The following is a 56188-nucleotide window of genomic DNA, read 5'->3' on the forward strand; positions in this document are numbered from 1 at the left end:
CGCCCCAGCGGGAGCAAGCTCCCTCGCCACAACTGCGGTTGTGCCTGAAACATCGGCTTAAGTGAACAGCATTGCGCTCATTGGCGGGGTTTGTCGTTTTCAATGCGGTCATTACACGGAACGGGCGTCTCGTTGCTGTTCCAGATTTTCCAGTTCGGCCTTGTAGCTGTGGGCATCGCTCTCGGAGTGGAACATCCCCACCAGCATGTCTTGTTGATAGACGTCCCAGATCCGGATGCCGGCGGCTACGCCTTCGTGGGATTTATGTGAATCGTCGCGTTCAGTTACTTTTACAGTCATCTGCTGGCTCCAATCTCGATTGTTCTGCAGCAAGGCGTGTGCAGGCCTTTGTTATATGTTTTGTTAGCTTGCTAAGTAAATACCTGCGATCGGTAACGATCTTTTGCAGAAATTGAAAAAATCCCGCAGCCCTTGCAGGCCGTGACATTCGGTCGCAGGGCGTTGGGTTTCATGACAGAAGTTTCATGTTTCCAAGGGCTTGGACACAAAACGACAGGCGAAAAAAAGCCTCGCAATCGCGAGGCTTCTTCATTTCGAGCTGCTTGCTTAGCTGCCTTTGACAGCCTTGCCGTCAACCGTACCGTCGAGGAGCATGATGTTGTACTCCTTGCCGTCGGTCTCGACCTGGCGCAGGGCTACCAGGATGTAGCCCCAGTCCTTGGCGAACCACATTTCGGTGATGCGTTTGTTCTGTGTCGGGTCGCGAACACGTTCGACCTTGATCGCATCGACCGAGCCCGCTTTGGTCTGGACTTTCTCCTGGCCAATCACGCGGAAGTCGTAGGTGTCGGTGTCTTCACCTTCGACCACTTGGTAGCTCATGCTTTTTTTGCCGGCGGCTACATCGCGCTGCAGCGCCAGTTGGTAGGTGGACTTGTCCAGCATGCCGGTGTTGAGCGGTACCTTGACCGGATCGCCGCGATCAGTGCCGGTGACCATCTTGGTGGTCCAGTCGAAGTCCAGATTGACCTTCTTGGCTTTACCCAGGCCGCCGCGTTCGAAGCGATATGACTGGGGCAGCAAGGCGTCCTTGTCCAGCTTCAGGGTGCTTTCTTCGGTCAGGCTGGCGACCAGCATGGAGGCCTTGAAATTCAAGGTCCAGGAGCCGTTATCATTTTTCGACAGGCTGCGTTCGGCCGAACCGCTCATCGGGAGTTGCTTCCAGTCGGCGGTGTAGCTGGCGGAGAACGGTTGAAGGTCTGCCGCCTGCGCAAGGGGCAGGGCGAGCAGAGCACAAGCGAAGAGCAGGGCGCGACGCATAAAATCTCCTAGTTTCGAATCAAGTGACCGCTGGCCGCGAGTAACTGACCATCCAGTAAAGCACCTTGTTCGCCAAGGCTCAGTCGGCCCTCGGCAAACCAGCGTACGGCCATCGGGTAAATCTGGTGTTCGCGGGCGTGAACCCGTTGCGCCAGACTTTGCGGCGAATCGTGCAACTCTACCGGTATTACTGCCTGTACGACCAGTGGTCCGCCATCGAGTTCCTCGGTGACGAAGTGCACGCTGCAGCCATGTTCGGTGTCGCCGGCTTCCAGCGCTCGCTGATGAGTGTGTAACCCTTTGTATTTGGGTAGCAGCGAAGGATGGATATTGAGCAGGCGACCCTGATAGTGACGGACGAAATCAGCGCTGAGAATACGCATGAATCCGGCCAGCACCACAAGCTTGGGTTGGAAGGCGTCGATCAATTCGATCAAGGCGGCATCGAAAGCCTCGCGACCTTCGAAAGCCTTGTGATCCAGGGTGCGGGTGTCGATACCCGCGTCCCTGGCGCGCTGAAGGCCATAGGCATCAGCGCGGTTCGAGATCACCGCGCGAATGCGCGCAGGGTTGTCCGCGTTCTGCGCGTCGTCGATCAAGGCCTGCAAGTTACTGCCGGAGCCGGACAACAGCACCACAACATCACAGGTGGCGGACATCTGCTCTTGCATCAATGCGCCTTGAGGTTCTTCAGTTCAACCTGAGCCGCGCCTTCGGCAGCGGTAGCAATCTGACCGATGACCCAAGGCTGCTCGCCGGCTTCACGCAGTACGTTCAGGGCGGTTTCAACGTGCTCCTGGGCAACGCAGATCACCATGCCGACGCCGCAGTTCAGCACACGGTGCATTTCGGTTTCGTCGACGTTGCCTTTCTCTTGCAGCCAGTCGAACACGGCCGGACGGGTCCAGCTCGCTACGTCAACCACCGCCTGAGCGCCTTTTGGCAGGACGCGCGGGATGTTGTCGAGCAGGCCGCCACCGGTGATGTGGGCCATGGCCTTGACTGCGCCGGTGTCTTTGATCAGCTTGAGCAGCGGCTTGACGTAGATACGGGTTGGCGCCATCAGCAGGTCGGTCAGCGGCTTGCCGTCGAGCTGGATGTTTTCGATGTCTGCACCCGACACTTCGATGATCTTGCGGATCAGCGAGTAGCCGTTGGAGTGCGGGCCGGAAGACGGCAGGGCGAGCAGGGCATCGCCAGCGGCAACTTTCGAACCGTCGATGATTTCCGACTTCTCGACCACGCCCACGCAGAAGCCGGCCAGGTCGTAGTCTTCGCCTTCGTACATGCCAGGCATTTCAGCGGTTTCACCGCCCACTAGCGAGCAGCCGGACAGTTCGCAGCCAGCACCGATGCCGGTGACGACTTGAGCGGCGGTGTCGACGTTCAGTTTGCCGGTGGCGTAGTAGTCGAGGAAGAACAGCGGTTCGGCACCGCAGACCACCAGGTCGTTGACGCACATGGCAACCAGGTCGATGCCGATGCTGTCGTGCTTGTTCAGGTTCAGAGCCAGGCGCAGCTTGGTGCCGACGCCGTCGGTGCCGGATACCAGCACGGGCTGCTTGTAGCCAGCCGGGATTTCGCAGAGGGCGCCGAAACCGCCCAGGCCGCCCATGACTTCCGGGCGCGCAGTGCGCTTGGCGACGCTCTTGATGCGTTCGACCAATGCTTCACCGGCGTCGATGTCTACACCGGCGTCCTTGTAGCTCAGGGAGGGTTGCTTGCTCATGATCCAGGCCTTTAGGGGGGATTCAGGGGTAACGACCGAGTTCGGCGAGTGCGCTGAAATACGTCTGGCACGATTGCCGCGCAAGTATTTCAGAGTACCCAGCCGTTGCCGGTCTACGAAGGCGCGCGATTTTATCAGGCTTGAGGGGCAGCGGCCATCCTCGGGCCGACGGGCAGAGGCATATCGTGTTAAAAAAACCGAAAATGCCCGTGCTGGTGACCTCGCTCGTGGCTGTATAAGGTATAGCCGTTAACCGGCTATCGTTATGACAGAGTGAAAACTTCCATCGATTGCGTGAATGTTTTGCGCAGGCCGGCGGTCACAGCCTTGCTCAAGTCTGTTCATGCGGTCTGTTCCAGCCGCTTTTTGTCGTCGGGAATCCTCCATGCGTTTGTGTAAATTACTGTTTGTGGGCTGTTTGTCGTTGGTCAGCCTGGCGAGTCATGCCCAAACCGTTAACGGTCTCTATCAAGTGCGCGAGCCGGTCAGCAGTCAGACCCCGGAGGAGCGCGATCAGGCCACCCAGCGTGCGCTGGATACCCTGGTGCTGCGTCTGACCGGTGATGCCAAGGCAACACAGAGCCCCGGGCTGGCGGCGATTCGCAAGGACCCGCAGCAGATCATCAGCCGATATGGCTACGACGCCGGACCGCCGGAAAGCCTGCAAGTCGATTTCGATCCGGTCAGCACCGATCGGGCACTGCGTCAGGCAGGCTTGGCCTTGTGGGGTGCCAATCGGCCGTCGATTCTCGGCTGGTGGCTGAACGATTCGACCGAAGGCTCAAGCCTGGTGGGCGACGGTCAGGCCAGTGCCGCGCCGCTGCGGCGTGCTGCACAGCATCGGGGGCTGCCATTGCACCTGCCACTGGGTGATCTGAACGAGCAGATCGTCGCCACCGCGCCGCATCTGGAAGGCAATGATCCGGCGCCGCTGCATGGCATCTCTGAACGTTATGGCGCGGACGCTCTGTTGGCGGTGCATGCGCGGGAAGAGGGTGGTCAGTGGCAGGCCAAGTGGCATTTATGGCTGGGTGACCAGCGCGAGCAAGGCAGCGTGCAAGGAGCCGACAGTGCGGCCGTGGCCGATGCGGTTCTGCTGGCGGTGAGTCAGCGCCTGGCACCGCGTTTCGTTGCCAGGCCGGGAGCGTCCACCGAGCAGGTGCTTGAGGTGCAAGGCATGAACCTGGAGCGTTACGCGGTGTTGGGGCGCTTGCTGGAACCGTTTGGTGCGCACCTGCAAAGTGTCGATGGCGACCGGATCGTGTATCGCGTCAACGGCAGTGCCGATCAGTTGCGAGCGCAATTGAGTCTGGCGAAGTTGCAAGAAGTGCCGGCGGGCGTTGCGCCTGCACCGGTTCAGCCTGCGGTCATCGGTGTGGCACCCGCGGTCGCCCCGGCACCCGCGCCCAAAGCGCAGTTGAGTTTTCGTTGGTAGATTTTTCTTTCCTTATATAGAAGCTGGAGTGATTCATGGCCGATACACGGCGTTGGGTGTGGCTTGGTGGGATAGCCCTGCTGTGCGCATTTGTGTACCTGTTGCATCCGATCCTTACACCGTTCCTGGTGGCGCTGTTACTGGCCTATCTGTTCGACCCGCTGGTGGATCGCCTGGAGAAATTTGGCCTGTCGCGAACCTGGGGTGTGGTTGCGGTATTTGCGCTGTTCACCCTGGTCGTCATGACGTTGTTGCTGGTGTTGGTGCCAATGCTGGCCAAACAGCTGTTCCGTTTGTATGAGCTGGCGCCACAAATGCTTGATTGGTTGCAGCACACGGCGATGCCCTGGGCGCAATCGAAATTCGGGTTGGCGAATGGGTTCTGGAAGTTCGACAAGGTCAAGGCCGCGATCACCGAGCACATGGGGCAGGCTACTGACATCGTCGGGATCGTGCTGAGCCAGGCCACCGCATCGGGTTTGGCATTGATCGGTTGGCTGGCCAATCTGGTGTTGATCCCGGTGGTGAGTTTTTACCTGTTGCGCGACTGGGACCTGATGATGGCGAAGATCCGCAGCCTGTTGCCGCGTGATCGTGAAGAGCGTGTAGTCTCGCTGGCGGGTGAGTGTCACGAGGTGCTCGGCGCATTTGTTCGTGGGCAGTTGCTGGTGATGCTGGCGTTGGGTGTGATCTACGCGGCGGGCCTGATGCTGGTCGGACTGGAGTTGGGGCTGTTGATCGGTCTGATTGCCGGTCTGGCAGCAATCGTGCCGTACATGGGCTTTGTGATCGGGATCGGAGCGGCGTTGATCGCCGGGTTGTTTCAGTTTGGTGGCGATCTGTATCCGATGATCGGGATTGTCGCGGTGTTCATGGTCGGTCAGGCACTGGAAGGCATGGTGCTGACGCCGTTGTTGGTGGGGGACCGGATTGGCCTGCACCCGGTGGCGGTGATCTTTGCGATTCTGGCGGGCGGAGAACTGTTCGGTTTCACCGGGATCCTGCTGGCGTTGCCAGTGGCGGCGGTGATCATGGTGCTTGTTCGCCATCTGCATGATTTATATAAAGATTCTGGCATGTATAGCGGTGTGGACGATTCGGATTGATCAGCCCTGTCGATTAAGTGCTCAAGGACGCCCGGTGTATTGCCGGGCGAGCCTGTAAAACTCTCCTGGCTGTCACATACGCCGTCAAACAAACCCCGGCGATCCCCGCAAGTTAACGCAAACCTTTGATTTTGCTTATGGTCTGCTGCATTGTGCGGCTGGCGTCACGGGTATAAACTTTGCAAACTTTACACAGAGGCCACTAACGGTTCGTTTGAACTGTTCAGTCAGCATGAAACCGATTCAGCTGCCCCTAGGTGTGCGTCTGCGTGATGACGCTACCTTTATCAACTACTACCCTGGCGCCAATGCCGCTGCACTCGGCTATGTCGAGCGGCTGTGCGAAGCCGACGCCGGCTGGACCGAAAGCCTGATCTATCTCTGGGGCAAGGACGGCGTAGGGCGTACGCACTTGCTGCAAGCCGCGTGCTTGCGCTTCGAGCAGTTGGGGGAGCCGGCGGTGTACCTGCCGTTGGCCGAGTTGCTGGATCGCGGTATCGAAATCCTCGACAACCTTGAACAGTACGAGCTGGTCTGCCTGGATGACTTGCAGGCAGTCGCAGGGCGGGCTGACTGGGAAGAGGCGTTGTTCCATCTGTTCAATCGCCTGCGAGACAGTGGTCGGCGTCTGCTGATCGCCGCTTCGACCTCGCCACGCGAGTTGCCGGTAAAACTGGCTGACCTCAAGTCCCGCTTGACCCTGGCACTGATTTTTCAGATGCGGCCGCTGTCTGATGAAGACAAGTTGCGTGCGCTGCAATTGCGCGCGTCACGTCGCGGCCTGCACCTGACCGACGAAGTCGGGCATTTTATTTTGACGCGCGGTACACGCAGCATGAGCGCGTTGTTCGAGCTCCTTGAGCGCCTCGATCAGGCCTCCTTGCAGGCTCAGCGCAAGCTGACGATCCCCTTCCTCAAAGAAACCCTGGGCTGGTAAAACCGCGGCCTGTAGCGCGTTTCGGCATCTTTCAGGCGTCAGGAAACCCGCTTCCGGAAGGGTATTCGCGGCGCGTGCAGATTTAAAATGGGCTTAAGCGCTTAGATGTTAACGAGAAACCGATAAGTCACATTTGGATCGATTGAATTTGCAAATGAGGACGATAGAAGGCATAGTCTCGCCATCTTTAAAACTTCAGCCACGGTCGTGCCCATGCTAAATCGCTTCGCACCCCTCGTGCCTCTCGCACTTGTCACCCTGCTTTTTGGTTGCGCGGTTCATTCCCCGGTCTCGCAACAACAAAACGATCAGCAGATTAAAAATTCAGCGACTGCCCAGTCTTCCGTTATTTATCAGGAAGAGCTGGCTACCGAAAAAGAACTGGCTGACTTTGCCAGCAGCAAGCCTTACCAGCTTCCGGTTCTGGCCGACAGCATCCTTGAGCGTGGCCTGTCCCTGGTCGGTACCCGTTACCGCATGGGCGGCACCTCTGAAGCCGGTTTCGATTGCAGCGGTTTCATCGGTTATCTGTTTCGTGAAGAGGCTGGCATGAACCTGCCGCGCTCCACTCGCGAAATGATCAACGTGAATGCGCCATTGGTTTCGCGCAACAACCTGAAGCCTGGCGACTTGCTGTTCTTCGCCACCAATGGTCGTCGCGGTCGCGTCAGTCACGCCGGGATCTACCTGGGTGATGACCAGTTCATCCATTCCAGCAGCCGCCGCAGCGGTGGTGTTCGGGTCGATAACCTGGGCGACAGCTACTGGAGCAAGACCTTCATTGAGGCCAAGCGAGCACTCGCCATGGCACCAACGACAGTCACGGCACGCAAGTAAACGAACTTTTTGTAAGGCTAACTTAAAGTCTTACTTGAAGTTTGGCGCGTAGCCGCTAGAATCCTGATCTATTGTTGACTAACTAACCGCGTAAGCCCTGCTTACGCGGTTTTGTTTTCAGCCTCTCGGCAGAGAAAGCCGCAGCCAGATCAGGATGTTCTGTATATGACGATGTCGGCCCGCCTTGTACTCATCTTCTTCGCAGCGCTGCTCAGCGCCTGCGCCAGCCGCACTCCGCCGCCTGTCAAAGTCGTTCGCGCCCCGGTTTTCGCTCCCGCCCAATCGTTCTCGCCTGCCGCTGAAGACGTGCTGATTCGCGCGCTGGGTCTGGTCGGCACGCCTTATCGTTGGGGTGGCAATACACCGGATTCAGGTTTCGATTGCAGCGGCCTGATCGGTTACGTCTACCGCGATGCAGCGGGTATTTCCCTGCCACGTTCAACTCGCGAGATGATCGGCATGCAGGCGCCGAACGTTGGCCTGGAGGCTCTGCAAACCGGTGACCTGATCTTCTTCGCCACCAATGGCGGCTCGCAAGTCAGTCACGCCGGGATCTACGTCGGTGAAGGTCGCTTCGTGCATGCACCCGCCACGGGTGGTACGGTGAAGCTCGACAGTTTGTCCAAGGCCTATTGGCAGAGAGCCTACCTGAGCGCCAAGCGTGTTATCGAGCCTGAGCATCTGGCGCACAATTTCTAGTTCGCAGAGGTTGTCATGACCGCTCGCACACTCAATCTCGACGATTCCCTTTATAACTACCTGCTCGACGTTTCCCTGCGCGAAACGCCGCTGCAACGCCGCTTGCGTGACGAAACCCAGGCACTGCCCATGGCGCGCTGGCAGGTGGCGCCCGAGCAAGGTCAGTTCCTCGCCTTGCTGGTCAAGCTGACGGGCGCCAGGCGCTTGCTTGAAGTCGGCACCTTCACCGGTTACAGCGCCTTGTGCATGGCGGCCGCCTTGCCGGATGACGGTTCGTTGATCTGCTGTGACATTCCCGGAGACTACAACGCCACTGCGCGCCGTTACTGGCAAGAGGCTGGGCTCGCTGGGCGCATCGATTTGCGTTTGGCCCCCGCGTTGCAAACCCTGGCTCAACTTGAGCAGCAAGGACAGGGCGGTTGCTTCGATCTGATCTTCATCGATGCCGACAAGGCCAACTATCCGGCTTATCTGGAAAGCGCTTTGCGGCTGCTGCGAAGTGGTGGGCTGGCGGTATTCGACAACACACTGTGGAGTGGGCGAGTACTGGAAGAAAATCCCGCGAGCGAAGACACCCGAGCCATCCAGGCACTCAATCGCGCCTTGAAGGACGACTCGCGTGTCGATCTGTCGTTGTTGCCATTGGGCGATGGTTTGACGCTGTGCCGCAAGCTGTAGGAGCCGAGCTTGCTCGCGATGGCGGTGTGTCAGGTAAGCCGTAATCGCTGGCAAGCCAGGCTCCTGCAAGTCCGTGTTGTTATTTGGCGGCTGACACGCGCCAGATCTTGTTCCCCACGTCATCGGCCACCAGCAAGTCACCCTGTTTATCGATCACTACGCCCACCGGGCGACCCATGGCTTCTTCATTCTTGTTGAGAAACCCCGTCAGCACGTCGACCGGTTGCGCTGCCGGCTTGCCAGCGCTGAACGGCACGAAGATGACTTTGTAGCCACTATGTGGTTTGCGGTTCCAGGAACCATGCTGGCCGATAAATGCGCCTTCAGTGAACGGAGCTGGCAGCTTGCTGCCTTCGGCGAAGGTCAGGCCCAGCGAAGCGGTATGCGGTCCAACCGCGTAGTCCGGGGCGATGGCCCTGGCGACGAGGTCCGGGTTTTGCGGTGTGACGCGCGCGTCGATGTGCTGGCCGTAGTAACTGAATGGCCAGCCGTAGAAGCCGCCGTCCTTGACCGAGGTGATGTAGTCCGGCACCAGGTCGCTGCCGATTTCGTCCCGTTCGTTGACGGCGGTCCAGAGTTTTCCACTGCGCGGTTCCCAGTCCATGCCGTTGGGATTGCGCAGGCCGGAGGCGAAAATCCGATGGTTGCCGGTAGCGCGATCGACTTCCCAGATCGCTGCACGTCCTTCTTCCTGCTCCAGGCCATTTTCACCAGCGTTGCTGTTGGAGCCGACCGTGACGTAGAGCTTGCTGCCGTCCTTGCTGGCGATGACGTTTTTGGTCCAGTGATGATTCAGCGTGCCGCCGGGCAGGTCGATGACGTTCACCGGTTTGGCGGTGATGGACGTTTCACCGCTTTCATAGTGAAAGCGCAGCAGGCGGTCAGTGTCGGCGACGTACAGGTCGTTGCCGACCAGGGTCATGCCGAACGGCGAGTTGAGGTTCTCGATGAAGGTCGTGCGGGTTTCAGCGACGCCGTTGTGATCCTTGTCACGCAGCAGGGTGATCCGGTTCGCGCTTGGTACGCCAGCCCCGGCGCGGCCCATGACTTTGCCCATGACCCAGCCGCGAATGCCTTTGCTGTCGTCGGGCTTGGGTGGCGCATTGGTTTCAGCCACCAACACGTCGCCGTTGGGCAGTACATAGAGCCAGCGTGGATGATCAAGTCCTTCGGCAAATGCCGCCACCTGAGTGCCTGGCGCGGCAATCGGCTTTGCGCCCGTTGGCCAGCCGACCGCCGGTGCGATGTTCACTGTCGGGATCAGCGTCTTGTGCGGTTCCGGCAGCTTGGGCGATGGGCCCGTGCCGTCCGACACTGGCAAGGTGGCGGACTCCCCGCAGGCGGCGAGCCCTCCGGCGATGGCGATAACAAGGACGAATCGAGGCTTGAGCATGCTGATTTCCCTATGAATGCATCACCTCATCATAGAGGAACCTGATCGATGGAAGGTTCAACCTGTCAGCCGCGGGCCTCTTTGAGCAATACCGCGATGCCCGGATGGTAGTTGCCGGCTTCGTTGTGCAATTTGCGATAGGCGTAGGGAAAGTACCAGGCCACTGCGCAGGTGTGTTCCTTTTGCAGATCGTCGACCATGTCCTGGAGTTCTTCCGGCGTAGGGCTGTGCTGGGCTTTTTGTGGGGCGACGAACAGGCAGCCGAGCTTCAGGTCGCTGGCGTAGCTGATTTTTTTCGCATCGCTCACGACATCGAGCAAGGCCTGGGTCAGATTCAGGTTGTTGACTCGCGGCCAGCGTTGCGTGGCTTGAAGGTAGGCGCGTTCTTCTCCACTGGCGATAAACAGGTCGGCGCGGCCATTACGCTCGCCTTCCTCGATCTGCTTTTTTGTCGGAGTCTGTTCAAGGGTGACCATTTCTGCCATCCACGCCGCCGCTGAAAGCAGGCTCAGGTTGGCGCGTTCGTCAAACCAGTAAGGGCTTTCGTTATCGCCGCGTACCGCGTTGTAACGGTCGATGCACTCGAACCAGCGTTCCAGTACCGGGCGCAGGAATTCCAGCTTCGGGTTACTGATGATCATGCCTTGCATGTTGCCCCCTCTTTGTTCTTGTAATGTAAGGTTGTGGCTCTTTGATATCACCGCTTTCAGTGTGGCACAAGATTGGCGCCAGTTTATTGATCGGGATCGGTTTCTATCCATTGATGAGCCCCCGGCTTTAATTGACGCTCCACCCCCAACCCTCTAACCTTCGCGACTTGTTTCAGGTGCTCTGTGACCCTGTGGTCGACCGAGTGAAACAGGGAAGCCGGTGAGGGCGCGTTCTTTGACAGAGCGGGCGACGATCCCGGCGCTGCCCCCGCAACGGTAAATGAGTAAAAGCTGCGCTTTGAGCCACTGTGTCGAAGGTCGATATGGGAAGGCGCGCAGTCAGGCGTCAGCCGCTTATGAGCCCGGAGACCGGCCTGATCCATCCAGCGGCATCACGGTGGGCGATGCCAGGCTTCTTGCCGTCTATTTCTATGCCTGCCCGCCGTTATCCAGCCTCAACGGAGAGCTCCCCCCATGACTGATTCCCCCGATCGTGACGAACGCCATCTGGCACGCATGCTGCGCAAGAAAGCCGTGATCGATGAGCGCATTGCCAACTCGCCGAATGAATGCGGCTTGCTGCTGGTCCTGTCCGGCAACGGCAAGGGCAAAAGCAGTTCTGCGTTCGGCATGCTCGCCCGGGCGATGGGCCACGGCATGCAGTGCGGCGTGGTGCAGTTCATCAAGGGGCGCAGCAGTACCGGCGAGGAGCTGTTCTTCCGGCGGTTCCCGGAACAAGTGCGCTTCCACGTGATGGGCGAAGGTTTCACCTGGGAAACCCAGGATCGCCAGCGCGATATCGCCGCCGCCGAGGCCGCATGGGACGTCTCCCGCGAATTGCTGCGTGACCCGGCCATTGGTCTGGTGGTGCTCGATGAACTGAATATCGCCCTCAAGCACGGTTATCTGGACCTTGATCAGGTGCTCAGCGACTTGCAGGCGCGTCCGCCGATGCAACACGTGGTAGTCACGGGTCGTGGTGCCAAGCCGGAAATGATCGAACTGGCGGACACCGTTACCGAAATGGGCATGATCAAGCATGCTTTCCAGGCCGGGATCAAAGCGCAGAAAGGCGTTGAGCTGTGAGTGAGCCGCGTTTTTGCCCGGCGGTACTGATTGCCGCGCCGGCTTCCGGTCAGGGCAAGACCACTGTCACCGCGGCGCTGGCCCGTTTGCATCGCAATCAGGGGCGCAAGGTCCGGGTGTTCAAATGCGGTCCGGACTTTCTCGATCCGATGATTCTCGAGCGCGCCAGCGGTGCGCCGGTGTATCAACTGGACATGTGGATGGTCGGCGAGCAGGAAAGTCGTCGGCTGTTGTGGGAAGCCGCCGCTGAGGCTGATCTGATTTTGATCGAAGGCGTGATGGGGTTGTTCGATGGCACGCCGTCCAGCGCCGATCTGGCGCGGCATTTCGGTGTGCCGGTGCTGGGCGTGATCGATGGCACCGCCATGGCTCAGACCTTCGGCGCGCTGGCGTTGGGGCTCGCACGTTATCAGCCGGACTTGCCGTTTGCTGGTGTCTTGGCCAACCGCGTCGGCACCTTGCGTCACGCGCAATTGCTCGAAGGCAGCCTCACTGAAGGCTTGCGCTGGTACGGCGCCTTGTCCCGGGAAACCGGAATCGAATTGCCTAGCCGTCACTTGGGGCTGGTCCAGGCCAGTGAATTGAATGACCTCGATCTGCGCCTCGACGCTGCGGCCGAGGCGTTGGCCAGCAGCTGCGAAGTGGCATTGCCGCCTGCCGTCGAGTTCGCTGCGCCTGACGTGATTACCGCCGAGCCATTGTTGGCCGCTGTGCGAATCGCGGTGGCTCGCGATGAAGCGTTTGCCTTCACGTATGGCGCGAGCCTCGACTTGTTGCGGGCGATGGGCGCCGAGTTGCGATTCTTCTCGCCGATCCATGACCGTGAACTGCCTGAAGCGGACAGCTTGTATCTGCCCGGTGGTTATCCGGAATTGCACCACGTGGCGTTGGCTGAAAACCGCACAATGCTCGATGCGATTCGCGCACACCACGCCGCTGGCAAGCCGTTGCTGGCCGAATGCGGCGGCATGCTCTATTTGCTCGACTCACTGACCGATGTCGATGGCACGCGCGCTGAGTTGCTGGGGCTGCTGGCCGGTGATGCGGTGATGCAAAAGCGTCTGGCCGCGTTGGCCCTGCAAGCGGTCGAATTACCTGAAGGCGCGTTGCGCGGCCACACGTACCACCATTCATTGACCAGCACCGAGCTTGAGCCGATCGCTCGCGGCCTGAGCCCTAACGGCGGGCGCGGTGCCGAGGCGGTTTACCGTGACGGGCGGATGACGGCGTCTTATGTGCACTTTTATTTCCCGTCCAATCCATCGGCGATCGCCGCGCTGTTTGCGCCAGACCTGAATCTTGTAGAGGCGGGCTCGCCCGCGAAGCGGCCATGACCGACAACGCATTTTCCGAGGCCGAACGCGAAGCGGTGTATCGCGCGATTGCCGAGCGTCGCGACATGCGTCACTTCAGTGGCGGCAGCGTCGAGCCCGAACTGCTTCGGCGGTTGCTCGAAGCGGCGCATCGGGCGCCGAGTGTCGGTTTGATGCAGCCTTGGCGGTTCATCCGCATCAGCGACCGAGCGTTACGCGGCAGGATCCAGCAACTGGTGGAAGAGGAGCGAGTACGCACCGCCGAGGCGCTGGGCGAACGCTCCGATGACTTCATGAAGCTGAAAGTCGAAGGCATCAACGACTGCGCCGAAGTACTGGTCGCCGCGCTGATGGATGATCGCGAGCGGCATATCTTTGGCCGTCGGACTTTGCCGGAAATGGACATGGCGTCGTTGTCCTGCGCGATCCAGAATCTTTGGCTGGCGTCCCGTGCCGAAGGTCTGGGCATGGGCTGGGTCTCGTTGTTCGAACCGCAAGCCTTGGCCGATCTGCTCGGCCTGCCGCCGGGGGCCAAGCCGCTGGCGGTGTTGTGCCTGGGACCGGTCAAGGAATTTTACCCGGCGCCAATGTTGGTCCTTGAAGGCTGGGCGCAGGCGCGTCCGCTAAGTGAAATGTTGTACGAGAATTTTTGGGGAGTGAGTCAATGAGTGTGGCGTTGCTGAGTGTCGCCGGCGTAGCGCTGGATGCGCTGCTGGGCGAACCCAAGCGCTGGCATCCGCTGGTGGCGTTCGGCCGTTTTGCCGATCGTGTCGAGCAACGTTTCAACTCTGCCGGCCGTGGCTGGCGCAGTCATGGCGTCACAGCCTGGGTGATGGCGGTGCTGCCGCTGACCCTGTTGATCACGGCATTGTCCTGGTTGCCTTACATCGGCTGGGTCGTCGAGATTCTCGCGTTGTATTGCGCTCTCGGTCTGCGCAGCCTCGGTGAGCATGTCGAGCCGGTGGCTCAGGCCCTGCGCAGCGACGATCTGGATGAAGCACGCAAGCGTGTCGGTTATCTGGTCAGTCGTCAGACCAGTGAGCTGGACTCGACCGAAGTGGCCCGTGCCGCCACCGAATCGGTTCTGGAAAATGGCAGCGACGCGGTATTCGCCGCGCTGTTCTGGTTTGTCGTCGCGGGTGCGCCGGGCGTGGTGCTCTATCGACTGAGCAATACCCTGGACGCCATGTGGGGTTATCGCAACGAGCGCTTTGAACGCTTCGGCTGGGCGGCGGCGAAAATCGACGATGTGCTCAACTATATTCCGGCGCGTCTGGTGGCGTTGACCTACGCACTGCTGGGTAAAACCCGTTTGGCACTCAAATGCTGGCGCACGCAGGGGCCGACCTGGGACAGCCCGAACGCCGGGCCGGTGATGGCTGCTGGTGCGGGCGCTCTGGGCGTCGAGTTGGGCGGGGCGGCGATCTATCACGGTGAACTGCATCAGCGTCCACAGCTGGGCGAAGGTGTGCCGGCAGACGCCAACTCCATCGATCGCGGCTGGCAGCTGGTTCAGCGTGGGGTATGGCTTTGGTTGCTGATCCTCTGTGTGGGAGCCGAGATTTATGCTTGAGCACGGTGGCCGCTTGCGCAAGGCGGCGTTGCGGTACGGCATCGCCGAAGCCGATTGGCTCGACTTGTCCAGCGGTCTGGCACCTTGGCCGTGGGCAATCCCGGACATCCCGTTACGGGCCTGGGCACGCTTGCCGGAAACCGATGACGGCCTGGAGCAGGCTGCACGCGAGTACTATGGCGCCTCGCAGGTGCTGCCGGTCGCGGGCTCCCAGGCGGCTATCCAGTTGCTGCCACGCCTGCGTCGCGCCGGTAAAGTCGGCGTGCTCTCGCCCTGTTATGCCGAGCACGCTGAGGCCTGGCGTCGCAATGGCTACGTCGTGCGTGAAGTGCTGGAGCAGGAAGTCGACTTTTTCCTCGATAGCCTCGACGTGCTGGTAGTGGTTAACCCGAACAATCCCACCGGCCTGAGCCTGACCCCGGAACGTCTGCTCGACTGGCATGCACGGCTGGCGCAGCGCGGTGGCTGGCTGGTGGTCGACGAAGCCTTCATGGACAACACCCCGCAGTTGAGCCTGTCGTCTTATGCCGATCAGGTTGGCTTGATCGTCTTGCGTTCGTTCGGCAAGTTTTTCGGCTTGGCCGGGGTGCGATTGGGTTTTGTGCTGGCTGAGCGCAAGTTGCTCAAACTGCTCGCCGAGCAGGTCGGTCCTTGGGCGGTCAGCGGGCCGACCCGGGTATTGGGTCAGGTCTGTTTGCGTGACACCCAAGGTCATGCTCGCCAGCGTCTGCGCAGTGAAGAAGCGAGTCAGCGTCTGGCTGAAGTCCTCGAACGTCACGGCTTTAAGCCGCACGGTGGTTGCGCGTTGTTTCAGTGGTTGATCACCGATCACGCAGAGCATCTGCACGAATTCATGGCCCGACGCGGCATCTTGCTGCGCCTGTTCACCCACAACAGCAGCCTGCGGTTCGGCTTGCCGGCCGATGAAGCCGATTGGCAGCGCCTCGAGCACGCTTTTGAAGCCTACACCGAGGAAACCTCATGACCACGTTGATGGTGCAGGGCACCACCTCGGACGCCGGCAAAAGTACCCTGGTAACCGCGTTGTGCCGTTGGCTGACGCGCCAGGGGGTTCGCGTGGTGCCGTTCAAGCCGCAGAACATGGCGCTCAACAGTGCGGTAACCGCCGACGGCGGCGAAATCGGCCGCGCTCAAGCTGTGCAGGCCCAGGCGGCCAACCTTGAGCCACACACCGACATGAACCCGGTGCTGCTCAAGCCCAATAGCGATACCGGCGCGCAAGTGATCATTCACGGACGTGCCGTGACCACCATGAACGCAGTCGCCTATCACGACTACAAAGCCATCGCCATGCAAGCGGTACTCGCCTCTCACGAACGCTTGAGTGCAGCCTATCCGGTGGTGATGGTCGAAGGCGCGGGTTCCCCGGCCGAGATCAATTTGCGTGCCGGCGACATTGCCAACATGGGGTTCGCCGAAGCGGTGGATTGTCCGGTGGTGCTGATCGCCGACATCAATCGCGGCGGGGTATTCGCGCATTTGGTGGGCACGCTGGAGTTGCTGTCAGCCAGTGAGCAGGCGCGGGTCAAAGGCTTCATCATCAACCGTTTTCGCGGCGATATCGCCTTGCTGCAGCCAGGCCTCGACTGGCTGGAAGAACGCACCGGCAAACCGGTGATCGGCGTGCTGCCGTATGTCATGGATTTGCATCTGGAAGCCGAAGACGGCATCGATCAGCGCCAGGCCGATAAGGCCGAGCAGGTGCTCAACGTGGTGGTGCCGGTGTTACCGCGAATCAGCAACCACACCGACTTCGATCCACTGCGTCTGCATCCGCAGGTCGATCTGCAATTCATCGGGCCAGGTCAGCCGATTCCGCCTGCCGACCTGATCATCCTGCCGGGCTCGAAGAGCGTGCGCAGCGACCTGCACTACTTGCGCGCCAACGGTTGGGATGCGGCGATTACCCGCCATTTGCGGTACGGCGGCAAGTTGCTCGGCATATGTGGTGGCCTGCAAATGCTCGGCGAGCACGTGCACGACCCGCTGGGGTTGGAAGGCGCGGCGGGCTCCAGTACTGGTCTTGGTTTGCTGGCTTTCGAAACCGTACTCGAAGAAGAGAAGCAGCTGCGCAATGTGCGCGGACATCTGGCGTTGGAAAACGCTGAAGTCAGCGGTTATGAAATTCACGCCGGGGTTACCACCGGTAGTGCTTTGGAGCAGGCGGCGGTGTTGCTGGATGACGGTCGCAACGATGGAGCTCGAAGTGCTGACGGACAGGTGCTCGGCACGTATTTGCACGGCCTGTTCGAGTCCCCGGCGGCATGCAGCGCGCTGTTGCGCTGGGCCGGTTTGCAGGACGTACAGGAAGTCGATTACCACGCCTTGCGCGAGCGCGATATCGAGCGGTTGGCGGATTTGGTGGAAAAGCATCTTGATACGGGCTATTTACGCGAACTTTGTGGGCTCTAAGGGATTTCAATCATGTTGCAACTGATCCTCGGCGGCGCCCGCTCCGGTAAAAGCCGTCTGGCTGAAAAGCTCGCCAGCGAAAGCGCTCTGGCGGTGACGTACATTGCCACCAGCCAGCCGCTGGATGGCGAAATGAATGCCCGCGTGGCCCATCATCGCGAGCGCCGTCCGCCTGAATGGGCGCTGATTGAAGAGCCGCTGGAACTGGCCCGTGTGCTACGCGAAAACGCCAGTGCCGAGCGTTGTTTACTGGTGGATTGCCTGACCTTGTGGCTGACCAATCTGCTGATGCTTGAAGATCCCGAGCGTTTGGCGCATGAGCGTGAAGCCCTGCTGGAGTGTCTGGCATCGCTGCCGGGAGAAATTGTTTTTGTCAGCAACGAGACCGGTCTGGGTGTCGTACCGCTGGGCGAATTGACTCGCCGCTATGTCGATGAAGCCGGTTGGTTGCATCAAGCCCTGGCTGAGCGCTGTCAGCGTGTCGTGTTGACCGTCGCCGGCCTGCCCCTGACTTTGAAAGGTACTGCGTTATGACTCATTCCTGGTGGTTGAACCCGTGCAAGCCGATCAATGCGCAAACGCATGAGCAAGCGGCGGCCCGACAGCAGCAACTGACCAAACCGGCGGGCTCCCTCGGGCAGCTGGAGTCAGTGGCGGTGCAACTGGCCGGGTTGCAGGGCCGGGTCAAGCCAAGCCTGAATCAGCTGTGGATTGCGATTTTTGCCGGTGATCACGGCGTGGTCGCCGAAGGTGTTTCGGCGTTCCCGCAGGAAGTCACCGGGCAGATGCTGCACAACTTCGTCAGCGGTGGCGCGGCGATCAGCGTATTGGCGCGGCAGCTTGAGGCGCGGCTGGAAGTGGTCGACCTCGGCACTGTCACGCCTTCGTTGAGTTTGCTGGGCGTGCGTCATCTGCACATCGGTCCAGGCACTGCGAACTTCGTGCACGGTCCGGCGATGACGCAAATCCAGGGCGAGCAAGCCTTGCAGGCCGGCCGTGACAGCGTGCTGCGGGCGATTGCTGAAGGCTCCGAGCTGTTTATCGGTGGCGAGATGGGCATCGGCAATACCACCGCCGCCAGCGCTGTGGCCTGTGCATTGCTCGATTGTCCGGTGGCTCATCTGACTGGGCCAGGCACCGGTTTGAGCGCGGCGGGTGTCAGCCATAAAGCCCAGGTGATTGAACGCGCGCTGGCATTGCATGCTGCTCAGCGTGGCAACGTGTTGCAGACATTGTTCAACCTCGGCGGTTTTGAAATCGCTGCGTTGGTAGGCGCTTATCTGGCCTGCGCTCAAGAAGGCTTGGCGGTGCTGGTCGATGGCTTTATTTGCAGTGTTGCAGCATTGGTCGCGGTGCGCCTGAATCCGGCATGCCGCGAGTGGTTGCTGTTTGGTCATCGCGGGGCTGAACCGGGCCATCGGCATGTATTGGAAACACTGAACGCTGAACCTTTGCTGGATCTCGGCCTGCGTCTGGGTGAGGGCAGCGGTGCCGCAGTGGCAGTGCCATTGCTGCGTCTGGCCTGCGACCTGCACGGGCAAATGGCGACCTTCGCTGAAGCGGCCGTGGCCGATCGCCCGGCATGACGTTGCGTCTGGATCTGCTGCGTCACGGTGAAACCGAACTCGGTGGCGGTTTACGCGGCAGCCTGGATGACGCGCTGACCGCCAAAGGTTGGGAGCAGATGCGCGCGGCGGTGATTGATCAAGGCCCATGGGATCGCCTGGTCTGCTCGCCGCTGCAACGTTGCGCACGTTTTGCCGAAGAGTTGGCCGAGCGGTTGGGTTTGCCGGTGGTGCTGGACAAGGATCTGCAAGAGCTGCACTTCGGCGCCTGGGAAGGGCAGAGCGCGGCAGCGTTGATGGAAACCGACGCCGAAGCGTTAGGCAGGTTTTGGGCCGATCCCTACGGGTTCACGCCGCCGGAAGGTGAACCGGTGACTGCGTTTTCCGCGCGGGTGCTGGCGGCCGTCGAGCGCTTGCATCAGGCCTATGCCGGCGAGCGGGTGTTGCTGATCAGTCACGGTGGGGTCATGCGCCTGTTGCTGGCCCGCGCACGCGGATTACCGCGCGAGCAATTGCTCAACGTTGAAGTCGGTCATGGCGCGCTGTTTTCGTTGCGCGTCGAGGCTGATGCCGTGCTCAGGGAAGAGGGGTGAACATGTTGCCGTTCTGGATCGCCTTGCAGTTTCTCAGCAGCTTGCCGATTCGTCTGCCAGGCATGCCGACGCCTCAGGAGCTTGGGCGCTCGTTGCTGTTTTATCCATTGGTGGGGCTGCTGTTTGGCGGGCTGTTGTGGGCGCTGAATGGGCTGTTGCTCGGTACGCCGGCGTTGTTGCATGCGGCGTTGCTGTTGAGTGTCTGGGTGATGCTCAGCGGTGGTTTGCACCTCGACGGTCTGGCCGACAGCGCCGACGCCTGGCTTGGTGGTTTTGGTGATCGCGAGCGCACCTTGAGCATCATGAAGGACCCGCGCAGTGGGCCGATCGCGGTAGTGACGCTGGTGTTGGTGCTGTTGCTCAAGTTCACGGCGTTACTGGCGTTGATTGAACAGCACTCCATGGCCGGGTTGATCCTTGCACCATTGATCGGTCGCAGTGCCTTGCTGGGGGTGTTCCTGAACACGCCGTATGTACGCGCCGGTGGCCTGGGACAGGCGCTGGCCGATCATCTGCCGCGCAAGACCGGTCAGCAGGTGTTGTTGCTCAGCGCGCTGGCGTGCGTGCTGATCGGCGGCTGGAGCGGTGTTGTTGCACTGGTGCTGGCGGCTCTGATGTTCTTCTGGTTGCGCCAGGTGATGTTGCGGCGTCTGGGCGGGACCACCGGCGATACGGCCGGGGCGTTGCTGGAGCTGCTGGAAACAGCGGTGCTGGTGGGTTTGGCGCTGGTCTGAGAGTCACCGTCAACGTGCACGACCTAACGGCTGTTTGATAATCGAACTTGCTTTAACTTTATCGCGGGTATATACACGCACCATGCTAGCCTCTCAATGTTTATGCACCAACCTGCGTCGCGCCGCCCGTGGCGTCAGCAGGCATTACGACGGCGCCCTCGACGGCTTCGGAATCAACGTTGCGCAGTATTCCTTGCTGTGCAATTTGCAGCGCCTCGATCAACCGAGCATTTCCACCTTGGCGGAAGCCATGGGCCTGGATCGCAGCACGCTGGGGCGTAATCTGCGGGTGCTCGAGGGGGAGGGGTTGGTGATGCTGGTCGAGGGTGAAGATCAGCGCAATCGCATCGTGCAACTGACCGAAACCGGGCGTGAACGCCTGGCGGCGGCCTTGCCGGCCTGGGAAGCGGCGCAGAAGCGGCTGATTGATCGTCTGGGCGCAGAGAAACGCGCAACCCTGCTGGCCTTGCTGGATGAGCTCGCCTGAGGCAGCGGGCCTTTTCAAGCGTAAGCCCGAATTTGAGCGAACTTAAGCGGGTATATACCCGTTAACGGAGAATAAGAATGACATCGATGTGGCGTGCCAGCGGTTGGGTTCTACTTGGAAGCGCACTGATTCTTGCGCTGTCGCTTGGCGTGAGGCATGGCTTCGGGCTGTTTTTGCCGCCGATGAGTGCGCAGTTCGGCTGGGGGCGGGAAGTGTTCGCCTTCGCCATCGCCCTGCAGAACCTGATCTGGGGGCTGGCGCAGCCATTCACCGGGGCCTTGGCGGACCGTTTCGGCGCGGCGAAAGTGGTGCTGGTCGGTGGTGTTCTGTACGCGGTGGGTTTGGTGTTCATGGGCTTGTCCGATTCGGCCTTGTCGCTGTCGTTGAGCGCTGGCTTGTTGATCGGTCTTGGTCTGTCCGGCACCTCGTTCTCGGTGATTCTTGGCGTGGTGGGGCGTGCCTTGCCGCCGGAGAAACGCAGCATGGGCATGGGGATCGCCAGTGCTGCCGGTTCCTTCGGCCAGTTCGCCATGTTACCGGGCACGCTGGGGTTGATCGGCTGGCTCGGTTGGTCAACCGCGCTGCTGGTGCTGGGAATGCTGGTGGCACTGATTGTGCCACTAGTCAGCATGCTCAAGGACAAACCGCTGCCCGTGCTCGGTCATGAGCAAACCCTGTCCGAGGCCCTGCGCGAGGCGTGTTCGCACTCGGGCTTCTGGCTGTTGGCGTTCGGCTTTTTTGTCTGTGGTTTCCAGGTGGTGTTTATCGGCGTGCATTTGCCGGCCTATCTGGTCGACCAGCATCTGCCTGCCAGCGTCGGTACCACGGTGCTGGCGTTGATTGGCCTGTTCAATATCTTCGGTACTTACACCGCCGGCTGGCTCGGCGGGCGCATGTCCAAACCGCGTCTGTTGACGGGGCTCTACCTGTTGCGTGCGGTGGTGATCAGTTTGTTCATCTGGGCTCCTGTGACGCAGACCAGTGCTTATCTGTTCGGTATGGCCATGGGGTTTCTCTGGTTGTCGACAGTGCCTTTGACCAACGGCACGGTAGCGACGCTATTTGGTGTACGAAACCTCTCTATGCTCGGTGGTATCGTTTTCCTCTTTCACCAGTTGGGCTCGTTCCTTGGCGGCTGGCTGGGTGGGGTGGTTTATGACCGAACAGGCAACTATGACTTGATCTGGCAGGTGGCGATTCTCCTCAGTCTGTTGGCGGCAGTCTTGAACTGGCCTGTACGCGAGCGTCCCGTGGCACGCTTGCAAGCTCAGGTGAGTGCGGCATGAGCAGGATCGCCGCCTGGTTCGCCGCTGTCGGTGCTGGCGCGCTGTTGTTGGCGCTGGCCTGGTGGGGCTGGCATCAGGGAGGGTTGGCGCTGATGCAACTCGGTATGGGTGCTTGCTGAGTCAGCGCCCACTAAAAAGCCCCGCCTCTGTGCAAGAGAGCGGGGCTTTTTCAAGTCAGCCGATGGGCTGTTCAGGCTCGCCGTGAATCAGAAGCGGTAGGTCGCGCCGACACCAAAACCATTGGAGCTGTTTTCATATTTGGCGCTGTAACTGTCTACTGCGTTGGAGTGATTCACTGTGACAGCTTCTTCCTTGAGGTAGGAGTAGGCGACGTCGATGGTCAGATCATCGGTGACGTTGTAGCCAGCGCCAAGGCTGAAGATAGTGCGGTCACCGGTAGGAATGCGTGGTGAACGGTCAGTATTGTTGGTCGGCGATTGGTCAAAGGTCAGGCCGGTACGCAATACCCACTGCTTGTTCAGCTTGTAGGAAGTACCGATGGCGTAGGCCCAGGTATTGTGCCAGTTCTGCTCTTCCGTAATGGTGCCGAACAAGGCTGGGGACAATACACCGCCCTGTGCCGCAGTGACGCCTTCGTTATTGACGGTGATGTTTTTCAGGCGGCTCCAGCGGGTCCAGGTGGAACCTGCATACAGGGTCCACGCATCTGTCAGTTGTTGCGTCACGGAGAAATCGACCGATTCAGGCGTTTCGATTTTCAGCGAAGCGTCGTATCGATTGCTTTGCAGGAAGGCGGAAGGAGCGTTGGCGCCTGCGGTGATATCGGTATGACCTTCGAGCTTGTAATTCACTTTCGAGTGATAAGTCAGGCCGAGGCGAGTCGTGTCGGTGGCTTGTACCAGAACCCCGAAGTTATAGCCCAGAGCGGTATCGTCGCCTTTGATCTTGACGTGGGTATCGCCAAAAAGAGGTACATCCGACTCGAGAGTGCCGCCAATACGGTTAATGGTCGGGCCGAAGCCGATCGATACTCTGTCGTTGAAGGCATAGCTGACGGTAGGTTGGAAGGTCACAACCTTGACTTCGCTCTTGCTGCCGAAGCCGCCGCCCTGGAAGCCACTTTCATAGTTGGTAATCAGACCAAAAGGTGCATAGACACCGAGGCCAAATGCCCAGTGATCATCGATCGGTTTGACGTAATAGCCCATCGGAACGGCTGTGAATGGCACCATGTCGCCCTTGTTGGTACCCGGATGGGCGCCGTGGGCGTCTTTGATATCGCTCGAAGCGTCGATAGCTGCCAGCCCGCCAGTGACTTCCTGGCGCTTGATCCGCGACATGCCGGCAGGGTTGCCAAATACAGTACTTGCGTCCTCAGCGGACGAAGAGCGTCCCGCAAAACCAGTCCCCATCCCACTGATGCTCTGTTCGTTGAGGGCAAAGCCACTTGCAAAGATCTGGGTGGATGCCAAGGCAACGGCAAGGCAAAGGGTGGTTTTGAGCATTACTTTTTTCATTATTAGAACTCCTGGTGATCACCGGAGCGAAAATTACCAACATTTTCGTTTCAGCGCTATAGGCTGTATGGCTTGAGATAGAGCGCTTTTGTAGGACAATCAGACCAAAATCGCGTCTATATACGCGATCTTGCAAATTGCCCGGTTAACAGGCGATCTGATTCAGCGGTGATACACAGGTTTGCCAGGCGCAGGTGAAGTCACGCAGACGACCTTGTGGCTGGAAGGTCTGGCGCCAGATTCGGGCCATGCCCAGCAGGTCATCGGCTTCGGGGAGCGGGGTATTCTGTTCTTCTATTAATAGCCAGGCGATGGCGGTGGCATAACGCAGGTTGACGGTCAGTTCGAGGTGCGGACCGCTGAGAAATGCATGTTGGCTGGCGAGGCCGCGAACCAGGCTGGCGCGTTCCGGGTCCAGCGCCAGATAGTGATCCCAAAGCGCCTGGTGACGAGGTTCGGCAATCCGGTACAGGCCATGCCCGCGGCGGTCATGCAGGGCGGAACCAAGAGCGGACTGACTGGCTGCAACACCCAGTAGCAGGGATTCGGCAATCGTGCTGTGGCGTCCGAGGTAAATCAGCGTCGGACGGATCACATAACGGCACAGTTCGCTGGCGGCGATACCCATAAAGCCCTCGAAACGTGAAGTGGGCGGCGATTCCTGACGGGTGGGGCTTGGCAGCGGTGGATCGACTCAGGATCGCCGGAAGCGGATCAAGCCGCTTGAGTTGAAGTGTAGTGTCATATTCGTGCCGTAAAGGCCTGTTTTTAAAATATTTCCGGTGCCGAGTTATAACCGTTATATCGCTTGGTACTTAAGCCGATACAGCGTGTGGAGAAATATCAGGCAATAAAAAGCCCTGCTTTTTAAGCAGGGCTTTTGATGTTTTCAGCTTTTCTGGTGTTTCAGGCAACCAGTGCCTGACGGGTACGCTCGATCACGGCCTGCAGCGGCTCGGCGCTGGAGTATTGATCGGGGTACAGGCGTTCGCTGTGACGAGCGATGCCGTGTTCATTGACCAGGGTGAAGCTGAAGCAGCCTTTGCGAGCAGCCATGATCAGGCAGTTCATTGGAGCAAAAGCGTTGGTTAGGGTGCGGATGGCATCCTGAGTGTGGATTTGAGTAGACATGGTTATTGGGTGTTCCTACAAATGACACGGATAAGAACCGTGCAACGTTAAAACGTTCCAGTAACGACGATCACCATTGATCGAACGAAGAACCCGACTGGAACAAAGCAGCCAGTTGAAGCGCTATGATTTTTGCGCGCTTGGGCCGGCAGGTAGGTACTTAGGAGGGCAGGCAACACATCAAGGGCAAAGGTTCTGGGCCCGGGGTGAAGATCCTGATCAATTTGCAGGTTGGTTCGGTCAGAGTAAGTGAGCTTCGCAACACCCTTTGCTTTCAATTCAAAGGCAGTGTTGTCGCAAGCATTACCTGGAAACCATCGAGGTGGTCGGTCCCGTGATGTCGGTAGAGGCTTCTCTTTAGGGAAGGTATACCGCAGGAGTTGTTCGACCAGAATTGACTTTCAGCTTGGTACTAACGCCGCGGATAGTAACGGATTGAATTCGAGAAAGGAAGTGTGTTAGGCAAAAAACTTTTACTGACGCTTAAATCGCTCTGCTCGCTGGCGGGGAATTGCCGTGCCTGGAGCATCTGCCGTCGGGGGTAAAACGTCGCGGCAACAGTAAAGCACACAATTGGGTCACCGGGCGTCCAGTGGCATGAGCCATCACCTCGCTTGAAACGCAGGTACAGTGAGGCTCGTTGTGACTGATTGACTGCAAAACGCACGAAAAAAGGGCGGTGATATAACCACCTCGAAGGGACTTGTGCACATTAGTTGCGTGGGCTGTCACCCCGTTGTCATTTCACCTTCAAGCGCAGTGGGTGCCTGTAATGGAAATTTAAGTCAATGAAAAACATCGCTTTTTTTTACTGGTGAAAAAATCGTCAGTTTGACTGCGAGCCCCATTCCACAGGGCTTCTGGCGAGTTCAGGGTGGGTTGTCCACTGAGTTATCCACAGCTTCTGTGGATTGTCCCAAGCGCTTGCTCTAGGACGGGCGTGCAGGCTTTTTTCGACTTTACCCGTACGAAAAAAAGAGTAGAGTGGCGCGCCTTCCGATTTGTCCCGCAGTGCTTTATGAAGTTTCGCTCAGTACCAACGTCCGTTACCTCCATCACCTCAGGTGTCACCCCACCCAAGCGCTTTTCGATTCGAGTCGCCGAATGGTTGCTCGACAGCCCACGCCTGGGCGATAACCCCAACATCAAACATTTCGCCGGGCGTTTGCTCAAGGCTCCAGCCCGTGAAGGGGTGGTGGTTGCGCAAAGTCGTCTGGGGCAATTGATGTGCCGCGAATGCGGCAATGCCCGGGATCGGCGCATTGGCCAGGACCTGCTGCGTCAGGCCGCACGTGCCGGCGACCGGCGTGCCCGGCAGGAACTCGGTCAGATCGAAGACTGAGCTGTCCAAGCCCCGACGGCTTGGTTAACCTTCGCGCTTTAATTCATCGGCAGGAGTCGTCATGGCTATGGACGTGACCAGTGTGTTGCTCGGTCTGGCGGGTGCTGCGCTACCGTTATTGATGCTGGCGTGGCAGCTTCAGCGGCGCCTGAGCACCGCGCAGTCCGAGCTGTCGCTGCTTGAAGAGCGCTTGGGGACTGCACAACTGGCGCAGGACGGGCTTAATGCGCAACTCGATGCCTGCCGTGATGAAATCAGCGACCTGAGTCAGGCCAATGCGGCCAAGCAAGCCGATCTGGCTGCCGTGCGCCGTGAAGTCGAGCTATTACAGATCGAGCGTGACAACGCCCGTGACGCGGCCCATGCCTGGAACCTCGAGCGCAGCAGTAAAGAGGCCGAGTTGCGGCGGCTGGACGCGCAGGCCGCCTCGTTAAATGCCGAGTTGCGTGAGCAGCAGGAAAGCCATCAACAACGCCTGAGCGACCTGCAAGGCTCGCGGGATGAGCTGCGGGCGCAGTTCGCCGAGCTCGCCGGGAAAATCTTCGATGAGCGTGAGCAGCGCTTTGCCGAAACCAGCCAGCAGCGTTTGGGCCAATTGCTCGACCCACTGAAAGAGCGCATTCAATCCTTCGAAAAACGCGTCGAGGAAAGTTATCAGGCTGAAGCTCGCGAGCGCTTCTCGCTGGCCAAGGAACTGGAGCGCCTGCAACAACTGAACCTGCGCTTGAGCGACGAGGCGACCAACCTCACGCGAGCACTCAAGGGGCAGAAAACCCAAGGCAACTGGGGCGAGTTGATTCTCGAGCGAGTGCTGGAACACGCGGGCCTGGAGAAGGGCCGCGAGTACCAGACTCAAGTCAGCCTAAAGGGACCGGATGGCGAGCGCTTCCAGCCCGACGTGCTGATTTATCTGCCGGGCGACAAGCAGGTGGTGGTCGACTCGAAGGTCAGCCTGACGGCCTATCAGCAATACGTGGCGGCTGACGACGACGCGATTGGCCAAGCGGCGCTGAAGCAGCATGTGCTGTCGTTGCGTAATCACGTCAAGGGCTTGTCCGATAAGGACTATAAGCGCCTGGACGGTCTGCACAGCCTGGATTTCGTATTACTTTTCGTGCCCATCGAGGCGGCTTTTTCCGCGGCATTGCAGGCTGAACCAAATCTGTTTCAGGAAGCGTTCGATCGCCATATCGTTATCGTCAGCCCGACCACCTTGCTGGCGACGTTGCGGGTCATCGACAGCCTGTGGAAGCAGGAGCGCCAGAGCCAGAACGCCCGGGAAATCGCCGAGCGCGCGGGCTGGCTGTACGACAAATTCGTGCTGTTTATTCAGGATCTGGACGAGGTTGGCAATCGCTTGCAGCAACTGGATAAAGCCTACAGCGCCGCACGCAACAAACTGACGGAAGGCCGCGGCAATCTGGTCAGCCGCAGCGAGCAGCTCAAATTGCTCGGCGCACGGGCCAGCAAGAGCTTGCCGGCCGATCTGCTGGAGCGGGCGATGACCGATGTCGATGGGTTGGCCGAGTTGCCGGAATAAAATAAAAGACTGTCTTCATCACAACGGCAAATGCCGACTCAACAACGCCCGCAACGCCGCCGGCTTCACCGGTTTCGGCAGGTATTCCAGGCCTGCTGCATGCACTTGGGCGACCATCTCCGGTCGCCCGTCAGCACTGATCACCACGCCAGGTACCGGCTCGCCGAGTTGGGAGCGTAGCCAGGCCATGAGTTCGGTACCGGTTTCGCCATGGTCGAGGTGGTAATCCACCAACGCCAGTTGCGGGCGCATGCCATCGCTGAGCAAGGCGACGCACTCATCGCGATTGCGCGCGGTATACACCTGGCAACCCCAGCGCGAGAGCAGGCTGTTCATGCCGATCAGAATGCTGTCTTCGTTATCGATACACAGCACCTGCGCGCCTGTTGGCAGCCGGCCATTGAGTTTGGCTGGTGTACCGGGCGCACTGGTTTGAGCATGGGCCAGAGGCACGCTGACGCTGAACACACTGCCTTTGCCTGGCCAGGAGCGGACTTGCAGTTGATGACCCAGCACCCGGCACAAGCCGTCGGCAATCGCCAGACCCAGGCCCAGACCTTTTTCGGCGCGGGTCTGGTGACTGTCGAGGCGCTTGAACTCCTCGAAGATAACCTGGCGTTTGTCTTCGGGAATCCCCGGGCCACGGTCCCAGACCTCCAGGCACAGCTGATCGCCCTTGTGTCGCACGCCCAGCAGCACGGGGCCTTTGGCGTAGCGGAAGGCGTTGGTCAGGAAGTTTTGCAGAATCCTCCGCAGCAATTTGATATCGCTGTCGACCCGTAGGCGACTGCCGCGCAGGCGAAATTTCAGCCCTTGCTCCTGCGCCAGCGCCTTGAATTCGGCGCCGAGGGTGTCGAACAAATCATTCAGCGCAAATGGCTTGCGATCCGGGTTGATCTTGCCGTTTTCCAGGCGCGAGATGTCGAGCAGGTCACTGATCAAGTCCTCGGCCGAGCGTAGCGAACTGTCCAGATGCTGCACCAGTTGCCGGGTCTCGCAGGAGAGATCGTCATTCTGGTGGGAGAGGGCGGCCGAGAACAGCCGTGCGGCGTTCAATGGCTGCATCAGGTCGTGGCTGACAGCTGCAAGGAAACGGGTTTTCGACTGGTTGGCCGACTCGGCGGTACCTTTGGCTTCGGTCAGCGCGATGTTCAACTGCGACAGTTCATGGGTGCGCTCGGCGACGCGTCGCTCCAGTCCTTCGTTGGCCTCGGTCAGCGCTTGCTCGGCTTCGCGAAACGCGGTGATGTCGGTGAAACTCATGACAAACCCGCCGCCCGGCATTGGATTGCCGATCAGCTCGATCACCCGACCGTTGGGGAACAAGCGCTCCGAGGTATGGGCGCGCCCCTGGCGCATCCAGTGCAGGCGCCGGGCAACGTGGACTTCCGCCTCGCCGGGGCCACACAGGCCGCGTTCGGCGTTATAGCGAATGATGTCGGCAATCGGCCGGCCGACGCTGATCAGGCCATCCGGGTAGTTGAACAGTTCAAGGTATCGACGATTCCAGGCCACCAGCTTCAGCGACTGGTCGACCACGCTGATGCCTTGGGTAATGTTCTCGATCGCGCCTTGCAGCAAGGCGCGGTTGAATTGCAGCACTTCCGAGGCTTCGTCGGCGATTCGTACCACGTCCTCGAGTTGCATTTCCCGACCTTCAATAGCGGCTTTTACGACGGCGCGGGTCGATGACGCCCCGAGTACACCGGCGAGTAAGCGTTCGGTGTGGGCAATCCATTCACCGTCGGCATTCTGATTCGGGTTGAAACCTTTGCCTTGGCGGTAGGCGAAGCGGATGAAGCTCTGGCGTGCCCGTTCTTCGCCGACAAAACGTGCCGCGAGTTGCAGCAGATCGTCGATTTGCACCGCCAGCATCGAGCGCGCGCTCGGCCGTGTGCTGATCTCCTGACCAATGAAGCGACCGGCCTGCCAGTGTTCCGAGACCCGTGTGCGCGACAACACCGACACCCAGGCGAACAAGGTGAAGTTGCCGGCCAGCGACAACACCACGCCTTGAGTCAGTGGGGAAATTGGCAGGTTCAGCGGATTGCCGTGCAACCAGCCCAGCCCTGGGAAACTGTGCAGCGACCAGCCCAGGCTGTTGGCGGCGATCGGCAGAATCAACGTGTAGAACCAGAGAAAAGTCCCGGCGGCGAGACCGGCGAATACCCCACGGCGGTTGGCCTGTTTCCAGTACAGCGCGCCGAGCATCGCTGGCGCTAGTTGGGTCACGGCGGCAAATGCGATCTGCCCGATGGTGGCCAGGCTGGCGGTCGAACCGAGCAGGCGATAGGAAACATAGGCCAGCAGCAGAATGGCGACGATGCTCACCCGACGCACCGAGAGCATCCAGTAGCGGAACACCTCGAACGGCCGTTCGGCATTTTTCCGGCGCAGCAGCCATGGCAGCAACATGTCGTTGGAGACCATGGTCGACAGCGCCACGCTGGCAACGATTACCATGCCGGTGGCGGCCGATGCACCTCCGATAAACGCCAGCAGCGCCAGTGCCGGATGGGCCTGGGCCAGTGGCAGGCTGATCACGAAGGAGTCGGGCAGTACCGAGCTTGGCAGCATCATTTGCCCGGCCAGCGCGATCGGTACCACGAACAGTGCGGCCAATCCCAGATAAGCCGGGAATACCCATTTCGCCAGGCGCAAATCCTGCGGTTCGATGTTCTCCACCACGGTCACATGGAACTGTCGGGGCAGGCAGATGATCGCCATCATCGCCACGCCGGTCTGCACCACCATCGATGGCCAATTCACGGTTTCTTTCCAGTATTCCTCCAGGCGTGGTGCGAGCATGGCCTGATCGAACAGGTCGTTGAAGCCATCGTACAAACCATATGTGACGAAGGCGCCGACGGCGAGGAAGGCGAGCAGCTTGACCAGTGCTTCGAAGGCGATCGCCAGCACCATGCCACGGTGGTGCTCCGTGGCATCGAGGTTGCGGGTGCCGAAGACGATGGTGAACAGCGCCAGAACCAGCGACACAATCAGCGCTGTGTCCAGGGCTCGGGTGCCCATGGCATCCGGGCCTGCACCGATCAACAGGTTGACCCCCAGGACGATGCCTTTGAGCTGCAAGGCGATGTAGGGCAATACGCCCACCAGACAGATCAGCGCCACCACCACCGCCAGCGATTGCGACTTGCCATAGCGGGCGGCGATGAAGTCGGCAATCGAGGTGATGTTTTCCTGTTTGCTGATCATCACCATTTTTTGCAGGACCCACGGCGCGAACACCAGCAGCAGGATCGGCCCCAGATAAATCGGCAAAAACGACCAGAGTTGTTCGGCGGCCTGACCGACGGCACCAAAGAACGTCCAGCTGGTGCAGTAGACCGCCAGCGACAGGCTGTACACCCAGGCACGCATACGCGGCGGCAGCGGTGTGCTGCGCCGGTCACCGTAAAAGGCGATGGCGAACATGACGGCCATATAGGCCAGGGCGACGGCGGCAATCAGCCCGCTGGACAGCGACATGGTAACTCCAGGCATAAAGACACCCGGGACGCAAACCCGGTCTGACAGTTTCGCACGACCACTTCGGTTCGTCAGTGTCGACCAAGGTCGTGGCGCGGCGGGGTGTCGCAGGGTGGATACGTAGCGTGTTTGCGCAGCAGCTACGGGGCCAGCGCGATATCGATCAACCGATGCAACTCTTCAACCTCAAGCGCCGCTGACGCGAACAGGATGCGGAACACTGTCGGTGCCACCACTATGTTGATCAGTCGGTCGACACCGGGCTTCGGCTCATTCGGATAGCGGTCCAGTATCGTCTGCAACTGGCTGCTGAGAATGCTCACGCAATACCCCGGCGTGGCGCTCGATTGCACGTCGCGCATCATGTTGCGGCCGGGCTCCGAACTCATTTCGTCCAGATACTGCTCGGCCCAGGCGCGCAGGTCGCTACGCAGGCTGCCGGTGTTGGCCGGTTCACTGTCGGGACGCATACGTACCAGCGCGACGTCGGCCAAGAGTGCCGACAAGTCGCCCCAACGTCGGTAGATCGTCGACGGCGTAACGCCTGCACGGGCGGCGATTTGCGGCACGGTCACGCTTGAACGCTCCTGCTCTTGGAGGAGTTCGCGGACTGCCGAATGAATCGACTCCTGCACCCGAGCACTGCGACCGCCCGGGCGTAAACCTTCTTTAATAGCCATGCGTCGAACCTTAACACAAAGAATTTGCTTTAAGCCGAAGTCGATAGCACACTCCGCAAAAGCAAAAAATTAGCTTTTGCGGAGTGTGCTCATGTCCAGTTCAGTCTCAAGCCGTTCCAGTCTGGTGTTCCTGGCGATCACCTTACTGAGTTTTCTCGCCGCTTCCAGTGCACCAACGCCGCTTTATCACCTGTACCAGGAGGTGCTGCAGTTTTCTCCGGCGACCCTGACGCTGATTTTCGGGGTGTATGCCTTGAGCTTGCTGGCGGCGCTGCTGACGGTCGGCTCGTTGTCGGATCATCTGGGACGCAAGCCGGTAATTTTCGCTGCGTTGTTGCTGGATATGCTGGCGATGTTGCTGTTTATCAATGCCGACAGTGTGGCTTGGCTGATCGCTGCGCGGGTGCTTCAGGGGTTTGCCACCGGCATGGCCACCAGCGTACTCGGTGCGGCGTTGCTCGATACTGACCGGCAGCAAGGCCCGCTGGTGAATAGCGTTGCGCCGCTTCTGGGCATGGCGTTTGGCGCATTGGGCAGTGGATTGCTGGCGGAGTACGCGCCGCAACCGTTGCAGTTGGCCTACTGGATTCTGTTCGGACTGTTCCTGCTGCAAGCCCTGTACGTCTGGCGTCTGCCAGAAAGTGTCAGTCGACTACCCGGCGCCTGGGCGTCGCTGCGACCCACCTTGCATGTGCCGCCACAGGCCCGACGGGCGCTGTGGCTGGCGCTGCCGGTGAATGTGGCGGTCTGGGCGGTGGGCGGCTTCTTCCTGTCACTGGCGCCATCGCTGGTTCGTACGGCGACCGGTTCGACCTCGAATCTGATCGGCGGCGGCCTGGTAGCTGTGTTGACGGTCAGTGGCGCGTTGATGATCTTCACGTTGCGCAATCGCCCGGCAGACAAAGTCCTGCGCTTGGGCGCGAGCTTGTTGGCGATCGGCATCGCGCTGATTCTGACCGCCGTACACAGCGCCAGCCTGCCGCTGTTTTTCTTCGCCACTCTGGTGGCCGGCAGTGGTTTTGGTGCCGGCTTTCTCGGTGCCTTGCGCAGCGTGGTACCGCTGGCCTTGCCCCATGAGCGCGCGGGGTTGATGTCGGCGTTCTACGTGCTGAGTTACCTGGCGTTCTGCCTGCCGTCGCTGTTGGCAGGCAACCTGACCCGGACCTTCGGCCTGGTCGCCACCACCGATGGCTATGGCGCGGTATTGATCGTGCTGTCGTTGGGGGCGTTGCTGGGGTTGATGCGTCAGCGGCCGGCCAAGTTCTGTGGGGTAGCGGATAATCCTTAACGCGACAGAGGTGTTCCCAGGCGGAGTGATACGAGCAGCAGTGTTTAATATCTATATCTGCAAAACAGATAACAGTTAGAGAAATTACCCGTTATATAGATATTCGATTCAGTTCTACCATGAGCTCTACCTCACCCGAGGACAGGAGTTCACGATGCAATGCCCCAACAGCAACAAAACCGCTAACCGGCCTTTGAGCCATTTGCAGCACCCTCGCGAAGCGATTCGGCAGTTCACCCCGAACTGGTTCGCCGCGACCATGGGCACTGGGGTCCTGGCCCTGGCGCTCGCCCAATTGCCGGTGTCTTTTCCTGGCCTGCATGCCTTCGCCGAAGGCCTGTGGATGTTCAATATTTTCCTGTTCCTGCTGTTCAGTGGGTTGTATGCCGCGCGCTGGGCGTTTTTCTTCGATGAAGCGCGACGGATTTTCGGCCACTCCACGGTTTCGATGTTTTTCGGCACCATTCCCATGGGCCTGGCGACCATCATCAATGGCTTCCTGCTGTTCGGTCTGCCGCGCTGGGGGGAGGGCGTTGTGCACCTGGCCGAGGTGTTGTGGTGGCTGGATGTCGCCATGTCGCTGGCCTGCGGCGTGTTGATCCCGTACATGATGTTCACCCGCCAGGAACACAGCATCGACCAGATGACCGCTGTCTGGCTGCTGCCGGTGGTGGCTGCGGAAGTCGCGGCGGCCAGCGGTGGTTTGCTTGCGCCGCATCTGGCAGACGCCCACTCGCAATTGGTGGTGCTGGTGACCAGTTACGTGCTGTGGGCGTTCTCGCTGCCGGTGGCGTTCAGCATCCTGACCATCCTGCTGCTGCGCATGGCCCTGCATAAATTGCCCCACGAAAACATGGCCGCGTCGAGCTGGCTGGCGCTGGGGCCGATCGGCACCGGGGCGTTGGGCATGTTGTTGCTGGGCAGCGATGCACCGGCGATTTTCGCCGCCAACGGCTTGCCGGGTATCGGTGAAATTGCCGCCGGGCTGGGGCTGGTCGCAGGCATCACGCTGTGGGGCTTCGGCTTGTGGTGGATGTTGATGGCGGTGCTGATCACCTTGCGTTACCTGCGTGGCGGGATTCCCTTCAACCTCGGCTGGTGGGGGTTTACCTTCCCGCTGGGCGTTTACTCGCTGGCCACGCTGAAGCTGGCAAGCACCTTGAACCTGACTTTTTTCAGCTTCTTTGGCAGTGTCTTGGTGGTCGCGTTGGCGATCATGTGGCTGATCGTTTCCAAGCGCACTGTTCAAGGCGCCTGGCGCGGAGAGTTGTTTGTTTCGCCGTGCATTGCCGGATTAGCGAAATAATTCGCAAAGTTTAGGTAAGGTTGTGGCCTGGATCGCTGTACGACATTCCAATAAGAGCATCCAAGCCACACAGGGACATGGAAGATGAGCCACCCTTCGCAGTTCACCTTGCTTCGCAAGCGGCGATTTCTGCCGTTTTTTGTTACGCAGTCCCTCGGGGCGTTCAACGACAACATCTTCAAGCAATCGTTGATCCTCGCCATTTTGTACAAGCTGACCATCGAGGGTGACCGTTCGATCTGGGTCAACCTGTGTGCGCTGCTGTTCATCCTGCCGTTTTTTCTGTTCTCGGCGCTGGCCGGACAGTTCGGCGAAAAGTTCGCCAAGGACGCGCTGATTCGTCTGATCAAGCTCGGTGAAATCGCGATCATGGCGGTCGGCGCAGTCGGCTTCCTGTTCGATCACCTGTCGCTGATGCTGGTGGCGCTGTTCGCCATGGGCACCCACTCGGCGTTGTTTGGCCCGGTGAAATATTCGATCCTGCCGCAGGCCCTGCATGAAGAAGAGCTGGTGGGCGGTAACGGGCTGGTGGAAATGGGTACCTTCCTGGCGATTCTGGCCGGGACCATCGGCGCCGGGATCATGATGTCGTCCAGTCATTACGCACCGATCGTCTCCACGGCGATCATCGGTGTCGCGGTGCTGGGCTATCTGGCCAGTCGCGGCATTCCGCGCGCTGCAGCGTCGACCCCTGAACTGCGGCTGAACTGGAATATCTTCAGCCAGTCCTGGGCGACTCTGCGTCTGGGGCTGGGGCAAACGCCTGCGGTGTCGCGCTCGATTGTCGGCAACTCGTGGTTCTGGTTTGTCGGGGCGATTTACCTGACGCAAATCCCGGCCTACGCCAAAGAGTGGATGCACGGTGACGAGACGGTGGTGACGCTGATTCTGACGGTGTTTTCGGTCGGTATCGCGCTGGGTTCGATGCTCTGCGAGAAACTCTCCGGACGCAAAGTCGAGATCGGTCTGGTGCCGTTTGGCTCCTTTGGGCTGACAGTGTTTGGCTTGCTGCTGTGGTGGAGCTCCGGGGGCATCCCGCAAAGCCTTCAAGGTCATGGCTGGATCGAAGTGCTTGGCTTCGGTCAGACGTGGTGGGTGCTGTTCGATATTCTCGGGCTGGGGATTTTCGGCGGTTTCTACATCGTGCCGCTGTACGCGTTGATTCAGTCGCGCACTGCCGAAAACGAGCGGGCGCGGGTGATCGCGGCCAACAACATCCTCAATGCACTGTTCATGGTGGTTTCGGCGATTGTCTCGATTGTGCTGCTGAGCATCGTCAAGCTGTCGATTCCCCAGCTGTTCCTGGTGGTGTCGCTGCTGAACATCGGTGTAAACGTCTACATCTTCAGCATCGTTCCCGAATTCAGCATGCGCTTCATGATCTGGCTGCTCAGCCATTCCATGTACCGCGTGCAGCATCGCAACCTTGAGCTGATTCCCGATGAGGGCGCGGCGTTGCTGGTCTGCAACCACGTGTCGTTCGTCGATGCTTTGCTGATTGGTGGCGCAGTGCGTCGGCCGATTCGTTTTGTGATGTATTACAAGATCTATAACTTGCCGGTGCTGAACTTCATCTTCCGTACGGCGGGGACCATTCCGATTGCCGGGCGCCAGGAGGACAGTCAGATTTACGAAAAGGCCTTCAAGCGAATCGCCCAGTACCTGAAGGATGGTGAGCTGGTGTGCATCTTCCCGGAAGGCAAGCTGACCGTCGATGGTGAGATCAATGAGTTCAAGGGCGGGCTGACGCGGATACTGGAAGAGACACCGGTGCCAGTGATTCCTTTGGCCTTGCAAGGGTTGTGGGGCAGCTTTTTCAGCCGCGATCCGAACAAGGGCTTGTTCCACCGTCTCTGGTCACGGGTGACCCTGGTGGCCGGGCCGGCGGTGGCGGTTGAAGTCGCGCAGCCTGCGCAGTTGCAAGCGCTGGTCGGCGAATTGCGTGGCACCGTTAGATAGTGGGTGTTTTGGCTGGCCTCATCGCGGGCAAGCCTTGCTCCTACAGAGGTACGAGATATCTGTAGGAGCGAGGCTTGCCCGCGATGGCGATCTAGGCCTGGGCGCTGACTTTGAGCCCGACCAACCCGACGATGATCAGCGCGACGCTGGCCAGGCGGAACAGCGCCATGGATTCACCAAACAGGATGATCCCGGCGATAACCGTGCCCACGGCGCCGACGCCAGTCCAGATGGCGTAGGCCGTGCCCAACGGCAGATCCTTCATGGCCAGGCCCAGCAGACCCAGGCTGATTACCATGGCGCCGACGGTCAGGACGGTGGGAAGAGGGCGGCTGAAGCCGTCGGTATATTTCAGGCCAACGGCCCAGCCGACTTCAAACAAACCTGCGAAAAACAGAATGATCCAAGGCATGCAGACCTCCATCGATTGACGGGGTCGTCCCCAGATTAGTAACTCGATCGAGCCGCGAGGTCGTCCTCGCGATGCGCACTATAGTGCCCACTAATAATCCGGGGATCAAGTTCCCGGGTCACTCGGTTGCTTGTCGGGCGGCCAGTTCGCGGTCCTGTTTCTCGCTCATCCGACGGAAATACGTCGAGAGCAACGCCCCGGAAATGTTGTGCCAAACGCTGAACAGCGCGCTCGGTACCGCCGCCAGTGGCGAGAAGTGGGCACTGGCCAGCGCCGCGCCCAGCCCGGAGTTCTGCATGCCGACCTCCAGGGCCAGAGATTTGCGTTGCGCCAGCGGCAGCTTGAACACGCGTCCGGTGAAGTAGCCCAGCAGGAAGCCAAAGCTGTTATGCAGCATCACCACGGCCATGATCAGCAGGCCGGACTCGGCAATCTTTGCCTGACTCGCTGCGACAACGGCGGCGACGATGATCACGATGCTCACCACTGAAACCAGCGGCAGCACCTCTACCGCGTGGCGCACCCGATCTCCCAGCAGGCGTTGGGCAACCACGCCGAGCACGATCGGCAGCAACACCACTTGCAGGATCGACCAGAACAGTTCCATGAACGATACCGGCAACCAGGCCGAGGCCAATAACCAGATCAGGGCAGGCGTCAGCACCGGAGCGAGCAGGGTGGTGACGGCGGCAATCGCTACCGACAGCGCCAGGTCACCGCGGGCCAGCCAGGTCATCACGTTCGACGAGGTGCCGCTTGGGCAGCAACCGACCAGAATCACCCCGACGGCGATTTCCGGTGGCAGGTGAAAAGCCTGGCAGAGCAACCATGCCACGCCGGGCATGATCACGAAATGTGCGACCACGCCCAGTGCCACGCGCCACGGATGACGGGCCACTTCAGCGAAATCTTCAAGTTTGAGGGTCAGGCCCATGCCGAACATCACCAGCCCCAGCAACGGCACGATCGCACCTTTCAGGCCGATGAACCACGCCGGTTGCAGGAAGGCCACTACGGCGAAGATCAAGACCCAGTAAGCGAAAGTGTTGCCGACAAAGCGGCTCAGTGCTGCCAGTGCACGCATGACCTGTTCCTTCCTATATCGTCTGTAAAAAGATCGCAGCCTGCGGCAGCGCCTACAGATGAACGCACATTACTGTAGGAACTGCCGCAGGCTGCGATCTTTTCTTTATAGGCGCCGCCAATTCGGCCGGCGCCCATTAGCGCGATTAGATCCCTTGCGGAGTCTCTTCGCCGCCCAGCGCCTCAACCAGCGCCGGGAGGAAGTCGCCGAAGGTCAGCATCATCAGCGTGAAGCTGGCGTCCAGCTGGCCCAGTGCTTCATCACCACCGTCCTGTTCTGCCTGATCCTGCAGCAGATCTTCAAACTTCAGGCGCTTGACCACCATCTTGTCGTCGAGGACGAACGACAGTTTGTCTTGCCAGGCCAGGGACAGCTGAGTGACCACTTTACCGGTGCTCAGGTGCAACTGGATTTCTTCGCTGGTCAGGTCCTGACGCTTGCAACGGACGATGCCGCCGTCTTCGTGGGTATCGCGCAGTTCGCACTCATCCAGTACGAAGAAGTCGTCAGCGGCTTTCTGGGTGGTGACCCACTCAGTCATGGTCGCGGTCGGGGACATTTTTACAGTCAACGGACGTACCGGCAGCGTGCCGATCACTTCACGCAGCGTGGAAAGCAGGTCTTCGGCGCGTTTCGGGCTGGCGGAGTTGACCAGGATCAGCCCCTGTTTCGGTGCGATGGCGGCAAAGGTCGACGAGCGACGGATAAAGGCGCGCGGCAGGAACGCCTGGATGATTTCATCCTTGATCTGATCACGCTCCTTCTTATAGACCTTGCGCATTTGCTCGGCTTCGATCTCTTCGACCTTTTCCTTGACTGCGTCGCGCACGACGCTGCCTGGCAGAATGCGTTCTTCCTTGCGTGCGGCGATCAGCAGGAAGTCTCCGCTGACATGTACCAGAGGGGCATCTTCGCCTTTGCCAAACGGCGCGACGAAACCGTAGGTGGTCAACTCCTGGCTTGCACATGGGCGCGCCAGCTTGGTGGCCAGTGCAGTTTCCAACGCCTCAGCATCAAAAGGCAGATCTTGGGTCAGGCGATAGATAAGCAGGTTCTTGAACCACATGGGGTGAGTCTCTCCTTTATACAAAGGGGGGCATTATTCTCCGCGCAGCGTCATAGGCCAACCCTCAGCTAAGCCTTTGGAAGGCCTGAAAAAATTATTTTAAAAAGTGCTTGCCAGAGGTGGGGCTGCTCCGTAGAATGCGCGCCACACCGAACGTGAAGGGTGATTAGCTCAGCTGGGAGAGCGTCTGCCTTACAAGCAGAATGTCGGCGGTTCGATCCCGTCATCACCCACCATTCGCATTCAGTGTTACGCGCAGCGGTAGTTCAGTCGGTTAGAATACCGGCCTGTCACGCCGGGGGTCGCGGGTTCGAGTCCCGTCCGCTGCGCCATATTCGGTAATCTGGAACGCTGAACGCCAGGTCACCACGGAAAGCCCGCTAACGCGGGCTTTTTGTTGTAAGAGTTCCATGCGATGTGTACTGTTTCATTGAAATTCAGCTTTTTTAATATTTTTCTTAATTAAATCAGCACGTTATGAATTTTTGTGGCACAATGCGCCCCGCAACGAAGGTAAAGGGTGATTAGCTCAGCTGGGAGAGCGTCTGCCTTACAAGCAGAATGTCGGCGGTTCGATCCCGTCATCACCCACCACTTACTTTCAACGCTACGCGCAGCGGTAGTTCAGTCGGTTAGAATACCGGCCTGTCACGCCGGGGGTCGCGGGTTCGAGTCCCGTCCGCTGCGCCATATTCGGTAACCTGGAACACTGAACGCCAGGTCACCACAGAAAGCCCGCTTAATGCGGGCTTTTTGCTGTCTGGGGTTTTATCAAGTCATGGTCCCCGATAAAAAAGCGACCCTTGGTCGCTTTTTTCGTTTGTGGGTTACTACTGCTCGGCATTGCGCGCGTGCCGGTAATCACTGACCGCTTCGTACACCGCTTTACGTAGCCGATTGATACCGCCGATAGGGCGATGAGCTTCCAGGCCAAACCAGGGGTTGAAGGACTGGTTATCGCATTGCAGGTTCAGTGCTGGCGTGTCGAAGTCCTGGGCGGGGATCCGGATCCGCGCCACGGTTTCGAACGGCGCATCGCTTTCACGCCATTCGATGCTGGTGTCCTCGATCGGCATATACCTGGTCGGGTCCTGGCGCTGGATCTGCAAGACAAAACACGCGGCTACCCGGTCCGTCGACAGCTGTTGATTCAGCGCACTGCGCAAAAAGTTTGGCAGCGCTTGATTTTGCGCAGGGAGGGTGTAGTCGGGGCAGCTGCCAGGGTCTGGCGCAACGCGGAACTTGGCATTGGCCGTACCGAATTTATACGGCGAGACGGAAAAATAAGTGCTCTGGGTCGGACTGGCCGGGGCTGACGCCAGGGTCGCCAAGGCAATGAACAGGTGACGAACCTGCCAGCTGCGCGGATCCCAACTCGGAAAGAACGCCATGACTTGCTTGCCATCAGCTTGGGCTGCGACGTTTTGACGGTACTCGGCGACATTGCTGACGAAGAAGTTCGGATGGTTGAACATCACGAAGTCCTGCTCACTACGGTTCTGCTGATCCTTGAGTAGCTGTGTTCCCGGTACATCAAGCAATTTGATCGCCATGCCTCGGGCATCGCGAACGCTATCGAATTGCGGATAGGCGTTACCGTTGGACAGTCGCAAGATGGCTTGCCAGGTCTTGCCGGCCTCGCTAAAGACACCTTGACGCAGTTCAGGCGTGAGGTCGGCCAGCACTTGAACCTCGGCCTTTACGCAGCCATGCGCCTTGGCGTGGGCATCGCGCAGGAAACGAGCGTTTTCGCGGTGCTGGTCGACGATGCGCACGGCAGTCTGGATGATGTCCCGCGTCATTGCCGCTTCACCCGCCGGAATCTGTTCTTTGGCAGAGACCGGACCGCTGTGATGCCAGGCGAACCAGGCTGTCGCCACCGCCCAGGCCAGCAAACCGAGCCCCAACAGGAGCAGCAGGGTCTTGCCGAGCAATACGCCGATGCGCAGCCAAAGTGTGATCAACATGCATGAATCCTTTTTGCTGCGGTGATGGTCATGGTAGTTGCGACTCCAAAGGCCCGCCGAGCACCTTCAGGTATTCCACCAGCGCCCAGCGCTCTTGGGGTTGCAGCAGTCGGCCGATGACCCCGTTGCCTCGTTCGCCTGGACGAAATTCGTGACCGCTGTTGTGGTTGCCGGTGATTCGCGTGTCGAACTCAAAACCGTTGCTGAAGGCTTCAGTGCGATAACCCAGGTGCTGTGGGTCGTATTCGAACGTGCCTCTATAGAAGGTGGCTGCACGCTCATCCTGCGGCGAGAGCAGTTGGTAGATGTTCGGTACTGAACCGTTATGCAGGAACGGTGGCGTCGCCCAGACGCCCGCCAGCGGTCGTGCCTTGTAGGCACGTAGTTCACGAACGCCAATCGGCAGGCCGTATCCATCCATGTCGGGGCGCTCTTGAGGTGTGACGTTGGCGTCACGGTAAGCGCGGTTCTCGACGAAGGCAGTCACGTAGGCCAGACCTTTGGCAACCGAGAGTTTGCTCAGGTCCAGTGGCCCGGTAGGTGTCGGGTGCAGTTTGACGTCCAGTTTCGCCAGTTCGGCCACGTCCCATTTGAGCGGGCTCAGGTCAAAACGGTGGTCGGCGATGTTGTTGGCGGCCCCCGGGTCGGTACCAATGACGTCCACCGGCAACATTTTCAATTTCTGCTCAGGCCGACCATTGGTCACTGTCACGTTCGGTACATGGCAAGCGGCGCAGTTTTCGGCGAACAGCGTGCGGCCCTTGGCGGCCAGTGGTTTGTCGATGCTGCCGAGCAATGCTTCGGGCCAGGCCGGAGGTTTGAGTCGCTTCAGGGTTTCTTCGATCAGTTGCAGGTCGCGTACTCGCACGCTGGAAGGGTAGCGATCATCGCCCTTGAGCGGCTGGCCGGCGGCATCGAAGAAGTTCAGCGTCGCGCCGACGCCCAGGGCTTCGCCGATGTTGCGCGCCATGGGTTGCTGGGCTGAGCCGTTCCATTGCACCCAGTCGAAGCTCCAGATATCCCACAACTGCGGATAGTCCACCGGGGCATTGGCCACTCGGTAGTTATTCGGCGAAATAGCGTCGCCGAAACTGGCGTTGGCAATACGGCCGAAAGCGTCGGTACGGCCGGGGCCTTCTTCGGTGGGATAAAGGCCGCGGTGGGTGTCATTCCAGGCAGCGTGCAAGAAGGTATCCAGCGACGTTTTGAAGTCCTGGCGCAGTTGTGAGTGTTGGGCGTCATAGTCCTGACCCAGCACGTTGCGTGCAAAGCGTTCGAATTTCCAGGGGTTGTAGTAGGTCGAGGCGAGGCTTGCGACCAATGCCTGACCGAAACTGCCGCCGCGCAGAGTGGGGACACTGGAAGGCAATACGTGCTGTGCCGAGCCGCCGTCGATGCGCACCGCCTGGCCTTTAAAGCGCAGCTCGCCGGTGTGGCAGGCAGCGCAGGTAACATCCAGAAACTCTTCTTTACTGTCTGAATTCTGATGGCGGGCGAAACCGACGGGCAGGTTGCCGGGGTTGTTGGGTGTGGCTTTTTGGGCCGGATCTACCAAAAAACCAAAACGCGCCAGGTATTCGGGCGTGGCAAAGCGTTGCTCCGAGAATGGCAGTTCAAGTGCTGTGAACCAGTTGTAGCGCAGGCCTTTGACCTGTGTGCCCTGTGGTGTGAAGTAGTAGGTCTGGCGGTCGGCGGCGTCCCATTGCTCGAGGTAGTTCACCTGCTCGACTGGCGTATAGGCCGGTAGCTTCGGGTTGGCGACGTAATACAGGACCACCGCCAGAGCGACTGCCAGCAGGGTGATTATCAGCAACAGCACACGGATCAAGAGGCGCACGTTAAACATCCTTGTTGATTTATAGCCTTGTTATGCCTTAGCTCCAGGTGCGAGGCAAGTGGCCATTACGCCGGACGCTGTAGGAACCGGCGTTTATTGCGCTGAGAAGAAGCTGACAGAAGCTTCATGACCAGCGCTTGCAAAATGCGTTAAAAGACCTGAACTTATCGGAGCTTTCCTGCTCTCATGCCGGTAGCCATTGGTCGTGGCGGCCTGATAAGCTCGCGGCTTTATTCGATTGCCCTTTAGGCGCATGAACAAGGAAATAGCATGAAACAGCATCGGTTGGCGGCGGCGGTGGCCCTGGTTAGCCTGGTACTTGCGGGTTGTGACTCGCAGACCAGCGTCGAGCTGAAAACCCCGGCGCAAAAAGCTTCCTACGGTATTGGCCTGAACATGGGCAAGAGCCTGGCTCAGGAAGGCATGGATGACCTGGACTCCAAAGCGGTAGCCCAAGGCATCGAAGATGCCGTTGGCAAGAAAGAACAGAAACTGAAGGATGACGAACTGGTCGAAGCTTTCGCTGCGCTGCAAAAGCGCGCTGAAGAGCGTCTGGCCAAGATGAGCGAAGAGTCGGCAGCTGCCGGCAAGAAATTCCTCGAAGACAACGCGAAGAAGCCGGGTGTCGTTACCACGGCTTCGGGTCTGCAGTACGAAGTGGTCAAGAAAGCCGATGGCCCACAGCCTAAGCCGACTGACGTGGTGACTGTCCACTACACTGGCAAGCTGACCAACGGCACCGTATTCGACAGCTCCGTCGAGCGCGGCAGCCCGATTGATCTGCCGGTTAGCGGCGTGATCCCGGGTTGGGTTGAAGGTCTGCAACTGATGCACGTCGGCGAGAAGTACAAACTGTACATCCCTAGCGATCTGGCCTACGGTGCACAAAGCCCTAGCCCGGCAATCCCGGCCAACTCGGTGCTGGTATTCGACCTGGAACTGCTGGCGATCAAAGATCCGGCAAAACAAGACGCTGCCAAGTAATCAGCGTCTGTTATAAAAACAACGCCCCGTTCATGCGGGGCGTTGTTGCATCTGGCGTTCGGTGGTCGACAATTCAAGCGAACGGACGCGGTGGAGTGGAGTCACAGCATTGAGGGTGCCGCAGCTAAACGCTGTAGGTTGCCAAGTCAATGAAATATTGGGTTTTTTTATGTGAGTAAAAAACGCCCGATCTGAGCTTAGCCCTTGTAGGACGTGGCCTTCAGGCGTGAAAAGCGGCTCTGTTCACAAGGTTATCCACAATTTGTGTGGATAACATTTCAGCGGGAGAGATGATGAAAGCACCTTGGAACTTCGCTCGATTTTTACCCTTGGCGGGAAGGTTGCTCAGTCGTGGGCGATTACCGGCCCTGTTGTTTGCCGTAGCCAGAAAAGGGGCGAGCCAGGGTAACCGTTTGGGCAAGCTTAAAGATGACCTGAGATTGCTGCAGGCATTGTGCCTGGCGTACTGGCGCGGTGAGTATCGGGACATCAGTCGCAAATCGATGCTGATAGTGGTGGCGGGGCTGATGTACTTCCTCAGCCCGCTCGACGCGATCCCGGATTTTATCCCGGTATTTGGCATGCTCGATGACATCGCCGTGCTGGCCTGGGTCTTGAAAACCCTCGATGACGAACTGAACGCTTTCCGTGCCTGGCGCGACCGTCAGAGTCCAGAAAAGCTTGCGGTCGTGGAGCGCTTGCCTGATACGCCGGAGCAATTACAACTGCAAGGCCCGAAAAAAACCTGAGTTGAATCAGGTTCATCCACAGATTGATCGCCCCTCGCGACCTTATCGGCTGTTAGGATTACACTTCTAAGGAAAAGTGCTGACTCGCTAAGTGTTGTTGTCCTACGGGGTAGTCATGGATATTCAGATAATTGCACGTGATGGCGAACCCGAATATGCGGTTCTGCCGTGGGCTCAGTATCAAGCGTTATTGAAAGCAGCAGGCGTCACTGAACAACCACCGCGTGAAGCGACAGTCCGTCACGCGGCCACAGCAGACCAGGTTCTTCCAGGTCTGGATCAACTACGCAGTTTGCGCGAAGGGAAGGGCATCGCCATTGAGGCGCTAGCCCGCACGGTAGGCATCAGCCCGTCTTACCTGGCCTTGATCGAAAGTGGCGAGCGTCAACCTGACGCAGCGATTCGCCGCAGCCTGGCCTGGGAACTGACGGTGCCGGGATGGAGGGATGAATCGTGAGCGTACGCATCAGTCGTCAGCATTGGGACGGTTTAATCGGCGAGCTGGATCAGGCCCGTCGCCAGCGTCATCTTTTGACTTATCGCGCTTTGCTTGAGCGTTTGCAGTTGCCAAGCCCGGCCATGCAAACCCTGACTGCCGCGCTTGAGCACCTGGCAGCTCTGGATGCACGGGCCGAGCAGCCGCTGCGCAGCTCGCTGGTCATCAGCCAAGGCGCTAGCCGTCTGCCGCGCACCGGGTTCTTCGAATGCGTCGAGCGACTGGGGCGTTTCTCCGGGCCTTCCGATGGCGTGGCTGCCGCGTCCTGGCATGCGTCGGAAGTGGTACGGGTGTTTGAGTACGAATACCCCGAATCTGCGGAGGCCTGAATGCTCTGGCGACTCAAGGCCCGTGCCAGTTACTGGCTGGCACGCAGGCTGTTTCATTGGTCATGGTTTGTCCGCCAGCCTCGCGGCTGGAGCTGGCTTGAAGGCCAGTTCGCGCGCATGGCGAACCTTGGTGATGTTGGTGCGCAAAGCTTCTATGGCCACATCCTGACGTTCCGTGGCCAAGGTCTCGGCGCCCGTGAAGAAGGCGTACGTTTGTTGCGCCTTGCCGCATTGGCGGGGGACGCTAAAGCAGCCTATCAGGTTGGCGTGATCAGCCTTGCCGGAACACCGAGCAAGGCCCCTGACGCTGCGGAGGCGGCGCGTTGGTGGCAGATGGCGGCCAAAGCCGGACATCCGCTGGCCGAGATCAAGCTCAAGGAACTGGCGTCACGTGATGCTTGACGGCCACTCTCGCACCGGCTGATCCGGTTTGCCTGCGATCGCGGGTGAGCCACTTTCCTACAGGTGTTTGTAAAGTATTCGCCGATCAAGCAGTGCCCGTTCTGCTTGATTGAGCCATCCCCTTCGCTTTAACGAAATACCCTACATCATCCTCCGTTTGTCCTGACTTCATTCCCCGCGCAATCCCCGCACAGTCTCGCGTCCCACAGTGACCGCGCGAAGATTGAGAATGCTCGATCCAAAAAAACTGCAGGCCTTGAACACTGCCATTGGCCATCTGGTCATTGCTGCGCTGAACCCGAAAAGCCCGGACATTCAAGCCGTCTTCAACGACTTTCGGCACTGCCTCAGTGACTACGATTCCTGGGCCGAAAGTTTCTGGACGGGCGCAGCGCTGGATGTCGAGCAGGTGTTCAAGGTTGGCAACGACGTCAGCCTCAGTGCACCGAAAAACTCGACCACTCCGATCAGCGCCACCGTTGCGTCCTGTCCGGCCGGCGGATCGTTGACCCTGGTGCACATGTTCGAGGCGGCGCGTTTTGTGCCGATCGGCAATACCCCGGTGATGCTCGAAGCATTGATCGATGGGCCGGGAGGGGATGAGGTGGTCGGCGAGCCGGTCCACGCAGTTATCGGCCCTGGCGGCATCCTCGAAGTCCCCGAATGCTGGCGTGGCCAGCGGCACCGAATCACCTTTTACCCCAACGTCACTCAAGACCACGTCAAGGCACTCTACGCCTCTTATCAAACCACCATTACCGAGCTTGAGGACTGGCTGCAAAGCGAGTGGACGAACGAGTTTCAACCGTTGTGGGCGAGCTTTTCGCAAAGCGGTTTTATCGAGCGCTACAACGCGTTGCAGCAGGCTGATCAACGGGGTGTTGAAAGCGCCTTGCTCGACCTCTGGGACGATGTTCAGCAGCTCTATCAACTGCTGGCCGACCTGCAAGCCAACAGTGAAAAGCTCCTTGAGTACCTGACCCAGGCCGAGCTCGAAACTCTGCTCAACGCTTCCACAGAAGCGATTGCCAATGGTTTGCTGGTGCTCAGCGATGAACCGTTGCTGTTCATCTATCTGACGGCCGTCACCAGTTGGTTGCGGATGCTACCGCCGCAGTACGAAGCCGAAGTAATGGCCGAAATACGTACAGGCGTGTTGGTTGGATTGCTCCTGGCTTGCGTGACCGGACCGATGGGCGTTGGGGCCGGTGTGGGCGCCAAAGTGCTGGGGAAGATCAAGTCGCCGCGTGCTCGACAGTGGCTGGCAGCCTTGAGCATCCGACTGGCGCAAGTGTCGAGCAATCAGCGTTTCAGCAGTCATGCCGATGCGCTCAAGCCGCTGATGATGAGTGCCCGAAATGCGTCGCTGGCGCCAACACCCCGGGGGCCGCTGAAGATTACCCCCGGTGAAGCGTCGATCCTTTACGTGAAAAACCCTGCGGCCATCGCCCGCGACAAGTCTGGGCCCAAGACCAGCCTGAGCAAGCAGGAGCATCACGACAACGCCCCGGATCAGGCGAAAAACCCCAACGGCGACAGCGCCGATTCGGCAGATAAAACCGCCACCCACAACTGCCCGGTGTCGATGGTCACTGGCGAAGAACTGCTGACCCTCACCGATGGCGAGCTCGATGGTGTGCTGCCGTTCGCCTTCACCCGGTTGTACCGCACCAGCGCAGTCGAAATCGATAGCGGATTGGGCTTTGGCTGGAGCCACTCGTTGGCGCATCGCCTGGAAATCGACGGCGACAACGTCATCTGGATCGACCACGAAAACCGCCGCACACGATTTCCGAGACCGAGCGTCGAGCGTCCGGCGATCCACAACAGTTTGTCCCGTGCAGCGATTTATCTGGGTGACGACGTCGATGAACTGATCCTCGCTCAGGCCGGTGAGGCGACACGGTTCTACCATTTTCGTGACGGTAACCTCACGGCCATCAGCGACCCTTACAACAACCGCCTGCGTATCACCCGCGATCGCCAGGCGCGGATCAAACGTCTGGACAACGGCGCCGGTCGCGCCTTGCTGTTGTGTTACGACCGGCGACATCTGATCGCCGTCGACTATCAAGTCTATCGCGCGGCTGCGAGTGCCGATGAAGCCTGGCAGACCGAGCAAACGCTGGTCGCCTATCGCTATGACGACTGCCATCGGCTGATCGAAGCCATCAACGCCGCAGGCGAAAGCGAGCGTTACGACTACGACAATCAGGCGGTGATTCTCCAGCGGCAACTGGCTGGCGGCGCGAGTTTTTTCTGGGAATGGGAGCGCGAAGGCAAAGCCGCCCGATGCGTGCGGCACTGGGCGAGTTTTGCGCAGATGGACGCCCGTTATGCCTGGGACGATAACGGCAGCGTCACGCTGCACAACGCCGATGGCAGCCAAGAGGTTTACGTCCACGACCAGCAGGCGCGGCTGGTGCGCAAGGTCGAGGCGGGCGGGGCCGAACACCTCAATGCTTACGACGATAACGGTCAGTTGGTGGCCGAGAAAGATCCTCTCGGCGGTGTCACCCAATACACTTATGACGACGCCGGGCGGTTGCTGGCGGTCATTCCGCCAGAAGACGAACCGACTTACTACGAGTATCACAACGGTTTCGTTCGGGTGATGCGTCGGGGCAAGGCGCGTTGGAAGTACCAGCGAAACATCCAGGGTGATATCGCTGAGCAAATCGACCCTGATGGGCATGTCACCCATTACCAGTACGATGATCGAGGGCGACTGCTGTCGATCCGCTATCCGGATAACAGTTGTCACCTCCTTGTCTGGAACAGCCTCGGGCAACTGACCGAAGAGCTACTGCCGGACGGTGGCCGGCGGTATTTCGCTTACGACGCATTGGGCCGGCAAAGCCGTCGTCAGGATGCACAGGGTGCGGTCACCCAGTATCAATGGGACGTTCTCGGCCGGCTGATCCAGACCACTTTGCCTGGAGGTGTCACCCGCGCCTTCAGCTACAACGCCTACGGAAAACTCATCGCCGAACGCGATGAGTCGGGCCAGGTCACGCGCTACGAATACGCTGATGACCTGCATCTGGTCAGCCGTCGCATCAATGCCGACGGCAGCCAGTTGCACTATCGCTACGACAACGCGCGGTTGTTGCTCAGCGAAATTGAAAACGAGGTAGGCGAAAAGTATCAGTTGGCGTACGGCGCCAACGGACTGATCGAGCAAGAAACCGGTTTTGATGGTCGGCGCACCGCGTACCGCTATGACCTCAACGGCCATCTGCTGGAGAAAACCGAGTTCGGCGATGACGGCTCAACGCTGATCACCGCTTACCAGCGCGATGCGGCGGGGCGCTTGCTGGTCAAGACCTTGCCCGATGGCCAGAAGGTCGACTATCGCTACGACAGCCTTGGTCGTCTGGTCAGCATCGATGACGGTCGCGACCACCCGTTGGAGTTCGAGTACGACCAGCAAGACCGACTGATCACTGAGCATCAGGGTTGGGGCACCTTGCGTTATCGCTACAACGCTTGCGGTCAACTCGATCACCTGCGCCTGCCGGACAACAGCACACTCGACTACCACCACGCCAAGGGCGGCGCGCTCAGCGCTATCGACCTCAACGGCACGCGGCTGACCACGCACGTCTTTGACGCGGGACGCGAACAGCAACGCCAGCAGGGTCAACTGCTCAGTCGGTATCTCTACGATGAGCAGGGTCGATTGCACGCCCACGCGGTTTCTCATGCTGAGCAGCCACGCCATCGTCGCGATTACGCCTACAGCGCCAACGGCAACCTCGACTTCATTGCCGACAGTCGTCACGGCCAGCGCAACTATCACTACGATCCGCTGAACCGCCTGGTTCGCGTCCGCCACTCTCGCGATCCACAGCAGGAAAGCTTTGCCCATGACCCTGCCGGCAACCTGCAGATGCACGATCGCCCGGGCCTGGCGACGATCAAAGGCAACCGCCTGCTGCTGCAAGGCGACCGCCATTACGACTACGACACCTTCGGCAATCTGATCTTTGAGCGCCGCGGCACCGCGCAGAAACTCGTCACCGAATACCGCTACGACTGCCAGCACCGGTTGATCGGCATCACGCTGCCGGATGGCAAAACCGCCAGCTACCGCTATGACGTCTTCGGTCGGCGCATCGCCAAAACCGTTGGCGGCCGCACCACCGAGTTCTTCTGGCAGGGCGACAACCTCGTCGCCGAACGCGGCAAAGAACACTACCGCAGCTACCTCTACGAACCCGGCAGCTTCCGCCCCCTGGCCATGCTCGACGGCTTCGGTCCGCGCAAGGCCTGCCCGTTCTACTACCAACTCGACCACCTCGGTACCCCGCAGGAACTGACGGATTACGGTGGCGAGATCGTCTGGTCGGCGACCTACAAGGCCTACGGAAAACTCGCCAGCCTGAAGCACTTCGGTGAAGAACAGCTCGAGCAGCCGTTGCGCTTTCAGGGGCAGTATTTCGATGCTGAATCAGGCCTGCACTACAACCGGCATCGCTACTACAATCCGGACATTGGCCGCTACCTGACGCCGGATCCGAGCAAGCTGGCGGGTGGGTTAAACGGGTATCAGTACACCCCGAATCCGACGGGGTGGGTGGATCCGTTGGGGTTGTCATGCCGATGCCCTGGAGAGATAGAGGCGGATGGACCATTTAGCGAGATTGTTCCGGGTGGAGGTTTAGCGGCACATGAGGCTCAAGGAGGGCATCTTATTGCGAAGCATGTCGGTCGGACAGAGGTGCAGTTGCGAGACAGGCTCAATGCCGAGCCACATATACCAATAGCATCGACGTTTCCAAATAGGGCTGCTGCTGAGTCAACAGTTTTAAGTGTTATAGCTAAAAATGAGGAGATAATTGATGATTTTCTGAGCGGTAGAGCGCGCAAACTTGTTATTGCGCAGCAAATGCCAGTACCAATAGGCGTTGGAGTCGTTCGTCATAGTGGAAAACTCGAGCCTTTATCTATCGTCAAATTGATACTTCAGAGAGCGCCAAATTCGCCGACTGGGTACAATATATTAACGGGGTATGCAAGTGATCGATGATTCTTTTTCACAGCTTTATCAGTTCTTGGGAGCCTATTTTAATGAGGATTGGATGTGTGAGTATGAGGCGGCTGATGATGTTGTAAGGTCTTTTCTATCCGACTCTACCGTGGAGGCCATTTCAGGAGTGAAAAATGAAATTTCTACTCTGCTAGAGATGCATAAGTGTGAGCTTGAGTTAAGAGAGTTTCTGCTGAAAAATATGAGCTGCTGTTACTGCTACTGGCATGAATGGGAATCGGGGGAAGTGTGGTTGAATCATGTTGTTAGTATTCTTGGCGAGTGAGCGATATTTGATATGTAGATCTATCACTTGTCTTGAATAATGGGTGTGAACGTAAACTTTCCCAGCTGCACGATTTTTTTGGAGCGTACTTTCATCAAGATTGGACGCTTGAATATGAGGCTCCTGAGCAAGTGATTGATGCTTTTTTAGCCGATTCTGACCCCGGGGATCTAATGCTGGTGCGGCAAGAGCTCAATGCGCTGCTTAACCAGAAGAAGGATGAATTGGAATTAAGGGAGTACTTATTGAAAGAACTGAGCTGTTACTACTGCTACTGGAATGCGTGGGAGTCAGGTGAGTTATGGTTGAGGTATATTGCTAGTCGTATTAAGTGACAAACAAAGAACGGAGCGTGTAAACGGGACAGATTTTTTTACAACACCCCCAAACTATCAATCACATAAATACTCCCCCCCTGAACATTCTTCGCATGATGCTTGGCCTGTGAGGCCATTTCCGCGAGTTGGCTGGCGTCGAGTTGTCCACAGGCCTCTGGGTGTAGATGCACCACGCCAATCGACAGCGACAGCAGCGCAAACTCCTGGCGGACGCCCTGACGATTAGGCGCGATAAAGCAGCCGGCTTCCAGGTGTTCGCTGCGGTAGAAGCGTCGGCATTGGCTGTGGAAGTCCTCGAGCAGCTGGTTCAGGCGCTTGCGCCAGTCTTCTGGACCGAGGACCAGCAGGAAATCATCGCCGCCGATATGGCCGACGAAATCGCGGCTGGGGTCGACGCGGTCGTTCAGGCATTGCGCCAGGCACAGCAGGACTTCGTCGCCGCGGCCGTAGCCGTAGATATCGTTGAAAGGCTTGAAACTGTCGATGTCGACGTAGCAGATCACCGACTCGCGGCTCTGTTGTAGCAGCCGGCTCAGGCACTGCTGGATCGGCACGTTGCCCGGCAACAGGGTCAGCGGGTTGGCGTAGCGGGCCTGTTGGATTTTCAACTCGGTAATCAGTTTGAGCACATCGATCACCCGACCCAGGCCCAGATAGCCGGCGTTGAGGGTGATGATGAAATCCTCTTCGATGCGCTGTCGGGCGCGGCTGGTGATCAGCCGGCTGACCTGTTGCAGCGACTGGCTGAGCTCAACGGCGAGGAAGTCATCGCTCATTAGCCGGCTGATCGGCTTACGCGCGAACAGATCGGTGGCAAACGGCTTGAGCAGCGCATCGGACAGCGAATGACGGTGGACGATGCCACAGGGCTGACCGAGTTCGTCGAGCACTGCCAGCGAGTTCAGGTTGGCCTGACGACGGAAGGCTTCCAGCACGTCAGCGGTAGGGGTATCGCGGTGTACAGCCGGATGTTCGTTGAGCAGGGCGCTGAGGTCGCTGCCTTCATCGTTGAGCGCCACGGCGCTGCTGTCGTGCTTGGGCATCATCGTCCGGGCGTCCCGTGGCGGGTGCTCCTGCGGACGGCACAACAGATAGCCCTGCACCAGGTCGACCCCCATCTCGGTCAACACCGCGAGTTCTTCCGGCAGTTCGATACCTTCGGCAATGACCTGTGCCCGCGAAGCTTTGGCGATCTGCAGGATCGAGCCGACGAATTCGCGCTTGAGCGCGTCCTGATGAATGCCATCGATAAAATGCCGGTCAATCTTCACATAGTCCGGACGCAGTTCCGACCAGAGCCGCAGGCTCGAATACCCGGCGCCCAGGTCATCCAGTGCAATCGAAAAACCCATGGCACGGTAGTGATGCAATGCATTTTGCAGCAACTGAAAGTCGTCGGTCGGGGTTTGCTCGGTCAGCTCGATCACCACCTGGCTTGGCGGAATGCCGAAGTCCTGGAGCATTTGCAAGGTTCTACCCGGTTGATGGCCGGCTTCGAGCAACGATTCGGGAGAGACGTTAAGAAAGAGCTTGCCCGGTAACTGCTGTTCATTGAAGCGGCGGCAGGCGCTGTGTCGGCAGGCCATTTCCAGTTCGCTGAGACGGCCTGCCTGGCGGGCCACGGCGAATAACGCGATGGGCGAATGCAGAGGGCTGTTGGAGGGCCCGCGACTGAGGGCTTCATAGCCGAGGATGCGTCGTTCGGACAGTGAAACGATCGGCTGGAACAGACTGTGCAAACCACTTTGAGCCAGTATTGAACTCAAGGCACTCAGCTGTTCGGTCGTGGTCATGGCGATCTCTGGCGATAAAAAAAGGACCGGGCCCGCTCTTTTTCAGAGAGCGGGCCCAGTCCTTTATTTCACGACAGAATGATGACTGTTTGATGACGATCCGGGGATCGTCAGCATTAAATTGCCATCACTTTTTGTTGCTGGCGACCGCGGTGTTCAGCTTCAAGTAATCCAGCAGGATCCGCCCGGTTTCGCTCAGGTAGGCATCGTCTTCCGGTTTGGTCTTATCTGGTTCGGCCGCGATGGCGTCTTCGTCTTCTTTCTTCAGTTCTTTGAGTGGATCTTCGCCCTTGGCCTTGCGGCGGATGTTTTCCATCACCAGCTGCTTGGCTTCGATATCGGCGTGTTGCGCGCGACGTTCGGCTTCATTGAGGCTGACGGTTTTTTCCGCCATCAGCTTCTGGGCCAGTGCCAGCTTGTCGCGAATGAACACAAACTCCGCGTCCTTGGCCGAACGGGCATCATGCTCGGACTTGAGCTGTGCCAGGTACGGTTTGAACGGGTCGACTGCCGGCTTGATGGCCGGGCGAATGGTGTCCCACGGCATGGATTCCGGCAGGGCGCTCTCGCCGATTTCCTTGGTGTCGATGATCGACGGGAAGTCGACATCCGGCAGCACGCCCTGATGCTGGGTGCTCTGTCCGGAAACCCGGTAGAACTTGGCCAGTGTCAGTTTCAGCTCGCCATGGTTCAGCGGCTGGATGGTTTGCACGGTGCCTTTGCCGAAGGTCTGGCCGCCGATGATCAGCGCACGGTGGTAGTCCTGCATGGCGCCGGCAAAAATCTCCGAAGCCGAAGCAGACAGACGGTTGACCAGCAACGCCATCGGGCCTTTGTAGAAGGCGCCCGGGTTTTCGTCTTCCAGTACATCGACCCGGCCGTCGGCGTTACGTACCAGCACGGTCGGACCTTTGTCGATGAACAGACTGGTCAGCTCGGTGGCTTCCTGCAAGGAGCCGCCGCCGTTGTTGCGCAAGTCGATGACTACACCGTCGACCTTGTCTTTTTGCAGTTCGGTCAGCAGCTTCTTGACGTCGCGGGTGGTGCTCTTGTAGTCCGGATCACCGGCACGGAACGCCTTGAAGTCCAGGTAGAAGGCCGGGATCTCGATGACGCCGAGCTTGTAGTCCTTGCCGTCCTGTTTGAGGTTGAGGACCGACTTCTTCACCGCCTGATCTTCAAGCTTTACCGCTTCGCGGGTGATCGAGACGATCTTGGTGGTCTGGTCGTTTGGCGCATTGCTGGCCGGGATCACTTCCAGGCGCACCACAGTGCCTTTCGGTCCACGGATCAGCTTGACCACTTCGTCCAGGCGCCAACCGACGACGTCGACCATTTCTTTACTGCCTTGGGCAACGCCGATGATCTTGTCGGCCGGTGCAACCTGCTTGGTCTTGTCCGCCGGGCCTGCCGGCACCAGACGCACGACTTTCACCTGGTCGTTATCGCTCTGCAACACGGCGCCGATGCCTTCCAGCGACAGGCTCATGTTGATGTCGAAGTTCTCCGCGTTATCCGGTGACAGATAGTTGGTGTGCGGATCGTAGGACATGGCGAAGTTGTTGATGTACGCCTGGAAGATGTCTTCCGGACGGGTCTGGTCCAGGCGCGACAGCTGATTCTTGTAGCGCTTGGTCAGGGTCTCCTGAATCTGTTTAGGGTCTTTGCCGGCGATCTTCATCCGCAGCACTTCGTCCTTGACGCGTTTGCGCCACAGGTCGTCGAGCTCGGCAGTGGTCTTGAGCCACGGGGCGTCCTTGCGATCGACCAGCAAGGTTTCCCGGGTGGTGAAGTCCATCTTGTCGACGCCTTTGTTCAGCTCGACCAAGGCAAAGTCCAGACGCGCCTTGACGCGGTCCAGATAGCGCTTGTAAATCGTGAACCCGGCGTTCAGGTCACCGCTTTTGAGGAACTCGTCAAACTGGTTTTTCCATTTGTCGAATTCGGCGATGTCGCTGGCCATGAAATAACTGCGCGACGGATCCAGCAGCTTCAGGTAGCTGTCGTAGATGATCGCGGAACGTGCGTTATCGAGCGGCGGCTTGCTGTAATGGTGGCGCTTGAGCAACTCGACGACGTTAAGGCTGGCAATCACCTCGTCACGATCGGGCTGAAGGTTGTCCCAGCTATTGGCTGCGAACGTAGTGGGCGACAGCGACAAGCTGCCCAGGCCAATGAAAAGCGCAAGTGCGGTGCTGGGGAACAAATGCTTCATGCTGATTCGACGCGGGGGCAATTGATAACGCATATTAGGCCGTCTTTAAAGTCGCCGGTTCCACAAGGCTCTACGCAAACTGCTCGCGCATCGATCAGGCTGGATTAAAACTGCCTGATCGCCACTCGGCGAATTTTCGTACGACCCTGGGCCGGTCGCATAATGCAAAAAACCCGGCGCTACAGCATCGGGCTCAGTCCAGACTCACTATGGAGGCACTGTGAAAGCATTGCAAGGCGTTGAAGGTCGAGTGGAGTGGGTTGAAGCGCCCAGTCCGACGTGTGACGTAGGACAAGTTCGCATTCGAGTGGCGGCAGCGGGTCTCAATCGAGCCGATTTGTTACAGAAGGCAGGGCTCTATCCGCCACCACCGGGCGCCAGTCAGGTGCTGGGCCTTGAGTGTTCAGGCGTGATCAGCGAGGTCGGCGCAGGGTCGTCCTGGCAGGTTGGAGACCGTGTCTGCGCACTGCTGGCGGGCGGTGGGATGGCCGAAGAAGTGGTGGTCGATGGCCGTCACGTATTACCCGCGCCCGAAGGCTTGTCGCTGGTCGAAGCAGCAGCGTTGCCCGAGGTCTACAGCACCGCCTGGCTGAATTTGTTCCAATTGGCTGCGCTCAAGCCTGGTGAGAAAGTTCTCCTGCACGCCGGGGCAAGTGGAGTTGGTTCAGCTGCCATTCAGCTATGCAAGGCGTTCGGCAACCCGTGCTGGGTCAGCGTCGGTTCGGCGGACCGGCTGGCCTACTGCGAGGCGCTGGGTGCGCAAGGCGGGGTGGTGCGCACTGATGGGCTGGATGGTTTGCGTGACTTGGGGCCGTTCGATGTGATCCTCGACCCGGTCGGCGCCAACTATGCCGCGCTGAACCTGAAGTTACTGGCGCTCGACGGTCGTTGGCTGTTGATCGGCTTGATGGGCGGCCGTGAAGCGCCGCTGGATCTGGCGCAGGTGCTGGCCAAACGGATTCAACTGCTGGGTTCGACCCTGCGTAGCCGTGACGAGCAGTTCAAGGCCGATCTGTTGAGTGACCTGAGCCAGCATGTCTGGCCGCTGTTCGCCGAAGGGCGCCTGAGCCCGCAATTGGCCAGGACCTTCCCGATCAAGGACGCTGAAGCGGCGTTCGCCGAGCTTGCGACCAATCGGGTGTCGGGCAAGTTGGTGCTGGTGATCGACGA

General features: G+C 59.2%; 51 protein-coding genes, 4 tRNA genes and 1 riboswitch (1 of these 56 cut by a window edge). Of the genes, 37 read left to right on the forward strand and 18 right to left on the reverse strand.

From position 1 onward, the window contains the following. Positions 1-111: 111 nt before the first annotated feature. The 4 genes from AC1RJ3_RS16200 to purM form a co-directional block, all read right to left on the reverse strand. Positions 112-300, reverse strand: a complete 189-nt coding sequence (locus AC1RJ3_RS16200; protein ID WP_054593565.1) for a hypothetical protein — start codon at positions 298-300, stop codon at positions 112-114. Between the two features lie 267 nt (positions 301-567). Beyond that, positions 568-1281, reverse strand: a complete 714-nt coding sequence (locus AC1RJ3_RS16205; RefSeq protein ID WP_054593564.1) for a DUF3108 domain-containing protein — start codon at positions 1279-1281, stop codon at positions 568-570. An 8-nt stretch (positions 1282-1289) separates the two neighbouring features. Beyond that, positions 1290-1940, reverse strand: coding sequence for a phosphoribosylglycinamide formyltransferase (gene purN, locus AC1RJ3_RS16210; RefSeq protein ID WP_493079580.1), 651 nt, complete (start codon positions 1938-1940; stop codon positions 1290-1292). 11 nt (positions 1941-1951) lie between these two features. Further along, complete coding sequence (gene purM / locus AC1RJ3_RS16215; protein ID WP_145020505.1) at positions 1952-3010, reverse strand: phosphoribosylformylglycinamidine cyclo-ligase; 1059 nt, start codon at positions 3008-3010, stop codon at positions 1952-1954. A gap of 385 nt (positions 3011-3395) precedes the next feature. Between purM and AC1RJ3_RS16220 the strand changes: the two genes are divergently transcribed. The 6 genes from AC1RJ3_RS16220 (at position 3396) to AC1RJ3_RS16245 (ending at position 8702) form a co-directional block, all read left to right on the forward strand. Next, positions 3396-4445, forward strand: a complete 1050-nt coding sequence (locus AC1RJ3_RS16220; RefSeq protein WP_347927742.1) for a DUF2066 domain-containing protein — start codon at positions 3396-3398, stop codon at positions 4443-4445. A gap of 35 nt (positions 4446-4480) precedes the next feature. Then, complete coding sequence (locus AC1RJ3_RS16225; protein ID WP_347927741.1) at positions 4481-5551, forward strand: AI-2E family transporter; 1071 nt, start codon at positions 4481-4483, stop codon at positions 5549-5551. A gap of 232 nt (positions 5552-5783) precedes the next feature. Next, the gene (hda, locus tag AC1RJ3_RS16230) at positions 5784-6488 is read left to right on the forward strand and encodes a DnaA regulatory inactivator Hda (protein WP_008033543.1); all 705 of its coding nucleotides are present in this window, start codon (positions 5784-5786) and stop codon (positions 6486-6488) included. Positions 6489-6701: 213 nt separating this feature from the next. After that, positions 6702-7325 carry a C40 family peptidase gene (locus AC1RJ3_RS16235; protein ID WP_054593560.1) on the forward strand — a complete coding sequence of 208 codons (624 nt, stop codon included), beginning with the start codon at positions 6702-6704 and terminating at the stop codon, positions 7323-7325. Between the two features lie 165 nt (positions 7326-7490). Next, on the forward strand, positions 7491-8024 hold the full coding sequence (locus AC1RJ3_RS16240; RefSeq protein ID WP_054593559.1) for a C40 family peptidase: 534 nt from the start codon (positions 7491-7493) through the stop codon (positions 8022-8024). A 15-nt stretch (positions 8025-8039) separates the two neighbouring features. After that, positions 8040-8702 (forward strand): O-methyltransferase, encoded by a 663-nt coding sequence (locus AC1RJ3_RS16245; RefSeq protein WP_347927740.1) that lies wholly within the window; start codon positions 8040-8042, stop codon positions 8700-8702. Between the two features lie 79 nt (positions 8703-8781). Here AC1RJ3_RS16245 and AC1RJ3_RS16250 read toward each other — a convergent pair whose 3' ends face one another. Both AC1RJ3_RS16250 and AC1RJ3_RS16255 read right to left on the reverse strand, forming a co-directional pair. Next, entirely contained in the window at positions 8782-10095 is a 1314-nt protein-coding gene (locus tag AC1RJ3_RS16250; RefSeq protein ID WP_347927739.1) for a PQQ-dependent sugar dehydrogenase, read from the reverse strand. A 65-nt stretch (positions 10096-10160) separates the two neighbouring features. Then, on the reverse strand, positions 10161-10745 hold the full coding sequence (locus AC1RJ3_RS16255; RefSeq protein WP_054593557.1) for a hypothetical protein: 585 nt from the start codon (positions 10743-10745) through the stop codon (positions 10161-10163). Positions 10746-10902: 157 nt separating this feature from the next. After that, positions 10903-11137, forward strand: a riboswitch (cobalamin riboswitch). An 82-nt stretch (positions 11138-11219) separates the two neighbouring features. Between AC1RJ3_RS16255 and cobO the strand changes: the two genes are divergently transcribed. The 13 genes from cobO (at position 11220) to AC1RJ3_RS16320 (ending at position 21934) form a co-directional block, all read left to right on the forward strand. After that, positions 11220-11831 (forward strand): cob(I)yrinic acid a,c-diamide adenosyltransferase, encoded by a 612-nt coding sequence (gene cobO, locus AC1RJ3_RS16260; protein WP_054593556.1) that lies wholly within the window; start codon positions 11220-11222, stop codon positions 11829-11831. After that, complete coding sequence (locus tag AC1RJ3_RS16265) at positions 11828-13165, forward strand: cobyrinic acid a,c-diamide synthase CobB (RefSeq protein WP_493079508.1); 1338 nt, start codon at positions 11828-11830, stop codon at positions 13163-13165. The genes cobO and AC1RJ3_RS16265 overlap by 4 nt, the downstream gene beginning before the upstream one ends. Then, complete coding sequence (bluB, locus tag AC1RJ3_RS16270; protein ID WP_493079509.1) at positions 13162-13812, forward strand: 5,6-dimethylbenzimidazole synthase; 651 nt, start codon at positions 13162-13164, stop codon at positions 13810-13812. Before AC1RJ3_RS16265 ends, bluB begins: the two co-directional genes overlap by 4 nt. Further along, entirely contained in the window at positions 13809-14717 is a 909-nt protein-coding gene (gene cbiB, locus AC1RJ3_RS16275) for an adenosylcobinamide-phosphate synthase CbiB (RefSeq protein WP_493079510.1), read from the forward strand. Before bluB ends, cbiB begins: the two co-directional genes overlap by 4 nt. Then, positions 14710-15702 (forward strand): threonine-phosphate decarboxylase CobD, encoded by a 993-nt coding sequence (gene cobD / locus AC1RJ3_RS16280; RefSeq protein ID WP_493079511.1) that lies wholly within the window; start codon positions 14710-14712, stop codon positions 15700-15702. The genes cbiB and cobD overlap by 8 nt, the downstream gene beginning before the upstream one ends. After that, complete coding sequence (locus AC1RJ3_RS16285) at positions 15699-17150, forward strand: cobyric acid synthase (RefSeq protein ID WP_493079512.1); 1452 nt, start codon at positions 15699-15701, stop codon at positions 17148-17150. Before cobD ends, AC1RJ3_RS16285 begins: the two co-directional genes overlap by 4 nt. A 12-nt stretch (positions 17151-17162) precedes the next feature. Then, the gene (gene cobU / locus AC1RJ3_RS16290; protein WP_054593550.1) at positions 17163-17684 is read left to right on the forward strand and encodes a bifunctional adenosylcobinamide kinase/adenosylcobinamide-phosphate guanylyltransferase; all 522 of its coding nucleotides are present in this window, start codon (positions 17163-17165) and stop codon (positions 17682-17684) included. After that, a complete protein-coding gene (cobT, locus tag AC1RJ3_RS16295) occupies positions 17681-18736 on the forward strand; it encodes a nicotinate-nucleotide--dimethylbenzimidazole phosphoribosyltransferase (RefSeq protein WP_054593549.1) in 1056 nt (351 codons plus the stop codon). The genes cobU and cobT overlap by 4 nt, the downstream gene beginning before the upstream one ends. Further along, positions 18733-19308 carry an alpha-ribazole phosphatase family protein gene (gene cobC / locus AC1RJ3_RS16300; protein WP_054593548.1) on the forward strand — a complete coding sequence of 192 codons (576 nt, stop codon included), beginning with the start codon at positions 18733-18735 and terminating at the stop codon, positions 19306-19308. The genes cobT and cobC overlap by 4 nt, the downstream gene beginning before the upstream one ends. A gap of 2 nt (positions 19309-19310) precedes the next feature. After that, on the forward strand, positions 19311-20042 hold the full coding sequence (locus tag AC1RJ3_RS16305) for an adenosylcobinamide-GDP ribazoletransferase (RefSeq protein WP_347927733.1): 732 nt from the start codon (positions 19311-19313) through the stop codon (positions 20040-20042). Between the two features lie 82 nt (positions 20043-20124). Continuing rightward, the gene (locus tag AC1RJ3_RS16310; protein WP_493079513.1) at positions 20125-20529 is read left to right on the forward strand and encodes a MarR family winged helix-turn-helix transcriptional regulator; all 405 of its coding nucleotides are present in this window, start codon (positions 20125-20127) and stop codon (positions 20527-20529) included. 86 nt (positions 20530-20615) lie between these two features. After that, positions 20616-21815 (forward strand): MFS transporter, encoded by a 1200-nt coding sequence (locus AC1RJ3_RS16315; protein ID WP_177474923.1) that lies wholly within the window; start codon positions 20616-20618, stop codon positions 21813-21815. Next, positions 21812-21934 (forward strand): hypothetical protein, encoded by a 123-nt coding sequence (locus tag AC1RJ3_RS16320; protein ID WP_256585315.1) that lies wholly within the window; start codon positions 21812-21814, stop codon positions 21932-21934. Before AC1RJ3_RS16315 ends, AC1RJ3_RS16320 begins: the two co-directional genes overlap by 4 nt. A gap of 87 nt (positions 21935-22021) precedes the next feature. Here the strand turns inward: AC1RJ3_RS16320 and AC1RJ3_RS16325 are convergent, their stop codons facing one another. From AC1RJ3_RS16325 to AC1RJ3_RS16335, 3 genes are all read right to left on the reverse strand, one after another. Beyond that, on the reverse strand, positions 22022-23293 hold the full coding sequence (locus AC1RJ3_RS16325; protein WP_493079514.1) for an OmpP1/FadL family transporter: 1272 nt from the start codon (positions 23291-23293) through the stop codon (positions 22022-22024). Between the two features lie 145 nt (positions 23294-23438). Next, the gene (locus AC1RJ3_RS16330; RefSeq protein WP_019693082.1) at positions 23439-23921 is read right to left on the reverse strand and encodes a hypothetical protein; all 483 of its coding nucleotides are present in this window, start codon (positions 23919-23921) and stop codon (positions 23439-23441) included. A gap of 278 nt (positions 23922-24199) precedes the next feature. After that, positions 24200-24424 carry a hypothetical protein gene (locus tag AC1RJ3_RS16335; protein WP_007898912.1) on the reverse strand — a complete coding sequence of 75 codons (225 nt, stop codon included), beginning with the start codon at positions 24422-24424 and terminating at the stop codon, positions 24200-24202. A gap of 1018 nt (positions 24425-25442) precedes the next feature. On the opposite strand from AC1RJ3_RS16335, the gene AC1RJ3_RS16340 reads away from it, so the two are divergent. Together AC1RJ3_RS16340 and AC1RJ3_RS16345 are read left to right on the forward strand one after the other, a co-directional pair. Continuing rightward, positions 25443-25766: a hypothetical protein gene (locus AC1RJ3_RS16340; protein WP_054593543.1), complete on the forward strand. Its 324-nt coding sequence runs from the start codon at positions 25443-25445 to the stop codon at positions 25764-25766. Between the two features lie 175 nt (positions 25767-25941). Further along, entirely contained in the window at positions 25942-27306 is a 1365-nt protein-coding gene (locus AC1RJ3_RS16345; protein ID WP_162491276.1) for a DNA recombination protein RmuC, read from the forward strand. A gap of 18 nt (positions 27307-27324) precedes the next feature. On the opposite strand, the gene AC1RJ3_RS16350 is transcribed toward AC1RJ3_RS16345, so the two are convergent. Beyond that, positions 27325-30795: a hybrid sensor histidine kinase/response regulator gene (locus AC1RJ3_RS16350; protein ID WP_103319536.1), complete on the reverse strand. Its 3471-nt coding sequence runs from the start codon at positions 30793-30795 to the stop codon at positions 27325-27327. Between the two features lie 140 nt (positions 30796-30935). Beyond that, positions 30936-31475 (reverse strand): TetR/AcrR family transcriptional regulator, encoded by a 540-nt coding sequence (locus AC1RJ3_RS16355; RefSeq protein ID WP_347927730.1) that lies wholly within the window; start codon positions 31473-31475, stop codon positions 30936-30938. Between the two features lie 91 nt (positions 31476-31566). Between AC1RJ3_RS16355 and AC1RJ3_RS16360 the strand changes: the two genes are divergently transcribed. The 3 genes from AC1RJ3_RS16360 (at position 31567) to AC1RJ3_RS16370 (ending at position 36028) form a co-directional block, all read left to right on the forward strand. After that, a complete protein-coding gene (locus AC1RJ3_RS16360; protein WP_493079515.1) occupies positions 31567-32763 on the forward strand; it encodes an MFS transporter in 1197 nt (398 codons plus the stop codon). A gap of 154 nt (positions 32764-32917) precedes the next feature. Continuing rightward, complete coding sequence (locus AC1RJ3_RS16365; RefSeq protein WP_493079516.1) at positions 32918-34069, forward strand: TDT family transporter; 1152 nt, start codon at positions 32918-32920, stop codon at positions 34067-34069. A gap of 84 nt (positions 34070-34153) precedes the next feature. Beyond that, the gene (locus tag AC1RJ3_RS16370; protein ID WP_054593536.1) at positions 34154-36028 is read left to right on the forward strand and encodes an MFS transporter; all 1875 of its coding nucleotides are present in this window, start codon (positions 34154-34156) and stop codon (positions 36026-36028) included. A 91-nt stretch (positions 36029-36119) separates the two neighbouring features. On the opposite strand, the gene sugE is transcribed toward AC1RJ3_RS16370, so the two are convergent. The 3 genes from sugE to rdgC all read right to left on the reverse strand — a co-directional run bounded on the left by sugE (position 36120) and on the right by rdgC (position 38590). After that, a complete protein-coding gene (gene sugE / locus AC1RJ3_RS16375; protein ID WP_347927727.1) occupies positions 36120-36440 on the reverse strand; it encodes a quaternary ammonium compound efflux SMR transporter SugE in 321 nt (106 codons plus the stop codon). Between the two features lie 118 nt (positions 36441-36558). After that, positions 36559-37524 (reverse strand): bile acid:sodium symporter family protein, encoded by a 966-nt coding sequence (locus AC1RJ3_RS16380; RefSeq protein WP_489111545.1) that lies wholly within the window; start codon positions 37522-37524, stop codon positions 36559-36561. 145 nt (positions 37525-37669) lie between these two features. Further along, positions 37670-38590: a recombination-associated protein RdgC gene (gene rdgC, locus AC1RJ3_RS16385; protein ID WP_095147961.1), complete on the reverse strand. Its 921-nt coding sequence runs from the start codon at positions 38588-38590 to the stop codon at positions 37670-37672. Positions 38591-38750: 160 nt separating this feature from the next. Between rdgC and AC1RJ3_RS16390 the strand changes: the two genes are divergently transcribed. The 4 genes from AC1RJ3_RS16390 (at position 38751) to AC1RJ3_RS16405 (ending at position 39280) form a co-directional block, all read left to right on the forward strand. Next, positions 38751-38826 (forward strand) — tRNA-Val (locus AC1RJ3_RS16390). A 19-nt stretch (positions 38827-38845) separates the two neighbouring features. Further along, positions 38846-38922 (forward strand) — tRNA-Asp (locus tag AC1RJ3_RS16395). A 186-nt stretch (positions 38923-39108) separates the two neighbouring features. Beyond that, a tRNA-Val gene (locus tag AC1RJ3_RS16400) sits at positions 39109-39184 on the forward strand. Positions 39185-39203: 19 nt separating this feature from the next. Next, positions 39204-39280 (forward strand) — tRNA-Asp (locus tag AC1RJ3_RS16405). A gap of 140 nt (positions 39281-39420) precedes the next feature. Here the strand turns inward: AC1RJ3_RS16405 and AC1RJ3_RS16410 are convergent. Both AC1RJ3_RS16410 and AC1RJ3_RS16415 read right to left on the reverse strand, forming a co-directional pair. Further along, positions 39421-40557, reverse strand: coding sequence for a catalase family protein (locus AC1RJ3_RS16410; protein WP_493079517.1), 1137 nt, complete (start codon positions 40555-40557; stop codon positions 39421-39423). A gap of 28 nt (positions 40558-40585) precedes the next feature. Then, positions 40586-42394 (reverse strand): di-heme-cytochrome C peroxidase, encoded by a 1809-nt coding sequence (locus AC1RJ3_RS16415; protein WP_493079518.1) that lies wholly within the window; start codon positions 42392-42394, stop codon positions 40586-40588. Positions 42395-42664: 270 nt separating this feature from the next. On the opposite strand from AC1RJ3_RS16415, the gene bamJ reads away from it, so the two are divergent. The 8 genes from bamJ to AC1RJ3_RS16455 all read left to right on the forward strand — a co-directional run bounded on the left by bamJ (position 42665) and on the right by AC1RJ3_RS16455 (position 51007). Beyond that, positions 42665-43378: a BamJ family beta-barrel-assembly machinery protein gene (gene bamJ, locus AC1RJ3_RS16420; RefSeq protein ID WP_019693069.1), complete on the forward strand. Its 714-nt coding sequence runs from the start codon at positions 42665-42667 to the stop codon at positions 43376-43378. 293 nt (positions 43379-43671) lie between these two features. Further along, a complete protein-coding gene (locus AC1RJ3_RS16425) occupies positions 43672-44127 on the forward strand; it encodes a YkvA family protein (protein WP_054593530.1) in 456 nt (151 codons plus the stop codon). A gap of 115 nt (positions 44128-44242) precedes the next feature. After that, the gene (locus AC1RJ3_RS16430) at positions 44243-44584 is read left to right on the forward strand and encodes a helix-turn-helix domain-containing protein (RefSeq protein ID WP_071553958.1); all 342 of its coding nucleotides are present in this window, start codon (positions 44243-44245) and stop codon (positions 44582-44584) included. Further along, the gene (locus tag AC1RJ3_RS16435; RefSeq protein ID WP_019693066.1) at positions 44581-44952 is read left to right on the forward strand and encodes a hypothetical protein; all 372 of its coding nucleotides are present in this window, start codon (positions 44581-44583) and stop codon (positions 44950-44952) included. The genes AC1RJ3_RS16430 and AC1RJ3_RS16435 overlap by 4 nt, the downstream gene beginning before the upstream one ends. After that, positions 44953-45354: an SEL1-like repeat protein gene (locus AC1RJ3_RS16440; RefSeq protein WP_054593529.1), complete on the forward strand. Its 402-nt coding sequence runs from the start codon at positions 44953-44955 to the stop codon at positions 45352-45354. It abuts the gene before it with no gap. Positions 45355-45583: 229 nt separating this feature from the next. Then, positions 45584-50386: an RHS repeat-associated core domain-containing protein gene (locus AC1RJ3_RS16445; RefSeq protein ID WP_493079519.1), complete on the forward strand. Its 4803-nt coding sequence runs from the start codon at positions 45584-45586 to the stop codon at positions 50384-50386. Then, entirely contained in the window at positions 50376-50672 is a 297-nt protein-coding gene (locus AC1RJ3_RS16450) for a contact-dependent growth inhibition system immunity protein (protein WP_103319937.1), read from the forward strand. The genes AC1RJ3_RS16445 and AC1RJ3_RS16450 overlap by 11 nt, the downstream gene beginning before the upstream one ends. A 32-nt stretch (positions 50673-50704) precedes the next feature. Next, positions 50705-51007, forward strand: coding sequence for a contact-dependent growth inhibition system immunity protein (locus AC1RJ3_RS16455; protein ID WP_347927720.1), 303 nt, complete (start codon positions 50705-50707; stop codon positions 51005-51007). 38 nt (positions 51008-51045) lie between these two features. On the opposite strand, the gene AC1RJ3_RS16460 is transcribed toward AC1RJ3_RS16455, so the two are convergent. Together AC1RJ3_RS16460 and AC1RJ3_RS16465 are read right to left on the reverse strand one after the other, a co-directional pair. Continuing rightward, positions 51046-52803 carry a bifunctional diguanylate cyclase/phosphodiesterase gene (locus tag AC1RJ3_RS16460; RefSeq protein WP_493079520.1) on the reverse strand — a complete coding sequence of 586 codons (1758 nt, stop codon included), beginning with the start codon at positions 52801-52803 and terminating at the stop codon, positions 51046-51048. A 127-nt stretch (positions 52804-52930) separates the two neighbouring features. Next, complete coding sequence (locus tag AC1RJ3_RS16465) at positions 52931-55018, reverse strand: carboxy terminal-processing peptidase (protein ID WP_177474946.1); 2088 nt, start codon at positions 55016-55018, stop codon at positions 52931-52933. Positions 55019-55238: 220 nt separating this feature from the next. Here AC1RJ3_RS16465 and AC1RJ3_RS16470 point away from each other — a divergent pair, with 220 nt between their 5' ends. Next, a protein-coding gene (locus AC1RJ3_RS16470; protein WP_054593524.1) for a zinc-binding dehydrogenase crosses the window boundary here: on the forward strand, positions 55239-56188 show its 5' portion. 13 nt of this gene lie beyond the right edge of the window; 950 of the gene's 963 nt are visible here — the first part of the coding sequence; it begins with the start codon at positions 55239-55241; its stop codon lies beyond the right edge, outside the window.

Source organism: Pseudomonas sp. GW822-FHT04C11 (assembly GCF_058800905.1).

Bases quoted from the DNA above. Each gene is read 5' to 3' on its own strand.
- AC1RJ3_RS16200 (WP_054593565.1), bottom strand. From the start codon at position 300: ATGACTGTAAAAGTAACTGAACGCGACGATTCACATAAATCCCACGAA.
- AC1RJ3_RS16205 (WP_054593564.1), bottom strand. From the start codon at position 1,281: ATGCGTCGCGCCCTGCTCTTCGCTTGTGCTCTGCTCGCCCTGCCCCTT.
- purN (WP_493079580.1), bottom strand. From the start codon at position 1,940: ATGTCCGCCACCTGTGATGTTGTGGTGCTGTTGTCCGGCTCCGGCAGT.
- purM (WP_145020505.1), bottom strand. From the start codon at position 3,010: ATGAGCAAGCAACCCTCCCTGAGCTACAAGGACGCCGGTGTAGACATC.
- AC1RJ3_RS16220 (WP_347927742.1), top strand. From the start codon at position 3,396: ATGCGTTTGTGTAAATTACTGTTTGTGGGCTGTTTGTCGTTGGTCAGC.
- AC1RJ3_RS16225 (WP_347927741.1), top strand. From the start codon at position 4,481: ATGGCCGATACACGGCGTTGGGTGTGGCTTGGTGGGATAGCCCTGCTG.
- hda (WP_008033543.1), top strand. From the start codon at position 5,784: ATGAAACCGATTCAGCTGCCCCTAGGTGTGCGTCTGCGTGATGACGCT.
- AC1RJ3_RS16235 (WP_054593560.1), top strand. From the start codon at position 6,702: ATGCTAAATCGCTTCGCACCCCTCGTGCCTCTCGCACTTGTCACCCTG.
- AC1RJ3_RS16240 (WP_054593559.1), top strand. From the start codon at position 7,491: ATGACGATGTCGGCCCGCCTTGTACTCATCTTCTTCGCAGCGCTGCTC.
- AC1RJ3_RS16245 (WP_347927740.1), top strand. From the start codon at position 8,040: ATGACCGCTCGCACACTCAATCTCGACGATTCCCTTTATAACTACCTG.
- AC1RJ3_RS16250 (WP_347927739.1), bottom strand. From the start codon at position 10,095: ATGCTCAAGCCTCGATTCGTCCTTGTTATCGCCATCGCCGGAGGGCTC.
- AC1RJ3_RS16255 (WP_054593557.1), bottom strand. From the start codon at position 10,745: ATGCAAGGCATGATCATCAGTAACCCGAAGCTGGAATTCCTGCGCCCG.
- cobO (WP_054593556.1), top strand. From the start codon at position 11,220: ATGACTGATTCCCCCGATCGTGACGAACGCCATCTGGCACGCATGCTG.
- bluB (WP_493079509.1), top strand. From the start codon at position 13,162: ATGACCGACAACGCATTTTCCGAGGCCGAACGCGAAGCGGTGTATCGC.
- cbiB (WP_493079510.1), top strand. From the start codon at position 13,809: ATGAGTGTGGCGTTGCTGAGTGTCGCCGGCGTAGCGCTGGATGCGCTG.
- cobD (WP_493079511.1), top strand. From the start codon at position 14,710: ATGCTTGAGCACGGTGGCCGCTTGCGCAAGGCGGCGTTGCGGTACGGC.
- AC1RJ3_RS16285 (WP_493079512.1), top strand. From the start codon at position 15,699: ATGACCACGTTGATGGTGCAGGGCACCACCTCGGACGCCGGCAAAAGT.
- cobU (WP_054593550.1), top strand. From the start codon at position 17,163: ATGTTGCAACTGATCCTCGGCGGCGCCCGCTCCGGTAAAAGCCGTCTG.
- cobT (WP_054593549.1), top strand. From the start codon at position 17,681: ATGACTCATTCCTGGTGGTTGAACCCGTGCAAGCCGATCAATGCGCAA.
- cobC (WP_054593548.1), top strand. From the start codon at position 18,733: ATGACGTTGCGTCTGGATCTGCTGCGTCACGGTGAAACCGAACTCGGT.
- AC1RJ3_RS16305 (WP_347927733.1), top strand. From the start codon at position 19,311: ATGTTGCCGTTCTGGATCGCCTTGCAGTTTCTCAGCAGCTTGCCGATT.
- AC1RJ3_RS16310 (WP_493079513.1), top strand. From the start codon at position 20,125: ATGCTAGCCTCTCAATGTTTATGCACCAACCTGCGTCGCGCCGCCCGT.
- AC1RJ3_RS16315 (WP_177474923.1), top strand. From the start codon at position 20,616: ATGTGGCGTGCCAGCGGTTGGGTTCTACTTGGAAGCGCACTGATTCTT.
- AC1RJ3_RS16320 (WP_256585315.1), top strand. From the start codon at position 21,812: ATGAGCAGGATCGCCGCCTGGTTCGCCGCTGTCGGTGCTGGCGCGCTG.
- AC1RJ3_RS16325 (WP_493079514.1), bottom strand. From the start codon at position 23,293: ATGAAAAAAGTAATGCTCAAAACCACCCTTTGCCTTGCCGTTGCCTTG.
- AC1RJ3_RS16330 (WP_019693082.1), bottom strand. From the start codon at position 23,921: ATGGGTATCGCCGCCAGCGAACTGTGCCGTTATGTGATCCGTCCGACG.
- AC1RJ3_RS16335 (WP_007898912.1), bottom strand. From the start codon at position 24,424: ATGTCTACTCAAATCCACACTCAGGATGCCATCCGCACCCTAACCAAC.
- AC1RJ3_RS16340 (WP_054593543.1), top strand. From the start codon at position 25,443: ATGAAGTTTCGCTCAGTACCAACGTCCGTTACCTCCATCACCTCAGGT.
- AC1RJ3_RS16350 (WP_103319536.1), bottom strand. From the start codon at position 30,795: ATGTCGCTGTCCAGCGGGCTGATTGCCGCCGTCGCCCTGGCCTATATG.
- AC1RJ3_RS16355 (WP_347927730.1), bottom strand. From the start codon at position 31,475: ATGGCTATTAAAGAAGGTTTACGCCCGGGCGGTCGCAGTGCTCGGGTG.
- AC1RJ3_RS16360 (WP_493079515.1), top strand. From the start codon at position 31,567: ATGTCCAGTTCAGTCTCAAGCCGTTCCAGTCTGGTGTTCCTGGCGATC.
- AC1RJ3_RS16365 (WP_493079516.1), top strand. From the start codon at position 32,918: ATGCAATGCCCCAACAGCAACAAAACCGCTAACCGGCCTTTGAGCCAT.
- AC1RJ3_RS16370 (WP_054593536.1), top strand. From the start codon at position 34,154: ATGAGCCACCCTTCGCAGTTCACCTTGCTTCGCAAGCGGCGATTTCTG.
- sugE (WP_347927727.1), bottom strand. From the start codon at position 36,440: ATGCCTTGGATCATTCTGTTTTTCGCAGGTTTGTTTGAAGTCGGCTGG.
- AC1RJ3_RS16380 (WP_489111545.1), bottom strand. From the start codon at position 37,524: ATGCGTGCACTGGCAGCACTGAGCCGCTTTGTCGGCAACACTTTCGCT.
- rdgC (WP_095147961.1), bottom strand. From the start codon at position 38,590: ATGTGGTTCAAGAACCTGCTTATCTATCGCCTGACCCAAGATCTGCCT.
- AC1RJ3_RS16410 (WP_493079517.1), bottom strand. From the start codon at position 40,557: ATGTTGATCACACTTTGGCTGCGCATCGGCGTATTGCTCGGCAAGACC.
- bamJ (WP_019693069.1), top strand. From the start codon at position 42,665: ATGAAACAGCATCGGTTGGCGGCGGCGGTGGCCCTGGTTAGCCTGGTA.
- AC1RJ3_RS16425 (WP_054593530.1), top strand. From the start codon at position 43,672: ATGAAAGCACCTTGGAACTTCGCTCGATTTTTACCCTTGGCGGGAAGG.
- AC1RJ3_RS16430 (WP_071553958.1), top strand. From the start codon at position 44,243: ATGGATATTCAGATAATTGCACGTGATGGCGAACCCGAATATGCGGTT.
- AC1RJ3_RS16440 (WP_054593529.1), top strand. From the start codon at position 44,953: ATGCTCTGGCGACTCAAGGCCCGTGCCAGTTACTGGCTGGCACGCAGG.
- AC1RJ3_RS16445 (WP_493079519.1), top strand. From the start codon at position 45,584: ATGCTCGATCCAAAAAAACTGCAGGCCTTGAACACTGCCATTGGCCAT.
- AC1RJ3_RS16460 (WP_493079520.1), bottom strand. From the start codon at position 52,803: ATGACCACGACCGAACAGCTGAGTGCCTTGAGTTCAATACTGGCTCAA.
- AC1RJ3_RS16465 (WP_177474946.1), bottom strand. From the start codon at position 55,018: ATGAAGCATTTGTTCCCCAGCACCGCACTTGCGCTTTTCATTGGCCTG.